The organism is Novosphingobium sp. SG751A (genome assembly GCF_013149295.1).
Taxonomy (GTDB): Bacteria; Pseudomonadota; Alphaproteobacteria; order Sphingomonadales; family Sphingomonadaceae; genus Novosphingobium.
The window spans coordinates 331,171-385,942 of the sequence record NZ_JABGCB010000001.1 but is presented as its reverse complement, the minus strand read 5'-3'; the positions used below and the strand labels follow the sequence as shown (position 1 = coordinate 385,942).

Sequence of the window (54,772 nt, the reverse complement as noted above, 5' to 3'; positions counted from 1 at the left end):
TGTTCAGCCTGTTCGATACTGTGGGTTCGATATTGCGCAATATATTTGCGCTCAGCTTTGCCGCCATCTGGGGCATCTCTTCGATGATGTTCGATCTTAAACAGATCGCCGATATGGCCTGGGCCTCGACCGGCGGGATGCTGCTGGTGCTGGGACTGGTGGGGGTCGGTCTGTTTGTCGGCTTTGTCGCGCTGGTCCTGCACCTGCGCGAATCCGGGCGCAGACGCAAAGCAGCGTCGCAGGACGGGCGCGACGAAAGTGATGATTGGGACCCCGATCAGATCATCGCCTGCCATTTGGCCCGCCGATCCAGCCTGAGGGCGCAGCCGATTCTGGTGCCTCAGACGGTGCGGCGCTCGCTTCCGACACGCCGCTTTGGCCGCAAGGTCCGTTGATTTAGCGGGTCAGGCTGCGAGTGATGTGTTCAAAAACGGCGGCATGCAGCGGGGCGGCAAAGGCGCAGCCAATCGCGCCATCCTTTTGCCATACAATCCGGGCGGAAAGCATTTGCAGGCCCGGAATGCGAATGCGCAGAGGCTGGCTGGGGTCCGCTTCGCCAAAACGGTTGATGCGAAAGCCGCCGGGCGAGAGTTCATCCAGCGTGACGCGGCGCCATTCAGCCATGCCTTGTCGCACTTCGCAAACGGCGGACAAATCGACACGCTGATTATCTCCCCGGCCGCCTTGACCGCCGGAACCTGATTTACCAAAACACTGATAACTTTTCATATTCACGAAAATCGACCTCCACGGAGGCCTAGATACTAGGCTTAAAAAGTTAACAGGGCGGAAAGTTTTTGCCTTCCCGTCGCGCCATTGCCTCGGTTCCGGCGCCAAAACAGGCCGCGCCGGTTAAGCAGGTAGAAACCAAAGAACCAGCGGCGCAAGGGCAAGGTTCAAAAGCCCCGTCAGCACCATCGCCATGCCCGCCACGGCCCCCACGCGGGGGTGGAGCGACTGCACCTGTGCAGTGCCGATGGCATGGGCGGCTACACCGACCATGGCCCCCTGCGCGGTTCGCCCCGAGGGTAGGCCGCGCATCACCGCGACTTCGCCCAGCAGGGCACCAAGAATGCCGGTGGCGATCACGAAAACGGCGGTGATATCGGGCATGCCGCCGATTTCGGCCGAAATCGCCATGGCAAAAGGCGTGCTGACCGAGCGCGGCAGCAGTGAGAGGCGCAAAGGTCCGTCAATGCCCAGCGCGCTCGCCAGCGCCCAGCCCGAGAGGAAAGAGGTGGCGCTGCCCGCGATCATCCCGGCCAGCAGCGGACGCCAATAGCGGCGGATCATCGCGCGCTGGTCATAGATCGGCACGGCAAAGGCGGTGACCGCCGGGCCCAGCATCCACAGCAGCCATCCCGCCCCGGCGCGATAGGCCGCATAGGGCACATGAAACACCAGCAAAATCAGCGCGATCCCCAGCGGCGCCGTGATCAGCGGCATCAGCCACCAGCGCGGCCAGCGCCGATGAGCCGCGCGCGTGACGCCAAAACTGGCCAGCGTGAGGGCGGACCATAGGGCGGTTGCGGCCCCGTCAATCATTGGTAGGGTCAATCATCGGCGCCCGCCACCATTTGCACCACCGCGCCAGTTACCGCCATCACCAGCACAGTGCCGATTGCCACCACGAGCAACAGGCGGACCCCCAAGAGGCCCGCAAATTCACGATGTTCGATCAGAACCGGCACGGCAGGCACGAAAAACAGCAGCATCCGACCCAGCAAACCATGTGCCCCATCGCGCAATTGCGCCGGTTTGATCCAGCGCCGATGCAGCGCGATCAGGATCAGCGCCAGACTGATCACACTGGCGGGCAGAGGGGCATGGGTCAGGCGGGCAATGATTTCGCCTATGCCATAAAAGGCCATGATAATGGCTGTTTGCCAGAGAATCTTCATACCAGCTCTGCAATCAGTCCGCCGCCCGGCGGCGAGGAAAGCCTGAGGCGCAGCCCATAGGCTTCGGCAATGTCGCGCGCGATGGCAAGGCCAAGGCCGCTGCCGGGCATATCGGCGTCGAACCGGCTGCCTATCTCGCAGGCGCGGGCGATCTGCTCCTCGCTCATGCCGGGCCCGTCATCCTCCACGCGGATACGCGGCCCCTCGGCAATGGTCAGCACCACGCTGCGGCGCGCCCATTTCCCGGCATTGTCCAGCAGGTTGGAGACCAGTTCGGACAGGTCCACCGGGTCGATGGCCATGCGCACCGGGATGGGGGCCGAGAGTTCAAAGGCGCAATCGGGATGCAATTTGCGCATGGCAGAAAGGATGGGCAAAACGGCCTCGGGCAAATGGCTGACCCGCAGCGAAGCGCGTGCGCCCGCCGCCGAACGGGTGCGCGCCAGGCGAAAGTCGATCTGCTGCACCATCACATGTGCCTGATCGAGCAGAGCGCGCGCTGCCCTTGCGCTTTCGGGCTGTCGGGCCAGCCTTTCGGCCTCGTCGGTGATGACCGCCAGCGGTGTGCGCAGCCCATGGGCAAGATTGCCCGCCTCGACCCGCGCACGTTCGATCACCGCCTCATTGCCTGCGATATAGGCGTTCAAATCCTCGACCAAAGGCGCGATTTCCGATGGATAGGCGCCTTCGAGCCGGGCGCTGGTGCCCTCGCGCAATTGGCCGATGGCCGTGGCCAGACGGTTGAGCGGGCGAAGGCCAAACAGCACCACCGCATAGCCGGTAATGAGCAGCGCCGTCGCCAGCGCCGTCAGCCACAGCGTCAATTCACGTGTGAAACTGGCGATGGTCTGATCCAGATAGCGTTTATCAACCGCGATCACATAATGGACCACCCGGCCATCGGGAGTGAACCCGGTAAAGCCATAGGCGATGGTCTTGCCGGTCGGGCCATTGTCGATTGAATGGAAGATCTCGGGCGAATGGGCGATGTCCTCGTCAATCTCGCCGCGTACCATCGAGGCCGAATGGATACGGTCGCCCCGATGCACCGACACCTGCCAGTAATAGCCCGACATCGGTTCGAGATAGCGCGGATCGGACAGCGGGCGCGAGAGCGAAAGATGGCTGTCCTTTGAAATATTCACCAATCCGGCCAGTTCGCGCACATGGCCATAGAGTTCGTCGTGATATTGTGCCTCGATATGGCGGGTGAACACGCGCGTGGCCGAATACCAGATGCCGCCGATGCCCAGCGCCACCCATAACAGGATCGCCAGCAAAAACCGCAGCCGCAGGCTGTGCGCGGCAAATCGGGCGGGGGTCAGCACGCGCTTCATGCCTCAAACCTGTAGCCAAGGCCGCGCAGGGTCTTGATCCGTCCCGCGCCCACCTTGCGCCGCAAACGGCTGACCAGCACCTCGATGGCGTTCAGGTCGCGCTGGGCGTCAAGGTCATAGAGATGCTCGAGAATATCGCCTTGGGACAAGACCTGACCGGGGCGGCGGACAAAGAGTTGTAACAGGCGAAACTCCTGTTTGGACAGCGACAGCGCCGCCCCGTCCACCTCGGCATTGCGCCCCACCGGATCGAGACGCACCCCGCCCGCCTCGATCCATTGCGCGCGCCGGCCGCTGTGGCGGCGCAGCAGCGCGTGAAGCCGCGCCAGCAATTCCTCGAAACGAACCGGTTTCACCACGAAATCATCGGCCCCCGCGTTCAATCCCTCCACCTTGTCCTGCCAGCTTCCCCGCGCCGTCAGGATCAGCACCGGGCAATCGACCCGCCGCGCCCGCCAATAGCGCAGCAGATCCAGCCCGTTGCCATCGGGCAATCCAAGGTCGAGGATGATCGCGGCGATCTTGTCCAGATCGGGCCAGCCTTCGCCATCGGCCTGCGATCCGGCGATATCCACGGCAAACCCGGCATCGCGCAGGCGATTGCTCAGGCGGCTTGCCAATTCGCCGTCATCCTCGATCAACAACAGCCGCAAGCCTTGAGTCCCTGTTTCCCTGTCGGTCATGACTATTGGACCTGCCATACGAAACTGACAAGTTCCTGTCAGCTTTGTGCGCCATGGCGGCGGCCATGATGCGCAAAAACTCCCTGCTGGCCGCCGGTGCCGCACTCGCCCTGCTTTCCGCCTGTTCGCGTAGCCCCCAGGAGGCCGCGCCTGAAGCGCCCAGTCCCCAGGGTGATCTGGTGGCGCTCAGCGAAGCGCAGGTCAAGGAACTGGGCATTACGGTCGAGCCTGCACAGGGCGATGCGCCGATCCCGCTGGCCAGCGTTCCGGCCACCGTATCGCTGCCGCCCGAGGCGCGCGTGGCGGTAACGTCTCCCTTTGGCGGCACGGCGGTCAAGGTGCTGGTGATACCGGGGCAGGAGGTAGCGCGCGGCGCGGTGCTGGGCGTGGTCAAGGCCGCCGAATCGGTGCAGTTCAGCGGGGCGATGGCGCGTTCGCAGGCCGAATTGCCCGTGGCGCAGGCCAATGCCGCCCGCCTCAGCCAATTGGCGAAGGAAGGCGTGATCGCCCCCTCGCGCGCCGAGGAAGCGGTGGCCAATCTGCGCGCGGTGCAGGCGACTTTGGCGGAAAACCGCCGCCTGCTGGCGCTGGGCGGCGCGTCGCGCGATGGCACGGTGACATTGCGTTCGCCCATCGCGGGCCGCGTGGCCAGCGTCAGCGTGGAAACCGGCGGCGCGGTCAGCACCGATGGCGCGCCCTTTGTGGTGGAGAATATTGCTGCACTTCGCCTCGATCTGCAATTGCCCGAAAGGCTGGCGGGCAAATTGCACCCAGGCATGCCCGTGGCGGTTGAACAGGACGGGCGGCGCGCGGTGGGCAAATTGCTCTCGGTGGGCACCTCGCTCGATCCGATGACGCGGTCGCTGGTGGCGCGGGCCAGTGTGGCGGGCGATGCGGGCCTGATCCCCGGCAAGGGCGTGACGGCGGTCATCGAGGCCGCAGGCGAAACGGCCAAGGGCGTCAGCGTGGCGCGCACGGCGGTGGCCAATGTCGACGGGCATGATGTGGTCTTTGTCCGCGACGGCAAGAATTTCCGCCGTCAGGTGGTCAAGGTCGCGGGCGAGAGCGGCGGGCGCATGGTGATTGGGTCGGGGCTGGACGCCCATGCGCAGGTGGTCACCAAGGGCGTGGCCGAACTCAAAGCCATTTTCGCAGGGGCCTGATCCGATGCTGCGCAAACTGGTCGAACGGGCGCTGAGCGCGCGGATAGCGGTGCTGGCGATCGCGCTGGCGCTGGCGGGATGGGGCGTATGGTCCTTTCTCAATCTGCCGATTGACGCCTTTCCCGATATTTCCTCAACTCAGGTCAAGGTGATCCTGAAGGCCCCCGGCATGACGCCCGAAGAGGTGGAAAGCCGCGTGGTGGCCCCCATCGAAATGGAAATGCTGGGCATCCCGCATCAGACCGTGCTGCGCTCTGTGGCCAAATATGCGATTGCCGACGTTACCATCAATTTTGATGATAGCACCGATATTTACTGGGCGCGCAATCAGGTCAACGAGCGGCTGACGGGGGTGATGGGCAATCTGCCCGCCACGGTCAGCGGCGGTCTGGCGCCGATTGCCACGCCTTTGACCGACATGTTCATGTTTACCATCGAAGGTCCGCAGGATCTGGCGGAAAAGCGCCGGGTGCTGGACTGGGTGATCCGGCCTGCGCTGCGCACGGTGCCGGGGGTGGCCGATGTGAACGCGCTGGGCGGTCTGGCCGAAAGCTATGAGGTGGTGCCCGACAATCAGGCGCTGGCAGCCGCGGGGCTGACGGTGACCGACCTGTCCGAGGCGATCAACACCTCGAACCGCAATGATGGCGCGGGGCGTCTGGTCGCGGGCGAGGAGGCCTTGATCGTGCGCTCCTCAGGCGCGATCCGCAATGTGGCGGACCTGTCGGCGGTGGTGGTCAAATCCTCGACCGGCCGCGTGGTGCGCGTGGGCGATGTGGCGCGGGTGCGGATCGGGGCGTTGACGCGATACGGCGCGGTCAGCCAGGGCGCGCGCGGCGAGGCAGTCGAAGGCATTGTCATCGGCCTGCGCGGCGTGGATGCGGCCAAGATCGTCGATGGCGTGAAGGCGCGGATCGAGGAGCTGAAGCCCAGCCTGCCCAAGGGTATGAAGATCGCGACCTTCTATGACCGCTCCGATCTGATCGAACGCGCGGTGGGCACGGTGGAAGAGGCGCTGATCGAGGCGACGTTGCTGGTGGTCGTGCTGCTGCTGCTCTTCCTTGGCGACGTGCGCGCCTCGGTGATCGTGGCGCTGGCGCTGCCCATGGCGGTGCTGCTGACCTTTATCGCCATGCGCGCGGTGGGGCTGACGGCCAATCTGATGAGCCTTGGCGGGCTGGCCATTGCGGTGGGCATGCTGGTCGATGGCGCGGTCGTGGTGGTTGAAAATGTGGTCGAGCGGATGAATGATCCGCGCCATGCCGGGGCCGGGCGGCTGCACAATGTGTTCGTCGCTGCCGCCGAAGTCGCCACGCCTGTCGCCAGCGGCCTTGCCATTATCGCGCTGGTGTTCCTGCCGCTGCTGACGCTTGAGGGGCTGGAGGGCAAGCTGTTTGCCCCGGTCGCGCTGACCATCGTGCTGGCGCTGCTATCAGCGCTGGTGCTGGCGCTGACTTTGGTGCCGGTGCTGTCCTTTTTCGGGTTGAAACAGGGTGATGCCCATCACGAACCATGGCTGATGCGGCATTTGTCGCCGCGTTATGGGCGGTTGCTCGACTGGGCCTTTGCGCATCGGTTGCCGGTGTTCATTACGGCGGGCCTGTCGCTGGTGCTGGCGGTGGTGGCCTATCAGATGACGGGCAAGACTTTCCTGCCGACGATGGATGAAGGCTCGGCCATTGTTCAGCTCACCAAGCTGCCCTCGATTTCTCTGCCGCATAGTATGGAAATCGACCATGCCGCGCAAAAGGCGATCATGTCCAAGGTGCCCGAGGTGACCAATGTCATATCGCGCACGGGCTCGGACGAATTGGGCCTCGACCCGATGGGGTTGAACGAGACGGACAGTTTCATCATCCTGAAACCCCGCAGCGAATGGCGCGTGGGCGACAAGGAATGGCTGGTCAATGAAATCCGCAAGGCGGTGGCCAATCTGCCCGGCGTCCAGACCAGTTTTACCCAGCCGATCGAGATGCGCATTTCCGAAATGCTGACCGGCGCGCGCGGCGATCTGGCGATCAAGATCTTTGGCCCCGACAGCGCCGAACTGGGCCGCCTTGCGGGCGAGGTCCAGCGCCGCCTGCGCGCTATTCCCGGTACCAGCGAGGCGTTGACCGTGGCCAATGACAAGGTGGACTATCTGCAGATCGACATCGACCGCACGGCGGCGGGCCGCGTGGGCATGCCCATCGACACGCTTCAGGATGCGATGCGTTCCGAACTGGAAGGCGTGCGTTCGGGCGTGGTGGCCGAAGGGCTGCGCCGCGTGCCGATCCTGATCCGGGGCGAGGGCGAGGCCGCCAATCCGGCCAGTTTCGCCGACCGCCTCTATCGCAGCCCCACCGGCCAACTGGTGCGTGCCAGCGATGTGGCCAAGGTTGAACGCACCGAAGGCCCGGTCAAGGTCGAGCATGAAAACGGCTCGCGCTTTGCCATGGTGCAGGCCTTTGTCGGCGGGCGCGATCTGGTGGGCTATGTGCAGCAGGCCAAGGCGGACATCGGCGCCAATGTGAAATTGCCGCAGGGCTATCGCATTGTCTGGGGCGGCCAGTTTGAGAACCAGCAGCGCGCCTCGGCTCGTCTGATGGTGGTGTTGCCGATTGCGCTGCTGATGATCTTTGTCGTGCTTTACGCCACGCTGTCCTCGGTGCGGGCCTCGCTGCTCATTCTGGTCAATATTCCCTTTGCGCTGGTGGGGGGTATGGTCTCGCTCGCCGTCTCGGGCGAGTATCTTTCGGTGCCCGCATCGGTCGGTTTTATCGCGCTGCTGGGCATTGCCGTGCTCAACGGCTTGGTCATGGTCAGCTATTTCCGGCAATTGCGCGATGGCGGCATGGATCTGGCGCAGGCAGTGCGGGTGGGGGCGCGGCGACGTCTGCGGCCCGTGATGATGACGGCCACGATTGCCGCCTTTGGCCTTGTGCCTTTGCTGTTCGCAACCGGGCCGGGCTCGGAAATTCAAAAGCCGCTGGCCATCGTGGTGATCGGCGGGCTGATTACCTCCACTCTGCTCACGCTGGTGCTCTTGCCGATCCTGTATGAACGGTTTGGCGAAACCCGCGCGGAGAAAGCCGATGCGTAAGTTTCTCTCCCTCGCCCTTTGCCTTGCTCCCTTGCCGGTGATGGCCGCCGCGCCTGAACCGGGCCTGCCCGATCCGGCCGCCGTGGCGCAGGCGCTGGCCAGCCACCCCGGCGTCGAGGCCGCCAACGCCCGCACCCGCGCCGCCGAGGCCGAAGTGCGCGTGCTGGAGCGCGGGCCTTACGATTACAATCTGCAAACTTCATACAATAGGCGGTCCATTGTTCAGGAAAGCGTCTATGACGAATTCGAGGCGCAACTGACCAAAGGCGTGCGTTGGCCGGGCAAGGTGCGGCTGGACCGCGAGATCGGCCAATATGGGCTGACCGCGCAGAAGAACCGCGCCGAGGACACCCGCCATCAGACCGCGCTGATGCTGGCCGATTACTGGTGGGCATGGCTTTCGGCCGCCAGCGAGGCCGAGGTGGATCGCCAGAGCGTGGCCAATTACCAGACCTTGCTCTCCGCAGTGAAGCGGCGGGTGGAGCTGCGCGATGCCTCGGTGCTGGAGGCCGATCAGACGGTGGCGGCGCTGGAGGCGGCGCGATTGGCCGCCGAAAGGTCGAGCGGGCGCGAAAAGGTCGCGCGCAGCCGGCTGCAGGCGCAGTTTCCCGCCATGACTCTGCCCGATCATGCCGAGGCAATTCCCGTTCCGCATGAGCCCGAGGGAGGGCTGACGCATCTGCGCGATCTGGTATTTGCGCGTAGCCACGAGATCGCCGCCGCCGAGGCCACCGCCCATATGGCCGATGCCAGCGCCGAGCGCGCCCGCGCCGACCGGATCGCCGATCCGCAGGTGGGCGTGCGCGTCTTTTCCGACAAGGGCGGCATCGAACGGGGCGCGGGGCTGATCTTCATCATGCCCTTTGGCAATGGGCGACGCAGCGCTCTGGCCGATCAGGCCGGAGCCAATGCCGCCGCCGCCGGGGCCGATTTGCAGGTCGTGCGCCGGACTTTGCAAGAAACGGCCGATTCCGATCTGGCCGGCGCGCAGGCTGCATTGCATGCATGGGAACGCGCCGATGCCAGTCGGCGCGCTCAGGAGGCCGCGCTGGTCAAGGTGCGGCGCGGGTTTCAGGCGGGCGCGCTCGACCTGTCCGAACTGTTGCTGGCCGAGCGTCAGACGCAGGATGCCGCGCGCGCTGAGAGCATCGCGCGCGGCGACGCCCATGCCGCCATCACGCGCCTGCGGATCGACAGTCATCACCTGTGGATTGGGGATGATGAGGACTGAGTGATCTGTTAGGCGCGCGGGCATGGCAAAGAAGAAGCGATATCTGACCGCGACCATGCCGGATGGCTATGTCAAGCGGATCGGCCCGACCAGCGACCGCTTTACCCATTACTGGCGCATCGTGGCCGAATTGGCCAACGGCAAGACCGAGGTGTTCTGGGGGCATACGCGCTCGCTGGGCGATGCCACGCGGCTGAAGGCGGCAGCGGGCGATGGCGCGCGGATGCGGGGCTGGAAAAGCTATGTGTTCGAAATCGTCGAGGTGGTTGAGGAACCGGTGGGCGATTAGGTGGGCGAGATTAAAGCGCGCGCCGCAGACAACTGGGGGTAGCAGCGAAGCGATGCTTGCAGCGCCGCCTTCCTGCGCCTAGAGACAGCGCCATGCCCGGAGAAATTCTTGATAACCAGGGGCGTGGCACTGCCGGATGGCACTGGCCCGCCGTACACCCCGAAGCGCGCAAATTCGCTGCGGTTTCCGCCCTTGCCTGCCTGATGGCGGCGCTGATGGGGTGGAGCCTGCTGGCTTGGCCGCTTGGTATTCTAACCTATGGGATTTGCGCGTTTTTCCGCGATCCCCTGCGCGTGACGCCGCGCGGCGACCGCTATGTTGTGGCACCCGCCGATGGCCTCATCACGCTGATCCAGAAGGTGGCTCCGCCGCGCGAACTGGTGATGGAAGACGGCACCGGCACGCCCGGTCTGCCCGATGCGCTGGTCACGCGCGTGTCGATTTTCATGAGCGTGTTCGACGTTCACATCAACCGCGCGCCCATCAACGGCACCGTTTCGCGCGTCATCTATATCCCGGGCAAGTTCCTCAACGCCGACCTCGACAAGGCCAGTGAAGAGAACGAACGTCAGCATATCCTGATCGACCGTGGCAATGGCGCGATGATCGGCTTTACCCAGATTGCGGGCCTTGTCGCGCGCCGCATCGTGCCTTTCGTCAAACCCGGCGACATCATCGGCGCCGGTCAGCGCGTAGGCCTGATTCGTTTCGGCAGCCGCGTCGACGTCTATCTGCCCGAAGGCACTGAGCCCAAGGTTCTGTTGGGCCAGCGCACGGTGGCGGGGGAAACTGTTCTGGCCGAAATCGGCGACGTTGGCCTGATTGAGGGCGTGAGCCAGTGAGCGATGGGCCAGTAGGCGATGAAACGCGCCGGCAAAAGCGGATGCCCGGCGGGCTGACGCTGAGGGCTCTGGCGCCCAATGCGATTACGTCGGCGGCGCTGTGCTGCGGGTTGACCGGCATCCGCTTTGCCATTGAGGGCGAGTGGGAAAAGTCCGTGATGGCTGTGATTCTGGCCGGGGTGCTCGATGGCATCGATGGTCGTATTGCCCGCCTGCTCAAGGCTCAGTCGCGTTTTGGCGCCGAACTCGACAGTCTGGCCGATGCCATTTCCTTTGGCGTGGCGCCCGCGCTGATCGTGTTCCTGTGGTCGCTCAAGGATGTGCCGCGTCTTGGCTGGTTTGCGGCACTTGCTTTCGCGATCTGCATGGCTTTGCGTCTTGCTCGCTTCAACGCCCGTATCGACATGCCTGATGAGCCGCGCAAGCAGGCCGGTTTCCTGACTGGTGTTCCCGCGCCGGTGGGGGCAGGGCTGGCGTTTCTGCCTATCTATTTGTGGATTGCCAGCGGAGGCGATGCTTCGGGCGATCCGATTTTTCGCGATCCACGCATCGTCGGCGTCTGGCTTGCCTTCAACGCTTTCCTGCTGATCTCTGCCATTCCCACGCTCAGCTGGAAATCCTTGCGCCCGCGCCGTTCGGTTCGTCTGGAACTGATCGCGCTTTTCGGCATCGTTTTTGCCGCCTTGCTCAGCGAACCCTGGTTTACGCTGGTGGGAATTTGCGTGGCCTATCTGATCCTGATCCCGATTGGGCTGGTGATGTATGCGCGGGTCAGGCGGCCGCGTGGCGCAAGGTTGAGCGAAACGCGCGGCGAGACTGGGGAATAATCGCCGTGGCAGCGGGGCGTTCGCTCCGCGTTGAGGGCGCCGGGGTGGGGGCGGCGAGCCGCTCCCAATCGGCGGGGCTGGCTTCTCGCAGGGTGGCATGCAGCACGTTGCCCGCTTCGAGCCGCTTTACCTCTGCGCTGAGCTGACGCCATGCGGGCATAAAGGTCCGCGCGCTCTGGATCAGCGAAGCGATAACGAGGGCGGCTATCAGGCCGGTCATACCATTGATCGCAAGAGTCAGCATCGCGGTATAGTCCTTTGTCCATCGGGCGGGGGCGTCGATTGCGGCGACGACCGGCCTTGCGTACAACATGTGGATAACCAGTAAGAGTTTGAACGGTTCCTATATGGATGTTCCCTAGTTCCGTTCTGTTGGCAATTTGTTCCACACCTGTTCCGTCCGGTCAAGCGCTTTTTGCGATGAACCGAGGATTCCTTGCAAACATTGCGCTCAGCCTCGTCCAAAATGGCGCTGGATTATTTCTCAAACTGAGTCTAAGGGCGCGGCACCCGAACCGCACAGGGATTCGCAGTCACGCGGGTCTCACAAGGCTCGGGCCAACCCACATGGGATGCATCTTCACCGGTGCCGCAGCGGGAATTCGGGCCTTCATGGCCTTGGCCGCACGGTTCCAGCGTCTCAGAGGAACAACCGGAAGGACTTATTTATGGCGGCTCCCGTCGTTACGATTCAGCAGCTTATCGAAGCCGGTGCCCACTTCGGCCACCAGACGCACCGTTGGAACCCGCGCATGAAGCCCTATATCTTCGGCGCGCGCAACGGCATCCACATCCTTGACCTGTCGCAGACCGTGCCGCTCTTCAGCCGCGCTCTGGAGTTTATCTCGGCGACCGTTCAGGCCGGTGGCAAGGTTCTGTTCGTCGGCACCAAGCGTCAGGCCCAGGAACCCATCGCTGAAGCCGCTCGCGCTGCCGGTCAGCACTTCGTCAACCATCGCTGGCTGGGCGGCATGCTCACCAACTGGAAGACGATCTCGCAGTCGATCAAGCGCCTCAAGACGCTGGAAGAACGTCTGGCCAGCGCCACCTCGGGCCTGACCAAGAAGGAAATCCTTCAGCTGACCCGCGAGCGCGACAAGCTCGAACTGTCGCTGGGCGGCATCCGCGACATGGGCGGCATCCCCGACGTGATGTTCGTGATCGACGCCAACAAGGAAGAACTGGCGATCAAGGAAGCCAACGTGCTGGGTATCCCGGTCGTTGCGATCCTCGACTCGAACGTTTCGCCCGAAGGCATCGCTTTCCCGATCCCCGCCAACGATGACGCCTCGCGCGCCATCCGCCTGTACTGCGACGCTGTTGCCGCTGCTGCCACCAAGGGCAACCGCGCGGCTGTGGTCGCTTCGGGCGCGGACATCGGCGCTATGGCCGAGCCGGTTGCCGAAGAAGTGATCGAAGGCTGATAAGCCTTTGGACTGGCGCCTGAAACGGGCGCCGTCACAAAACTGGAACGCGCCGGGTCCATGTGGCCCGGCGCAACTGTATAAAACTCTTGTCTAAGGACTATCGGACATGGCCTTTACTGCCGCCGACGTGAAGAACCTGCGCGAACGCACTGGCGCTGGCATGATGGATTGCCAGAAGGCGCTCAAGGAAGCCAATGGCGACATGGAAGCTGCCGTTGACGCCCTGCGCGCCAAGGGTCTGGCTGCTGCCGCCAAGAAGTCGAGCCGCACCGCCGCTGAAGGTCTGGTGGGTCTGGCGATTGCCGGCACCAAGGGCATCGCGGTCGAAGTGAACTCGGAAACCGACTTCGTCGCCAAGAACGACCAGTTCCAGGATTTCGTGCGCAAGACCACCGAAGTCGCTCTGAACGGCGATGTCGTCGAAGTCGAAGCGCTCAAGGCTGCTGCCTATCCTGACGGCGGCACGGTTGGCGAAAAGCTGACGAGCAACGTGGCCACCATTGGCGAAAACCAGCAGATCCGCCGCATCAAGGCCGTTTCGGTCTCGGAAGGCGTGGTCGTGGCCTACATGCACAATGCCGCCGCCCCCAACCTGGGCAAGATCGGCGTGCTGGTCGCTCTGGAAGGCAATGCTCCGGCTGACGTTCTGGAGCCGCTGGGCAAGCAGATCGGCATGCACATTGCCGCCGCTTTCCCGCTGGCCCTGTCGGCTGATGACCTTGACTCGGCTCTGATCGAGCGCGAGCGCAAGATCGCTGCTGAAAAGGCTGCTGAATCGGGCAAGCCCGAAGCCGTTCAGGCCAAGATGATCGACGGCGCCGTGGCCAAGTATGCCAAGGAAAATGCTCTTCTGTCGCAGCTCTTCGTGATGGACGGCAAGACCCCGGTTTCGGACGTCGTTGCCGCCGCGGCCAAGGAAGCCGGTGCCACGATCAAGCTGGTGGACTATGTCCGCTTCCAGCTTGGCGAAGGCATCGAAAAGGAAGAAACCGACTTCGCCGCCGAAGTGGCTGCTGCCGCCGGCCTGAAGTAAGTTTCTTTCCAGCAATGGAAAACAAGGGGCTCGCCGGAAACGGCGGGCCTTTTTGTTTGGTGCTCCGGCGCGTTTTCTCTATCCCTGTGTGCATTAGTTTTTGCGCACCCTTGGCACGGGCAACGCCACGGTATAAGGGCGCTTGCGAAGCATAAGGATAGATCGAAACCATGGCTCAGCCCCAATATAAGCGCGTTTTGCTGAAACTTTCGGGCGAAGTGTTGATGGGAAGCCAGCCTTTCGGCATCGATCCCGAATTCGTCGCCGAAATGGCCGCCGAGGTGAAGGCTGCCAAGGAAAGCGGTCTGGAAATCTGTCTGGTGATCGGCGGGGGCAATATCTTCCGCGGCATGGCGGGTGCCGCCAAGGGCATGGACCGCGCGCAGGCTGATTATATGGGCATGCTGGCCACGGTGATGAACGCGCTGGCGATGCAGAATGCCCTGGAGCAACTGGGCGTTCCCACCCGTGTGCAGAGCGCGATCGAAATGGACAAGGTGTGCGAGCCGGTCATCCGCCGCCGCGCCGAGCGCCATCTTGAAAAGGGCCGTGTGGTGATCTTTGCTGCCGGGGTTGGCGCGCCTTATTTCACCACGGATTCGGGCGCGGCCTTGCGTGCGGCCGAAATGCGTTGCGATGCGCTGCTCAAGGGCACCAGTGTAGATGGCGTGTACAATGCCGATCCCAAGCATGATCCTGCGGCAAAGCGTTATGACACCATCGACTATGACACTGTTCTGGCCGACAACCTCAAGGTAATGGATGCCAGCGCGGTGGCGCTGTGCCGTGACAACAAGATTCCGATCGTCGTCTTTTCCATCCGCGAGCGTGGCAATCTGGCCCGCGTGCTGGTGGGGCAAGGCGTCCAGACGATTGTGCAGTAATTCAGGAGATTACCAATGGCTGCTCCCAAATATGACAAGGCTGATCTTGAGCGCCGGATGAAGGGCGCGGTGGAATCGTTGAAGGGCGATCTGTCGGGCCTGCGCACGGGCCGCGCCAATACCGCGCTGCTCGATCCGATCACGGTCGAAATCTATGGCAGCCACATGCCGCTCAACGCCTGCGCCACGGTGGCCGCGCCCGAATCGCGCATGTTGACCGTGACCGTGTGGGACCGTTCGAGTGTGACGCCGGTGGAAAAGGCGATCCGTTCGGCGGGTCTGGGCCTGAACCCGATCACCGACGGCAATACGATCCGTCTGCCGATCCCCGATCTGACCGAGGAACGCCGCAAGGAACTGGCCAAGTTGGCCAGCAAATATGCCGAAGGCGCGCGCATCGCGATCCGCAATGTCCGCCGCGACGGCATGGAAGCGCTCAAGGCTGACGAGAACAAGAAGCTGATCTCGGAAGACGAGCGCAAGCGCTTTGAAACCGAAGTGCAGAAGCTGACCGACGAGGCGATCAAGGGCGCCGATGAAGCCGCTGCGGCCAAGGAAAAGGAAATCCTGGGCAAGTGACCGCTGCGGTACTTCCTGCTTCTGGCGGACCCGAACACGGTGTCCGCCACGTGGCCATCATCATGGATGGGAATGGCCGCTGGGCCAAGAAGCGCCATTTGCCTCGCGTGCTGGGGCATCAACGCGGGGTCGAGGCGGTGCGCCGCCTGATCCGCGGGGTGCGCGGCATGGGGCTGGAGGCGGTCACGCTTTATGCGTTTTCGTCGGAAAACTGGCGCCGCCCGGAACAGGAAGTGTCGGACCTGATGGGGCTGCTCAAGCGCTTTATCATCAGCGATATCGACGAGATTGCTGCCAACGGCGTTCGTTTGAAAATTATTGGTGATTACAAGGCTTTGTCAGCAGACATTGTCGATCTGCTTGAAGGTGCGATGGCGCGCACTGCGGGCAATTGCGAGCTGACACTGGCCATTGCGCTCAATTACGGCAGCCAGCAGGAGATCGCCCGCGCGGCCGCTGCGGCGGCGATCAAGGGGGAAATCACGGCGGAGGCCATCGAGGCCGAACTCGACACGGCCTGCCTGCCGCCGCTCGATCTGGTGGTGCGCACCAGCGGCGAGGTGCGCCTGTCGAACTTCCTGCTGTGGCAGGCCGCCTATGCCGAAATGTGGTTCACCGATGTGCTGTGGCCCGATTTCACGCCCGACCATCTGGCCCACGCGCTTGGCGCCTTTGGTCAGCGGGAGCGTCGCTTTGGCGGCCGCTGAAGGCGAGGGGGCTGCGGCTCCCAAGAAAAACTCTGATCTTAAGGCGCGCACGCTTTCGGCCATCGTGATGGTGGCGGTCGCGGGCGGAGCGCTCTGGCTGGGCGGGATTGCATGGACGGTCTTCGTGCTGCTGGTCGCTACGGGCGTCTTGTGGGAGTGGAGCAAGCTCTCGCGCGCTATTGCGGCAAGCCATTGGGCGCGGCTCATCTGGCTGGCGGCGGGCGTGGCCTATGTCGGGCTGGCGGGCGAGATGCTGATCGTGCTGCGGGCCGAGGATACCGTGTCGGTGCTGATGCCGGTGCTGGCGGTGATCGCGACCGATATTGGCGCCTATTTTGCCGGGCGCACCTTTGGCGGGCCAAAGATCGCGCCGAAAATCAGCCCCAGCAAGACGTGGAGCGGGCTTGCAGGCGGGGCCATTGGCGCTGGTCTGGCGCTGGCCGGGCTTCAGGCCTATGCGCATTGGCGCGCCGTCAGCGCGATGGCGGCGCTGCATATTCCGGTTGCCGCTGCGCCTTTCGCCATTAACTGGCTGGAGGTTGCGGTGAGCGGCCTGCTGGTCGCCATCATCGCCCAAACCGGCGACTTTTTCGAAAGCTGGATGAAGCGCCGCGCGGGGGTCAAGGACTCCGGCCATCTCATTCCGGGCCATGGCGGGCTGTTCGACAGGGTTGACGGTTTGCTCGCGGTGCTGTTCGTTGCCGGGATGCTCGGCGCAATAGGAAGATTCTAAGTGCGATCCATTTCCGTGCGATCAATATCCGTTTTGGGCGCCACCGGTTCGATCGGCGCCTCCACGCTGGATCTGATCCGGCGCAATCGCGAGGAGTGGCGCGTTGTCGCGTTGACGGCCAATGGCAATGCGCAGGCGCTGGCGGCGCTGGCGCGGGAGTTCGAGGCCGAGGTGGCGGTTTGTGCCGATCATGCCGCGCTGCCCGCGCTGAGCGAGGCTTTGGCCGGGACCGGTATTGAGGCTATGGCGGGGGCGGGTGCTCTGGTCGACGCCGCGCGGCGTCCGGCTGATATTGTGATGGCCTCGATTGTCGGTTGCGCCGGATTGGCCCCCACGATGGCCGCGATTGAGCAGGGCCGCACCGTGGCGCTGGCCAATAAGGAAGCGCTGGTTTCGGCGGGCGAGTTGATGATCGCGGCGGTGGCCAAGCATGGCACTACGCTGCTGCCGGTTGATTCCGAGCATAATGCGATCTTTCAATGCCTGTCGGGCAACAAGACCCGCCACGTCCGCTGGATCACGCTGACGGCCAGCGGCGGCCCGTTCCGCGACTGGAGCCTTGAGCAATTGCAGAGCGCCACCCCGGCCCAGGCGATCAAGCATCCCAACTGGAGCATGGGCGCCAAGATCAGCGTCGATTCGGCCAGCATGATGAACAAGGGGCTGGAGTTCATCGAGGCCTATCACCTGTTCCCGGTGGGGCTGGATCGGTTGCGCATCATCGTCCATCCCCAATCGATCATCCATTCGATGGTGGAATATCACGACGGTTCAACGCTGGCGCAATTGGGGCCGTCCGACATGCGCGTGCCGATTGCCTCGTGCCTGGCATGGCCGGAGCGGATGGAGACGCCGCTGTCGAGCCAGCTCGATCTGGCCGCGATTGGCGAATTGACCTTCCGCGCGCCCGATGAAAAGCGTTTTCCCGCAACAAGGCTGGCGCGGCAGGCGGCCCATGCCGGAGGCGGCATTCCGGCGGTGCTGAACGCGGCCAATGAAGTGGCGGTCGATGCTTTCCTCAACGGCCGGATCGGCTTTACCCGCATTCCCGCGATGGTCGAGGATGTGCTGAGCGCCTATGCGCCGCCGCCTCCGGCTGCTATTGAAGAGGTGCATGAGGTGGATGCGCAGGCCCGCCGCCGCGCCGCCGCCTTGCTGGAGATGGCCTGAACCATGGCGCAGCCGACGATTTTGATGACGATCCTTGCCTTTGCCCTGCTGCTGGGGCCGCTGGTGCTGGTGCATGAGCTGGGCCACTATCTGGTTGGCCGCTGGTGCGGGGTGAGGGTGGTGGCCTTTTCCATTGGTTTTGGCCGGGAAATCGCGGGCTGGACGGATCGACAAGGCACGCGCTGGCGGCTCTCGATGCTGCCTTTGGGCGGCTATGTTCAGTTCGCAGGCGACATGAACCCTGCCTCGGCGGGGGTGGACAAGATCCCGCTCGACATCAAGGAACGCGAGGGCTGGTTCCATTTCAAACCCCTGTGGCAGCGCTTCCTGATCGTGCTGGCGGGCCCGGCGACCAATCTGATCGTGGCGGTGTTGATTTTTGCCGCTTTCAATATGGCCTATGGGCGCCTGACCGTGCCCGCCGTGGTGGGGCGCTTTGGCGAAAATTCCGCCGCGCAGGCTGCTGGTGTGCAGTTGGGCGACCGGATCGTGGCCATCGACGGTAAGGCGATTTCCGGGTTTGAGCAGATCCCCGATGCGGTGAAACCTTTTCCGGGCGAAACCGTGCAATTGCAGATCGAGCGTTCGGGCCATCGCCTGACGATCCCGGTCACGCTGGCCTCCGAAATGATGAAAGACGGGTTGGGCAACAGCGCGCGGATCGGGCGTCTTGGCGTCGGGCGGCCGCTGGGCGATACAGAGGTGATCCATATCCGGATGGGTGTGGTCGATTCCTTTGTGACGGCGGGCGATCAGTCGCTCCATCTGATGGGCCTGATTGCCACGGGTTTGAAGCAGATCGTGACAGGCCAGCGCAGCGTGCGCGAGATGAGCGGCCCGATCAAAATGGCGCAATATTCGGGCCAGACCCTGCAAATGGGCTGGTTGCCGTTTGTGTCCTTTGCTGCTTTCATTTCAATTAATTTGGCATTCATCAATCTGCTGCCAATCCCGGCGCTGGATGGTGGACATCTGGCATTTTATCTGGCCGAGGCGGTGCGGCGCAAACCTTTGGATGCGAAGAGCCAGGAATGGGCGTTTCGCACCGGGATTGCCTTCGTGCTGGCGTTGATGGTGTTCGTCACGATCAACGATCTGGTGCCGGCGGATTTGTTCGGCCTTTAACGGGGCGGTTTTGACCGGCCCGCTTTTGGCCGGACGGCGCAAGATGCCTTGAAAGCTGGGCCCGCATCGGGCAGAGGGCGCATGACGCGCAAAAGGGATGCTGTTTCGGCCGGTTCGTCCGGTCCATGAAACGGGCAAACACGGGGACCGTGCAGCTGGCCGCCGGATGGTGGCCGATTGTCGGGGGCGCATTAACCGGTCGGGTGACCGACGGTTGCTAATGGATGGGAAGTACCGTGTCGAAGATGGATCGGAATATGGCTTTCGGGCAGGCAAATACGGATAAGATGACTCGCCTGGGCCAGATCGGCATGGCCTTGCTGGGCACGACGATCTTGGCGGGCGCGCCCCAGATGGCAAGCGCGGCCGAGCGTCCGGCGCAAAAGTCCGCCGCTGCGGCCACTGCTGCTGCTCCGGCGGCCAAGCCTGCTGCCACTCCTGCGGCAACCCCCGCGATTGCCGCCCAGCCGGTGGCGACGGTTGCGGCCGAGCCGATCCTGTCGCTTACGGTTGAGGGCGCGCAGCGTCTCGAACCCGATACGGTCCTGTCCTATATCCAGATGCGCGCGGGCCAGCCCTATAGCGAGGCCGCCGCCGACCAGGCGCTCAAGGATCTGTACGCCACCGAATTGTTCGCCGACGTTTCGGTGCGCAACGATGCCGGGCGCGTGGTGATTACGGTTAAGGAAAACCCGGTCATCAACCGCATCGTGCTTGAGGGCAACAAGCACCTCAAGGAAGACAAGATCAATCCGGAAATCAAGCTGGCCCCGCGCCAGATCTTTACCCGGTCCAAGGTTCGCGCGGACGTGTCGCGCATTATCGAGCTTTACAAGCGTCAGGGCCGCTTCGCCGCGACGGTGGAGCCCAAGATGGTGCGGCTGGACCAGAACCGCGTCGATATCGTCTTTGAAATCAACGAAGGCCCCAAGTCGAAGGTTCGCCAGATCAACGTGATCGGCAATGACCATTTCAGCATCAAGGAAATTGAAGCTGCGATGATCACCAAGACCGCACGGCCTTTGCATATCTTCCGCTCGAACACCTCCTATGACCCGGACAAGCTGGCCTATGACCAGCAGAAACTGCGCCAGTTCTATCTGACGCAGGGCTATGCCGATTTCCGCGTGGTCTCGGCCGTGGCCGAACTGACGCCCAACAAGCGCGACTTCATCATCACCTATGTGGTGGAAGAAGGGCAGCGCTATAAGTTTGGCGATGTGAAGGTCGAAAGCCAGCTTCGCGACTTTGACGGTGCGCAGTTGGCCAAGCAATTGCCGATGAAGAAGGGCCAGTGGTACAACGCCAAGCTGGTCGAAGACACGATCGACAAGATGAACGAGACGGTCGGCGTGTTCGGCTATGCCTTTGCCGACGCGCGCCCCGATTATCAGCGCGACGCCAAGAATCTGGAAATGGGCGTTACCTTCAACCTTCAGGAAGCGCCGCGCGTTTATGTCGAGCGGATCGACGTGAACGGCAACACGCTGACGCAGGACAAGGTGGTGCGCCGCGAATTCCGTCTGGCCGAGGGCGATGCGTTCAACTCGGTGCAGGTGAAGCGTTCGACCAACCGTATCAAGAGCCTTGGCTATTTCCAGGAAAAGTTCGAGGTCAAGCAGGTCAACGGATCGGCGCGCGACCGCATCATTCTGGAAGCCAACGTCGAAGAAAAGCCGACCGGCGAATTGCAGCTCTCGGCCGGTTACTCCAGCCTTGAAAGCTTCATTTTCCAGGCATCGATCCGCCAGAACAACTTCCGCGGGCGCGGTCAGACGATCGGCCTGTCGGGCTCGGTCTCGCGCTATTCCAAGAGCCTCGTGCTGTCCTTTACCGAACCCTATCTGATGGACAAGAATGTCTCGATGGGTGTCGATATCTACCGCCGCGACTATAATAACTACAATTATTACAGCAGCAACACCTCGACCACCTACAGCAACTCGACCATCGGTTTTCAGGCTCGCCTTGGTTTCCCGGTGACCGAATATATGTCGCTGGTTGGTCGTTACACGTTGAACTATGACAATGTGTCGCTGTCCAAGTCGCAGTTTTACACGGTGAATTCTTCCGGCGTTAATGCTTGTAACCCGCTGCTCGCGGGCCGCTATCTTTGCGATGCGGAAGGCAAGCGCCTTTCCTCGATTGTCGGCGCTTCGCTGATCTATGACAATCTGGACAATCGCGTGCGCCCGACGCGCGGCCGTTCGGGCTCGCTGGGCGTGGATTTCGCCGGGCTTGGCGGTGATGTGCGCTATGCGCGCCTGCGCGCCAATGCCTCGCAATTCTATCCGCTGGGCAAGGGCTTCATCTTCTCGATGAAGGGCGAAGCGGGCGCGATCAAGGCGCTCAGCAGCCGTAATGTGGCCGGGGTGGATGACGTCTATCTGACCGACCGCTTCTATCTTGGCGAACCGCAGATGCGCGGCTTCGACATTCGCGGCATCGGTCCGCGCGTGGTGCGCAAGCCTTATACGACCGACAGCACCGGGGCCTATGTCCTGACCACGGACAAGAATTCCTGGACTCAGGACGCGGTCGGCGGCAAGTATTACTATCTGTTCCACGCCGAGGTCGAAATTCCGCTGGGTTCGGGCGCCAAGGAAATGGGCATCCGTCCCTCGATCTTCCTTGATGCGGGCGCGGTTTGGGGCATCACCAAGCCCACGCTTCAGGATTCGACGGCGATCTGCGGCTATGTGGGCTGCTCGATCTTTGTGCCGACCCGCGATACCACCGGTAATGCGCTGTATTATCAGACCAACACCGATGGCAGCGTGGTCACCACGACCAACAAGACCAACACCGCGACGGGCGCCGCCAACACCGCAATTGGCAGCAATATCAGTCCGTTCAAGGAATTCTATTACGGCGACAGCCCGCGTCCGCGTATCGCGATCGGCGTTGGCTTTAACTGGAATTCGCCCTTCGGCCCGTTCCGCATCGACATTGCCAAGTCGCTGCTGCACGAAGAGGGCGACGACACCAAGACCTTCCAATTCAACGTGGGAACGCAGTTCTGATGAAAACTTTTGCCAAGATTATCGCTCTGGCCGCGCTGGCTGGTATTTCGCAGGCTGCCATGGCTGCTCCGGCTGCCAAGCCCGCTGCGGCGGCTGCTCCGGCAGCGTCGGCAAGCGCCGGCGTCAACGGCGTGGCTGTGGCCAACCTCGACGCTGTCGTCGCCAATTCGCTGGCCTTCAAGAAGGCGCAGGCTGATCGCGAAGTGACCTACAAGGCGCAGCTTGACGCCGCCAAGTCGAAGGAAGCCGCACTCAACGCCCAGATCAAGCCGATCGTGGACAAGTTCCAGAAGGATCGCGCGGCGCCCGGCGCTAATGTGAACGCTCTTGCTGCCGCTGCTCAGCAGCAGGTTCAGCAGATTCAGGAGCAGGGCAAGGCCGAGATCGAAAAGATTGTCGAACCGGTTCGCCTGTCGGACGCCTATGTGCTTGAGCAGATCATGGAAAAGCGTGCCGCTGCCGTGCAGAGCGCGATGAGCAAGGCCGGCGTTACGCTGCTGCTCAACCCCGAAGCGATTCTGGCCGCGACCAACGCTTACAACCTCAACCAGCAGATCCTGACCGAGCTGAACACCTCGCTGCCGTCGGTTCAGATCGTGCCGCCCGCTGGCTGGCAGCCGCGCGAAGCTCGCGAAGCCGCCGCTCAGCAGCAGCAGGCTCCGGCCAACGAGAGCCGCTAAGGAAAGAGTGAGGGGGATAGGATGAGCGACGATACTGCCGCAGCCGCGGCGCCGCTGACATATGACATTCGCAAGGTTCTGGCGGCGCTGCCTCATCGTTACCCCTTGCTTCTGGTGGATCGGGTTGCCGCGCTGAACATTGGCGAGGACATCCACGCGGTGAAGGCCGTCTCGTTCAACGAGGCGTTCTTTCAGGGCCATTTCCCCGGCCGCCCGATCATGCCCGGCGTGCTTCAGATCGAGGCGCTGGCGCAGGCGGCGGCCATTCTGGCCATCGAGACTCTGGAACTGGCCGGCAGCAACAAGCTGGTCTATTTCATGAGCATCGAGGACGCCAAGTTCCGTGCTCCTGTCGAGCCGGGCGTACTGCTCGATCTCAAGGTGGGCTTTATCCAGAAGCGCGCGCGCGTGTGCAAATTCTGGGGCAAGGCGGAAATTGACGGCAAGGTGACCTGCGAGGTTAACTTTACCGCGATGATCGCCGATCCGCCCAAGGATTGATTCAACTGGACAAGCAAGCGGCGCGCGTCTATGCGCGCCGCTTCTCATTCAGGCCGGTCGGAACCGGCCGTTTTTGCGAAAGTGAATGCCATGGCCAAGGCTAACATCCATCCCGACTACCACTTCATCAACGTGCAGATGACCGACGGTACCGTTTTCCAGACCCGTTCGACCTACGGCAAGGAAGGCGACACGCTGGCTCTGGACATCGACCCGACCTCGCACCCGGCATGGACCGGCGGTAACGCCCGTCTGCTGGATCAGGGCGGCCGCGTGGCGCAGTTCAACAAGCGCTTTGGCGGGCTTTCGCTTACCAAGAAGTAAGCGTTTTACGGGGCGCGGCGGGCCTGCACCGGCCTGTCGCGCGCCTGCTCTGTCATATGGCATGAGCGAAAATGGCGGGTGTGGGAAAAATTTTTCACGAAAAGTGAAAATAACTCTTTCCATCTCCGCCAAGCTGGTGCAAAGGGCCGCTCCCGGCAGGGACGGCGCGGTTGAAAAACCCCGCAAAAATAGAGTGGCGATTATAGCTCAGTTGGTTAGAGCGCCGGTTTGTGGTACCGGAGGTCGAGGGTTCGAACCCCTTTAATCGCCCCATTTTTCTAAAGCAGCAGCGGCCTCAACGGGCCGCTTTTTTATTGCCCTTTCTGCTTTTTATCGGCCTTCCTATACGCGTAAAAACCATGGTGCTGGTCCCATGGCCCCCTTGCCGCGCGCGATGCGGCCTGCCAAAGCAATGGCGCGCGCCGAAAGGGTCGGCGCTTTTGCGGTTATTGATCGGTCATGCACGGTTTTGCCAATCCCGCCCGTTTCCTGCGTATTGCCCGCTGGGCCACGCCGCTCTGTCTGTTGCTGGGGCTGGCGCTGGCCACATGGGCGCTGGTGTGGGGCGTGTTCTTTGCCCCCGCCGATACGCTTCAGGGCGATACGGTGCGAATCGTTTACCTGCATGTGCCCACCGCCTGGCTGGGCATGGGCGGGTGGAGCGCGATAGCGATCGCCAGCTTTACAGAAATCGTCTGGCGCCACCCGCTGGCCGGGATTGCGGCGCGGGCCGTGGCGCTGCCGGGCGCGGTGTTTACCGCGCTGTGTCTGATCACAGGCTCGATCTGGGGACGTCCGGCTTGGGGCACATGGTGGGTGTGGGATGGGCGGCTGACCTCGATGCTGGTGCTGCTGTTCCTCTATTTCGGCTATATGGCGCTCGACGCCGCCGCGCGAGGCAGCCAGCAGGCGGGGCAGGGGCAGAGCCGCATCACCGCCATTTTCGGCCTTGTGGGGGCCGTTAACATCCCGGTGATCCATTATTCGGTCACCTGGTGGAACAGCCTGCACCAGCCGCCCAGCATCACCATGGGCAAATCAGCCATGGCGGCCGATTTCCTCGTGCCGTTGCTGATCGCCACGGTCGGTTTCTCGCTGATCTTTGGCGGGATCGTGATGGCGCGGATGCGCACCATTCTGGCCGATGAACAGGCTGAGGCGCGGCTTCGTCGTAAAGCGATGCGGGCGCAGGCTCCGGGCGCCGGGGAGGCTTGGTAATGACCGAGACATTTGACCAATGGCAATTCGTGATCGCCGCCTATGCATTAGGGGGCGCGACAACATTGGGTCTTGCGGCCTATAGCTGGCTGGCGATGCGCCGGGCCGAGGCGCGCCGCGATAAAGTTCGAGAGGGTTAAATGGCGGTTCGGGCCAAACATCAACGTCTGGTTTTGCTGGGCATCGCGCTGGTCGCGCTGATCGGGGCGGGTTTGCTGGCAACGTGGGCGCTGCGCAGCCAGGCCAGCTATTTCTATGTGCCCGCCGATATGGCCGCCAATCCGCCGGAATCGGATCGCGCCGTGCGCCTTGGCGGCATGGTCGAACGCGGCAGCATGAAGAATGCGGCCGATGGCGTGACCGTCAACTTCATCGTTTCGGATGGCAAGGCGCGCATTCCGGTGCGCTTCGCCGGCATCCGCCCCGCGCTGTTCGTCGAGGGCAGCGGCGTTGTGGCCGAGGGCAAGCTGGGCCGCGACGGGACTTTCGTGGCCGACAATCTGCTGGCCAAGCACGATGAGAAGTACGTGCCGCGCGAGATGAAAGATATGCAGCAGGCTCGCAAGGCCATCGAAAACACCAAATGAGGATTTCCCCCCGTGCTTCCTGAAATCGGTTTGGGCCTGTTGTGGCTGGCGGCGGCACTGGCCGGTCTGCAATTGCTGGCGGGCGGATTGTCGCTGAGCGCCAATGGCGGCGGCATGGCGGGCATCGTGCGCCCGGTGGCGATCGTGCAGGGTGTTTTGGCCGCGGCGGCGATGGGCATCCTGATCTGGCTGTTCGTGCAGACCGATCTGTCGGTCAAGCTGGTGGCGGAAAACAGCCATTCGGCAAAACCGCTGATGTACAAGATCGCGGGCACTTGGGGCAATCACGAGGGCTCGATGCTGCTCTGGGTGACGGTGATGGGGCTGGGCGGGGCGTTTGTCGCCGCCGTTGAGCGCCGGTTGCCCGAACCCACGATGATGGCGACGCTGGCGGGGCAGGCTTTTGTCAGCCTTGGCTTCTATGCCTTCCTGCTGTTCGCCTCCAATCCCTTTGCGCGGCTCTATCCGGTGCCGGAGGATGGCAATGGGCTTAACCCGCTGCTGCAAGACCCCGGCCTCGCGTTCCATCCGCCCACGCTTTATCTGGGCTATGTCGGGCTTTCGATCGCCTTCTCCTTTGCCATCGGCGCGTTGATCACGCGGCAGGTCGGGCCCGATTTCGCCCGCGCGATGCGGCCCTGGGTGCTGGGCGCGTGGATCTTTCTGACCGTGGGTATCACGGCGGGCAGCTATTGGGCCTATTACGTGCTGGGCTGGGGCGGCTGGTGGTTCTGGGACCCGGTTGAGAACGCCTCGCTGATGCCTTGGCTGGCGGCGACGGCTCTGCTGCATAGTTGCAGTGTTCTGGCCGCGCGCAATGCGTTGCGGGCGTGGACGGTGATGCTGGGCGTGGTGGCCTTCTCCATGTCGATGGTGGGTACCTTCCTTGTGCGTTCGGGCATTCTGACCTCGGTTCATGCCTTTGCGGTCGATCCGCGCCGGGGCGGGTTCATTCTGGCCTTGCTGGCGATCTATATCGGCGGGGCCTTGTTGCTCTTCGCCCTGCGCGCCGCTACCGTGACCGAGGGCGAACGCTTTGCCATCACTAGCCGCGAGGGCGCGCTGGTGTTCAACAATGTCATGCTTTCCTCGATTCTTGGCATCACGCTGATCGGCACGCTCTATCCGCTGTTTACCGAGGCGATGGGGACCAAGGTTTCGGTCGGCCCGCCCTATTTCACGCCGGTTTCGGCGATGTTTGCGGTGCCGATGTTTGTCGTGCTGCTGTTCGGGCCGATGCTGCGCTGGCGACGGGACAAGTTTTCGCGCGTTTCGGGCGTGCTGGCGCTGCCGCTGGTGGTGGCCCTGATCGCGGGGGGTTGGGCCTTTGCGGTGGGCGTGCGCCATGTGTTGCCGCTGCTGGGGCTGGCGCTGGGGCCTGCGCTGGTGGTGGCCAGTGTGCTGCCGCTGCGTGGCCGTTCGGTGCTGCGTGCGCCCCTCAGCCTGTGGGGCATGGTGATTGCCCATGCCGGGATCGGCGTGGCGCTGTTCGGCATGGCGTCCGACAGTGCGTTTACGGTTGAAAAGCTGGTCGCCGCCAAGGTGGGCGAGGTCCAGCAGGTCGGCCCGTGGAGCATTAAGCTGGCCGAGGTGGCCCCGATTGCCGGGCAGAACTGGACCGCGATGGAAGGCGTACTGAAGGCGCGCTATGACGGCGGGGCCGAGGTCACCTTGCGCCCGCAATCGCGCACTTTCTGGGCCCCGCTCCAGACCAATGCGGTTTCGGCGCTGAAAGGTCGCTGGAATGGTCAGCTTTATACGGTGCTGGGAGATGAGACGGTGTCGGACAAGGGCGAGAGCCGTTGGCAATTGCGCCTCTGGTGGAAGCCCTATGTGCCGCTGATCTGGATCGGGGGCCTGTTGGTGGCGCTGGGTGGTGGTCTGGCTTTGCTCAGCCGCGTGGCGCAGGATTTGAAGCGCCGTCTGGCGCGGGCCAAGGGCGGTCATCGGCGCGATGAAGTGGCGGCTTTGGCCAAGGGAGATGCGGCATGAGCAAGGACAATCCCGCCAAGGCCCCGCGCTGGGCGCTGTGGCTGCCTTTGGCGCTGTTTGCCGGTTTTGTGGTGCTGGTGGTGGTCGGGCTGGTCAAGCCCAAGAACACCGATATTGCCAGCCAGATGGTGGGTAAGCCTTTGCCCGCCTTTACCCTGCGCGCGGCGGCCGATGAGCGGCCTGGTCTGGCCACGGGTGATTTTCAGACCGGCAAGCCGCAATTGCTGAATATCTTTGCCAGCTGGTGCATTCCCTGTCGCGCTGAGGCGCCGGTGCTGGATGAATTGCGCCGTCAGGGCGTGACGATCAACGCCATCGCCATCCGCGATCATAAGGCCGATCTGGCGGCATTTTTGGGCCAGTACGGCAATCCCTATGCGCGGATCGGCGCGGATGACGTCTCGGCGGTGCAATTGGCGATCGGTTCGAGCGGCGTGCCCGAAACCTTCGTCATCGATGGCAAGGGCGTGATCCGTTACCAGCATATCGGCGACATTCGGCCTGAGCAGATCCCTGACATCCTGCGCCTGTTGAAGGAGGCGCAGTGATGATTCGCACGCTTTTTGCCGCTTTGGTGTTGATGTTGGCAGGGCCTGTCTGGGCCGATGATTCGATGCCGCCTGCGCCTTGGGCCTATCGTCAGTTGCCCGACCCCGCGCAGGAGGCCAAGGCCAAGGCGCTGATGGAAACGCTGCGCTGTCTGGTCTGTCAGAGCCAGTCGATTGCCGATTCTGACGCCTCGATTGCGGGCGACATGCGCTCGCAGGTGCGCGAGCGCATCGCCGCGGGCGAGGACCCGGAGGCGATCCGCGCCTGGCTGATCCAACGTTATGGCGATTATGTCAGCTATGAGCCGCGCGTCAGCGCCGCGACATGGCCGCTGTTTGCCGCGCCTCTGCTGCTGCTGGCGCTGGCGGCGTTTTTGCTGCGCAAAAGGTTTACCAGCGGAACGGAGACTGAGGCATGACCTGGGTGGTTTTGATCGCGCTGGTGGTGCTGGTGCTGGCGGTTTTGCTGTGGCTGATGCGGCGGCGGCGTGAGGGCTGGGAGGCGGTGGCCGCAGCGCTGATGGTCGGTCTTGCCGGCTATGCGTTGCAAGGCCAGCCCGCGATGCCCTCGGCCATGAAGGCGCCGAGCAATCCGGCGGCGGGCAATGGCAAGGCTTTGGTCGAGGAGCGGCAGAAGCTGTCGGGGCAGGACCCGACCAAGAATCGCTGGATCGTACCGGGCGATGCGCTGGCGATGCATGGCCAATATGCCGAGGCGGCTACGGTTTTGCGCGGGGCGGTCGAGGCCGATCCCAAGAATGGCGATGCGTGGCTGGCGATTGCCAATGCGCTGGTCAGCCATGCCGAGGGCAATATTTCGCCCGCCGCGCTCTATGCCTTCCGTCAGGCGCAGAATGCCGATCCCAAGGCGCCGGGGCCGTCCTTCTTTCTTGGACTGGCGATGGCGCGGGCGGGGCGTTTTGACGAAACGCGCAGCCTCTGGGCCGATCTGGTGGCCAAGGCGCCCGCCGATGCACCGTGGCGCGATGATATTGCCATGCGTTTGAAGCGCTTGGACGAATTGATGGCGATGCTGCGCCAGCGCGCGCAGGCTGAGGCCGCCGCCCCGCAAGGCGCGCCGATGGCGCCCCCCATGGCCGCCCCAATGGCAGCGCCGCAATAAGCGGTTGGGCAGCGCGGCGGGATGCAAACGGCTGTTGCCGGGGCATTGCCGCGCTGCTAATCGCCGGGCCTTGCCGCTTTTCGCGGCGACTCAGGGGCATAGGCATGATGCAGCCAGTGGCGCAGCCGGGCGAGACCGATAAGGTCGAACACTCTACCACCCATCACGGATCACATGGCGGCCTGCCCAAGCTGGCGCTGGGGGCGATGGGCGTGGTGTTTGGCGACATCGGCACCAGCCCGCTTTACGCGATGCGCGACACTTTTGCCGGGCATCACCGCCTGCCGCTCGACCAATTGCATGTTTACGGCATCATCAGCCTGATGTTCTGGTCGATGATGGTGATTGTGACGTTGAAATATGTCTCAATTATCATGCGCGCGGATAACCGAGGCGAGGGCGGGTCGCTGGCCCTGCTGGCTTTGGTCAATCAGCATATTTCGGGCAAGCGCTGGTCGGCGGGTATCGTGCTGCTGGGCGTGTTTGCCACTTCGCTGTTCTATGGCGATTCGATGATTACGCCCGCCGTGTCGGTGATGGGTGCGATTGAGGGGCTGGCCGTTTACGAACCGGGGATGCATGGCGCGGTCGTGCCGATGGTGGTGGTGATCCTGATCGGCCTGTTTCTGATCCAGAGCCGCGGCACGGCCAAGGTTGCGGCCTTTTTTGGCCCGGTCATGCTGGTCTATTTCGCGGTGATCGCGGTCTTGGGCGTGATGAGCATTCTGGAGCATCCCGGCGTGATCGCCGCGCTTTCGCCCCATTTTGCCGCCGCCATGTTTGTGGCCGATCCGATGCGCGGATTTCTGGCGATGGGTTCGGCGGTGCTGGCCGTGACGGGCGCCGAGGCGCTTTATGCCGATATGGGCCACTTTGGGCGTCCGCCGATTCGCCTGTCGTGGCTGGCCATCGTGCTGCCTTCGCTGGTGCTCAATTATCTGGGGCAGGCATCGCTGCTGGTGCGTGTGGGCGCGCCCGCTCTGGCCAGCCCGTTCTATTTCCTCGCGCCCGAATGGTTTCAGTGGCCCTTGCTGGGTCTGGCCAGTCTGGCCGCGATCATTGCGTCGCAGGCGGTCATCACCGGCGCTTTTTCGGTGACGCAGCAGGCGATCCAGCTGGGCTTTATCCCGCGCATGTCGATCAAATACACCAGCGTGAACGCCGGGCAGATCTATATTCCGGTCATCAACTGGGCGCTGATGATCGCGGTGATCCTGCTGGTGTTTGTGTTCAAGGAAAGCTCGAACCTGACGGCGGCCTATGGCATCGCGGTGACGGGCGCGATGATGATCGACAATTTCCTGCTGGCGGTGATGCTGTTTGTGGTGTGGAAATGGGCCAAGTGGCTGGCGATCCCCTTGCTGGTGGTCTTTACGCTGCTCGATTTCGGTTATCTCTCGGCCAATCTGACGAAGATCCCCGATGGCGGCTGGGTGCCGCTGGTGATGGGCCTGGCGATTTTCACCCTGCTCACCACATGGTCCAAGGGGCGCGCGCTGATGCGGGCCAGTATGGCCGAGGGCACGATCCCGTTTGAGGTCTTCGCCAAGAGCGCCCATTCCAGCGCGCAGCGCGTGGCGGGCACGGCGATCTTCATGTCATCGACGCGGGGCGGGGTGCCTTCGGCGCTGCTGCATAATATCAAGCATAACAAGGTGCTGCATGAACGCGTGGTGGTGCTGACCATCGCCATTCAGGACGTGCCGGTGCTGGAGGACGGCGAGCGGATCGAACTTAAAAACTTCGGTCAGGGCTTCTACAAGATGGCGATCAAGTTCGGCTTTCTTGAGGATACCGATGTGCCCGCCGCGCTCAAGGGTGTGACGCTGGACGGCGTGCCGATCGACATGATGAAGACCAGCTTCTTCCTCTCGCGCCAGACTTTGATCGCCTCGTCCAAGCCGGGCATGGCGATCTGGCGCGAAAAGCTGTTTGCATGGATGATGCGCAATGCGGCATCCGCGATGGAATTCTTCCGCCTGCCCGTCAACCGCGTGGTCGAACTGGGCAGCCAGGTCGAGATCTAAATAGAGGGGCGGGAAGGGTAAAACTTTCCCGCCCTACAGATTTTTTCGCTCTGCACGGTGGTCGATCCGCGCTTTGATACCCATATGACGCCACAACCCCGGGGCCGGGGATTCGCGATAACACAGGAGAAAGTCATGGCCTTCACTCTTCCCGAACTGCCCTATGCCAAGGACGCCTTTGGCACGGTCCTCTCGGCCGAAACCTTTGATTATCACCATGGCAAGCATCACAATGCCTATGTCACGCAGGCCAACGACCAGATCAAGGGCACCGATCTGGAAGGCAAGAGCCTGCTCGAAGTGATCGCGGCCGCCAAGGCTGCGGGCAACAAGAAGCTGTTCAACGCTTCGGCCCAGATCTGGAACCACACGTTCTATTGGCTGGGCCTGTCGCCGGAAAAGACCGCTCCTTCGGCCGAACTGCTGGCCAAGATCGACGCCGATCTGGGCGGCCTCGACGCGTTTAAGGCCGCGATCAAGGCTGAAAGCGCTGGCCATTTCGCCAGCGGCTGGGGCTGGCTGGTGTTGGAAGACGGCAAGCTCAAGGTGACGAGCTATCACGACGCCGACACCCCCGTCGCCTATGAAGGCGTGAAGCCGCTCTTCACGCTCGACGTTTGGGAACACGCCTATTACGTCGATTATCGTAACCTGCGCCCCAGCTACCTCGACGCGCTGCTCGACCATGTGAACTGGGCGTTTGTCGAAGCCAACCTCGATGGCGAAGGCGCCGCCCGCGCGGATCAGCAGGGTTGATCTATTCGCTTCGCGATTGATTTTTGCAGGGGGACTTGTCCCCCTGCACCCCCATTATGGGGTTTGGGATGGTCCTGAGGCTTTGCGCTTTGGGGCTATTTTTATGAAAAAGTCTGCGGCGCCGATTGAGTGCGCCGCAGGCTTTTATTTTTCAACGCCGCGTCCGACATGCAAGGTCGAACAGACATTAACGGGAGCGCGATGGACCAGTCCCTCGCATTCAATCTTCCTTGGAATCCTCCTCCGCCCCTAACCCATGCTTCAACAGCATCGGCATCTGGGCAAAGGTGAACAGGAAGGACAGCGGCATAAACAGCCAGATCTTCATCGCCAACCAAGTGTCGAAATTGTGATTCGCCTGATTGTAGAAGTGGCGCAGCACCTCATTCAGCACCGCGAGGAACAGGAAGAACCAGCCCCAGTTGCGCGACAGCTTCATCCATCCTTCGTCGGACAGGCCTGCAAAGGCGTCCTCCAGCAGAATTTTGAGCAGTGCATGCCCGCGCATCAACCCGATCAGCAGAGCCAGCCCGCTGGCGACATAGATCGCGGTAGGCTTGATCTGCACCCAAGTGGCGTCATGCAGCAGCACCGTGAGGCCGCCAAAGAACACGACCAGGCCTGAGGAGAGCCACAGCATCGGCCCGATCCGCCCCAGCCTCCATTTCGAAACGACCAGCGCCACCAGCGTTGCGACGATAAACACCACCGTGCTTTTGGTGATGGCCACCACATCACCGATCCCCGCTTCGCCGCCCGCCGGGCGTGATGCGCGATAGGCGAGGAAAAAGGCCAGCATCGGCCCATAATCGATGACGATATTGAGCCAGCCCGACTTCTTCTTCGTCGCGCTCATGCCGCAACCCCGGCGATCACGCGGGCCACAAGGTCCGGGTCAAACGGGCGCAGGTCGTCGATGGTTTCGCCCACGCCAATGGCATGGATCGGCAGGCCATATTGCTCGGCCGCCGCCACCAGCACGCCGCCGCGCGCGGTGCCGTCCAGCTTGGTCATCACCAAGCCGGTCACCCCGGCCACCTCGCGGAACACCTCGATCTGGGCCAAAGCGTTCTGGCCGTTGGTGGCGTCCAGCACCAGCACGACATCATGCGGCGCTGCCGGGTTCAAACGGCCCAGAACGCGGCGGATCTTGGCCAGCTCATCCATCAATTCGCGCTTGTTCTGCAAGCGCCCGGCGGTGTCCACGATCAGCGCGTCAGTGCCCTTGTCGGTCGCGGCTTTCACCGCGTCGAACACCACGCTGGCCGGATCGCCGCCCTCGGGACCTTTGATGATCGGCACGCCCAAGCGATCCGCCCAGACGCCCAACTGCCCGATGGCCGCTGCGCGGAAGGTGTCGCCTGCGGCCAGCATCACCGCATAATCCTGTTCCTGAAACAGATGGGCCAGCTTGGCGATGGTCGTGGTCTTGCCGCTGCCGTTGACGCCGATGACCAACACGACATGCGGGCGCGGAAAGGCGGTGACGTCCAGCGGCTTGGCCACCGGGCGCAGGATCGCGGCGATTTCCTCGGCCACGGCGGCGCGGATGGCGGTTTCATCGACGCCATTGTCAAACCGCGTGGCGGCCAGACGCTCGCGAATGCGGGCCGCCGCGCGCGGGCCAAGGTCGGACAGGATCAGCGCGTCTTCAAGGTCATCCAACTGATCCTCGGTCAGGCGCGCGGCCCCGCCCAGCAGACCGGCGATATTGCCCGTCAGCCGGTCGCTCGTTTTGGCAAAACCGCCCAACAGGCGCTCGGACCAACTATCGGCACTCATGCCAGCATTCCTTCGATCAAACATGTGGGTGTGATGGTGATGACGGCCCCGCGCTGCGCACCGGCAGGCGCGCGAATGGAGGCGAAATTTTCCGCATGGCCCGTCCCGTCGCGTTCGACCAGAATCGTCTGGGGCCGCCCGATCAGGCTTTCCTGCCATGCATGACGCTGGGCCGCGACCGCTTCGCGCAGGGCGGCGGCGCGGGAGAGCACGACCTCGCGGGCCACCTGCGGCATACGCGCGGCGGGCGTGCCGGGGCGTGGGGAATAGGGGAAGATATGGCCATGGACGATGGCCAGTTCGGCAATGATCGACAGGTTGGCCTGATGGGCGGCCTCATCCTCGGTCGGGAAACCGGCGATGATGTCGGCGCCGATCGCCATATCCGGGCGCAAGGCCTTCAACCGCGCCACCAGATCCAGCGCATCGGCCCGGCTGTGGCGGCGTTTCATGCGCTTCAGGATCAGATCGTCGCCATGTTGCAGCGAAAGATGCAGATGGGGCATCAGCCGCGCTTCCCCGGCCAGCAGGTCGAACAATTCAGGATCGATCTCCACCCCATCGACCGATGACAGACGCAGGCGCGCCAGTTCGGGCACTTCGCGCAGGATCTCGGCCACCAGGGCCCCCAGACGCAGCCCGAAATCCTGACCCCAGGAGGTGAGGTCCACCCCCGTCAGCACCACTTCGCCCACGCCGCCCGCGACATGTTCGCGCACTTCGGCCACGACATCGGCCGGCAGGCGCGAGCGTGACGGCCCGCGCCCCTGCGGTATGATGCAGAAGGTACAGGCATGATCGCAGCCATTCTGTACCGCGACAAAGGCCCGCGTATGGCCCACCGAGCGCGCCGCCACCGGGGCCAGATCGGGCACATTCCACGCCCGCGCATCCAGCTTTGCCGCATTGGCGATCAAGCCGTCCACCTCAGGCATGGCGGCAATTGCCTCACGCTCGATCTCGGCGGCGCAGCCCGTCACCATCAGGCGCGCATCGGGGCTGTTGCGGCGCGCGCGGCGGATGGCTTGCCGCGTCTGGCGCAGCGCCTCGGCCGTCACGGCGCAGGAATTGATGACCACCAGATCGGTTTCACCCGCCAGCATCGCCTGCATCCGCTCGCTTTCGGCCAGATTCATCCGGCAGCCCAGAGAGACGACCTCAACGCTCATGCGAGATAGTCAGAAAGCTCGAAGCTGCCGCGAAAGGCCTCGGTGGCCGGGCCGGTCATGATGATCCGGTTATCCGCGCCCCATTCGATCACCAGCGTGCCGCCCGGCAGCGTGACCTCGACGCGGCGGTCCACAAGGCCCCGACGCATGGCGCTCACCGCCGTGGCGCAGGCCCCGGTGCCGCAGGCAAGGGTAATGCCCGAGCCGCGCTCCCACACGCGCAGGCGGATGGCGCTGCGCGAGACAATCGTGGCGACATTGACGTTGATGCGCTCAGGGAAGAGCGGGTCATGCTCGATGATCGGGCCAATGCGGGCCAGATCGACGGCGTCGGTGTCGGGGGTGAAAAAGATCACATGCGGATTGCCGACGTTGACCGCCGTGGGGTCCTGCAAATCTTCCCAGCCGACAGGCATGGTCAGCGTATCCATGGCAAAGCCCAAGGGAATCGCATCCCAGTCAAAGCGCGGTACGCCCATATCGACACTGATCCCGGCATCGCTCGGCTCGGTGGTCAGGATGCCGCCCTGCGTTTCGATCCGGGCGGGGCGGCCATGCAGCAGGCCGACCGCGCGACTGGCATTGCCGCAGGCGCCGCTTTCGCTGCCGTCCGCATTGAAAAACCGCATCCGGAAATCGGCCACATCCGACCCGTCCAGCACAACCAGTTGGTCACAGCCGATGCCGGTGTGGCGGTTGGCCAGCGCGGCGGCCAGCGAGGTGGTGATTTCGGGCAAGGCTTCGCCGCGCCCATCAAGGACGACGAAGTCATTGCCCAGCCCGTGCATCTTGACAAAACCTATGCGCATGGGCCGCGCTCTATGCCTGTTGGCGCCTCAGGTCCACCCTTTTAGGCGGTGCGGAGCCACTCTTGCGGCACAGTTGATGGCTGGGTCGATGGTGCGGGCTCGGCCTGACGGCTGCTGGCCAGCGAAACGTCATGGGCGTGGGGCGCCAGCAGCGCGCGTTCGGCCAGAAATTCGCGGGTGGCCTGTGCGTCTTGAGGTTTGCCGTAGAGATAGCCCTGGCCTTTGAAGCTGCCCAAAGACTGCAGGCTTTCGAGCAATTCGGTCGATTCGACCCCCTCGGCCGTAATCGGCAGGCCCAGACCCTTGCCCAGCAGCGCGATGGTTTCCACGATGGTGCGGCTGTCGGAATCCTCCTGCATGGCCAGCACAAAACTGCGGTCGATCTTGATGCGATCAAAAGGCAGCTTGCGTAGTTGGGCAAAGGAGGAATAGCCGGTGCCGAAATCATCGAGGCTGATCGTGATGCCCTGATTGCGCAGCGAGGTGACGAGCGCCTGAACCACAGCGATATTCTGGTGCAGGCTGGTTTCGGTGATTTCCACCTCCAGCCGCTGGGGCGGGAATTGCGCCTCGACCAGCAGCTTGAGCAGCTTTTGCGCAAACCACGGGTCGCGCAATTGCAGCGGCGAGATATTGACCGAGAGCGTGAGGCGCGGGTGCCATTCGCGCGCATCGCGCAGGGCCTGACGGATCAGCGATTCGGACATTTCGGCGATCACGCCGATTTCCTCGGCAATCGGGATGAACACATCCGGCCCGATCAGGCCAAAGGTGGGCGAATGCCAGCGCGCCAGCATTTCAAAGCCCAGCACTTCGCCTGTGGCCAGATCGACCTGTTGTTCATAATAAGGCACGAATTCGCCTGCCGGGATCGCCTCGCGGATCGCCAGTTCCAGTTCGCAGCGATAGCGCAATTCGGTTTCCAGCGATTCCTCGAACCACAGCGGGGCAGGGCGCGCCTGCTTCTTGGCATGAAACAGCGCAACCTCGGCCAGATGCAGCAGGCCATTGGCGTCGATAGGCGCATTGCCCAGCCGGTTCTGGCGATCGCCGCTGGCCAGCCCCACGCTGGCGCTCAGCCGGTGGTTTTCCAGCTTGCGGTCCATCGTGGCCAGCATGGCGTCGGCAATATGATCAACGCGTTCGGGATGGCCCGGCGTAAAGGGAATGACACAGGCGAATTCATCGCCGCCTAGCCGAGCCAGCAGAGCCTCGGGAGGCAAGAGCGCCTCGATCCGCTGTGCCGTGTCGGTCAACAGGAGATCGCCGCCGGCAGTGCCGATCTTGTCATTGATGACCTTGAAGTCATTGATGTCGAGCATCACCAGCGCCGCCGTTTCGCCGCGTTCGCGCAGCGTCGCCAGCAACTGATTGGCGCGCGGGGCAAAGGAATGGCGGTTAAGGCAGCCGGTCAGCGGATCGGTCTGCTCCATCTGGCGGGCCAGATCTTCGGCCTGACGGCGCGCGACCACTTCGCCATGCAGATCCTGATACCGGCGCCAGCCAAAGATGACGAGCGCGATGTTAAGCAAAAGCGCATTGGTCAGCAGTTGATCCGGGCCAAGCCCGATGCCGCTGGCCCGCGCCCAAACCTGCGAGAGCGCCTTCCCGCCGATGGCGGCGACCATGCAGGTTGCCGTGACCGCAATGGCCAGCGCGAGCATATCATTGCGCGCGGACCGGGAGGGCCGAGCGTCTGGCTGTGAATTGGCCCGCTGGATCTTGGCAATGACGGACATGGAGATGGCTTGCCCCTGAAGCGCGAATTTGGATGAAATCTAGGATCAGGTTGTAAAATTTGCGTTAATAATTGTCGCGGCGGCGGGGTTGGGCGGGGCGGACCGCGCAGAGGGCGAATATATCGCGCGCAAAGAAAAAGGCGACCCGAAGGTCGCCTTATCCTGTATCTCTCTTGAAAAAGAGAAAATGGTCGGGGAAAGAGGATTCGAACCTCCGGCCCCTGCCTCCCGAAGACAGTGCTCTACCAGGCTGAGCTATTCCCCGACCGGAGCGGCTCTCTAAGAGCGCCGCTGGGCAGGAGGGCGCCTATATAGGGGGGTATTCGGGTTGGCAAGCGGCAAGTGGCAAGTTTTTTCAAAAACCGATGCATTTTTTCGAAAAACCGCAGAAATCCCGGCTTTTCAAAGTTTTCCACAGGGCTGATTTACGCCGCCAGCCCCAAACGGCCCCCGGAATGGCCCCCCTGACCCTCGCCGCTGAACCGCCCCACGGCGTTGATGAGCACGTTGGTTTCGCCCGAAAGCGCCTGCAGCGCGGCGTTGCTTTCCTCGACCATGGCGGCGTTTTGCTGGGTTGATTGGTCAAGGATGCGGAAGGTGTCGCCCACTTGCGAAAGGTCTTCGGCATTGCTGTGGGCTGCGTCGGCAATCGCGCCCACGGCCTGCGCAATCTGGCCGATCTGGCCGATGATGCCTTGCAACGCCTCGCCGGTCTGGAGCACCTGCGCCACGCCTTCGGAAACCTGATGGGTGGATGTGTCGATCAACTGCTTGATGCCATTGGCCGCGTCCGCGCTGCGCTGGGCCAGCGCGCGCACTTCATTGGCGACAACGGCAAAGCCCTTGCCCGCATCCCCGGCGCGCGCGGCCTCGACCCCCGCGTTCAGCGCCAGCAGGTTGGTCTGGAACGCAATGCCGTCGATCAGGGTGATGATCTGGCGGATCTCCTGCGCGGATTTCTCGACCAGTTCCATCGTCGCCATCGCGCGGCTGACGACATGCTGGCCATCATTGGCGCTTTGCTGAGCCTGATCCAGTGCGGCATTGACCGAGGCGGCGCTCTGGGCGGTATCGCGTGCGGCCTCGACAAGCCGGTGCATGGTGGAGCCGGCCTGTTCGACGCGGGCGGCCTGTTGCTCGGTGCGCAGGGCCAGATCGTTGCTGGCGGTGCGGATTTCGGCTGACCCGGCCTGAATGACGCTGGAAGCGCGCGAAACCTGGCTGACCAGTGCGGCCAGATCGCCCACCGAACGGTTGAAGTCCTCGCGCAGTTCCTCGAACTGGGCCGGAAAGCGGCGGTTGAGCCGGTGGGCCAGATTGCCGCGCGCCAGCGCCTGCATCGCGGCACCGATTTCCTCGACGACTTCGCGCCGCTCGGCCTCGACGCTTTCACGCTCGCGCTCTGCGGCAAGGGTGATGCGCTCCTTTTCCTCTTGCGCGACCTCCTGCTGGATCATCACCTGCGACAATTTCTGCACAAGCGCGATGAGCACCCCGGTTTCCACCAGCAGGATCACCGCATGCAGAACCACGCGAAAGAAATCACCCGTGGCGCCAAACACCAGCGAAGGCGCAATATAGCTGAGCAGCAGGTGATGAAGCGCCGTGACCACGGTTGCCGCAATGACAGGGCGCCAGTCGACCAGAACGGGCAGCATCGCGATCAGCGCAAAGAAGGTCATGTGCAGATCGACCTGCCATGTAGCGCCGTTCCATTGATAGAGCAGCACCGCGCTGAACAGCGGCAGGGTGGCGCCCATGGCGATGCGCGCCACCGCGTCATCCTTGCCAGACATCAACAGCAAGGTCGGCACCGCCACCAGCCCCAGCGCCAGCAAGACCGGGGTAAAGCCCGAACCGGCGATCATGCTGCCCATCAGCACCAGAATGGTGATCAGCCAGCATACGCCCACAAGGGCTTTCATCCCCAGATGACGCAGATTGATAATTTCATGCATGACTTATCCTTGGCGATTGGCAGATGGAAAGTTTGAAGGAGACCGGCAAAGCGAAGAGGGGACGGCGAAAACCAGCGCCCCCGCACCCAGCGCGGAGAAAGGCGTATACTGCTGGCGGCCCCCGATCAGGATCAGGCTTCCCCTCGCAATTCCGCGGCCCGTCAGGGGCAGGCCCTGCTCTCTGGCCCAAAGGGCCGCCCCGGCGCTGTGCCCGGGCAAAGGCAGCACCAGCACCGCCATCCCGGCCCGCGGCCAAAGCGCGATCAGCGGCACCAGCACCAGCACCAAGGCCAGTTGAGCGACGGCCAATTGCCGATAGGGAAGGATAACGGATCTCAACACAGGCAACCCATGGGAATGAGGGATATTTGCTCGTTTTACCGAGTAGACTTTGGCATTTCGCGCGGAGGTATTACGCAAACATCCATAGATGGCGTGGGGCGATTGCCGGTGGCTTTCGGCGCGGGGCGGCGTTAGATGAGGGTGATGCAGACCGACAGCTCTCACTCTCGCCGCCATTGGGAATGGCAATATCTCGATCTGATGCGCCAGATCTGGGAAACGGGCGATGAGAGGCGCGATCGTACGGGTGTGGGCACGCGATCGCTGTTCGGGGCGACGATTCGCTGTGACCTGTCCGATGGGCGTATGCCGCTGGTCACCACCAAGCGGGTGTTCTGGAAAACGGCGACGCGCGAATTTTTGTGGTTCCTGACCGGTGATACCAATATCCGTGCGCTCTGTACGCAGGGGGTGGAGATCTGGACCGACTGGCCGCTGGCGCATTATCGGCGCGAGACGGGGGATCACATCAGCCGTGAGGATTTTTCCGCGCGTATCGTGGCCGATGTGGAATTTGCGGCGCGCTGGGGCGATCTTGGCCCGGTCTATGGCAAGCAATGGGTGAACTGGCCGACCTATGAGCCGGCCGGTTTTGATGAAAAGGGTGATGGGCTTTACCGGCTGGGGCAGGGGATCAATCAGGTGGCTGATCTGGTCCATGCGCTGAAAACCAATCCGGGCAGCCGCCGCCATATCGTCGAAGGCTGGAATGTGGCCGAAGTGGACGCGATGGCGCTGCCGCCCTGCCACAAGACCTATCAGTTCCACGTGGCCGACGGGCGCCTGTCGGGCATCCTGTATCAGCGCAGCGCGGATCTGGCGCTGGGCGTGCCGTTCAACCTGTGGGGCGCGGCGCTGTTTGTGCGGTTGCTGGCGGCGCAGACCGGGCTGGAGCCGGGCGAGCTGGTGTGGATGGGGGGCGATGTGCATCTCTATCTCAACCATGGCGATCTGGTCGAGGAACAGTTGAAGCGCGTGCCCTCGAGCGAGCCGAAGCTGGCGATGACGCGCCAACCGGACAGCATCTTTGATTATGCCATCGAGGATTTCTCGGTGCTGGATTATGCGCCCCAGGGGAAGTTGGGAGCGCCAGTGGCTGTGTAAAAGGGAGAGCAAATGGATCAGAGAATCGATGCCTATATCGCGGCCGCGCCCGATTTCGCGCGGCCGATCCTGACCCATTTGCGCCGCGCGGTGCATGAGGCCGTCCCGGGGCTGGGCGAGACGATCAAATGGTCGATGCCCCATTTCACGCTCAATGGTAAGAATCTGGCCGGGATGGCGGCGTTCAAGGCGCATTGCGCCTTTGTGATCCATGGCGCGGGGCGTCAGGGGGCCGAGGAGGGCCGCCGTGATGATGGGCTGGGCGCCTATGGCAAGATCGCCAGTATGGACGATTTGCCCGATGCCGATACGTTTCGGATGCGATTGGTGGAGGCCGCGCAGGGCCTGTCGGGGGCGAAGAAGGCGCCCCGCGCGCCCAAGGCGCCTAAGCCGGAGATTGCCGTTCCTGATGATCTGACGGCGGCTCTGGCGGAGAATGCTGCGGCCGGCGCAGTGTTTGCCGCTTTCGCGCCATCGCATCGGCGCGATTATCTGGAATGGATTGTCGAGGCCAAAGCGCCCGCCACCCGCGCCCGCCGTATCACTCAGGCGGTGGAATGGATGGCGGAAGGGAAAAGACGCAACTGGAAATACGAAAAGTGCTGATTTTTCGGCATTAGTCTGTGGATAAATCGCATTGTCATGCGCCGGAAACAGATTCGTGGCAGAGATTACGGGACGTTCACCGCGCGAAAACCCTGAAAAACCGGGGCTTGGGCAAAAGCATGTTCAAGCCTGTTGACAGGTCGCCCCTCCCAACGTAGAGGCCGCGTCACCCAAGGGGCGCTGCCCCGAAGGAAACATCGAAGTGAGCGGGTGTAGCTCAGTTGGTTAGAGTGCCGGCCTGTCACGCCGGAGGTCGCGGGTTCGAGCCCCGTCACTCGCGCCACTTCATGGTTCCTTGCGAGGCCCAAGCATATTGCGCGGGTGTAGCTCAGTTGGTTAGAGTGCCGGCCTGTCACGCCGGAGGTCGCGGGTTCGAGCCCCGTCACTCGCGCCACCTTGGGTCCATTCTTGGAATGGTATCAAAAAGGCCCGGTCCTACGCGGATCGGGCCTTTTTGCGTTTGGGCTTTAAAAAAAGCGCCGGGACTTAACCCCAGCGCCCCGTTTCCATCCAGATCAGGAATCGCCGCAAGGGCAGCAGCCACACCACGCCCAGCACAACATAGACCGGCATTTGACCCAGCGCAGGCCACGGTGCGATCCATGGCGCGATATAGCGCGCCACCAGCGCCGCATAGACTGCCAGAGCGGCCAGCAGCAGCAGAAGGCCTGCCGGAATGCGCCACGTAGGTTCCTTGCGCATTAAATATCTCCGTAAAGGCGTGTGGGGGTGATCACCGCGCGTAGGGGCATATCATGGGGCTCTGCGGGCAGGCTGTCCACCTTCTGACAGTCCCATGCCAGCCCCAGCGCCATGACGCCCGGATTCGCGCCCAACCAGCGGTCGTAATGCCCGCCGCCTTGCCCCAGTCGCAGGCCCTCGGCGGTAAAGCCGACCAGAGGCACAAAGGCGACATCGGGAAACAGTTCTTCGGCATCGGCAGAGGGTTGCAGCGCGCCATAGGGGCCTGTTTCCAGCCCTTCGTCGCCGAACGGATCGTTCCATGCGCGAAACTGCATCGGCGCGCCTACGGCGGCAAACCACGGCAGGGCGATTCGCCGGCCGTTTTCGGCAAACCACTTGGCGTAGGAGCGGGTCGGCGCCTCGCCCGAAATGGCGTGATAGAGCCCCACCACCGAGCCTTCGCCCGCCACCTTCGCCACCGTGCCGGGCGGCCGCAGGAACAATAGGGCGGACATGGAGCCGGGCAGGGCGTTCACATGCTCGCGACGCAGGCGGCGCAAACGGGCGCGCAGGGATTTTTTGTCGGTCAAGGCAGCCTCTCAAACGGCGTCAGCCCTCTCCCCCTGCCATGCTACCCTGCGGGTTATCATCTGGGTGGCAGGGCAGGGGGAGAGGGCTGACGCCGCAAGCGTTGGCCGGAGGGCCAGCGCGCAACAAATACAGGGTGACGGGACCACCATGGGCCGTTGCCGGGAAATCCTCTGACGCCTCGACGTCAGGTGGGGACCATGTGCCAGAGGCCAGAGCCAGTGGCAGGGACAGCCCCCTAGGATTGCTTATAGCCTCAGGGATTTTCATGCGGCTCGCACCGGGCAGTACCCGTCAATCACCTATGTAGGCGCGATGGAGCGATTTCTCAAGGGCTAGTAGGGGTGTATTAGAAAAGCCCTTCGACCGATGCGGCCAGTTGTTCGAGCTTGGCCGCCACGGCGTCCAGCCTTTGGGCCAGCGCAGGATCGGCAGGCGGCGTATCGGGGGCGCCCTGATCGGCCTGCTGGCGCAATTCCTGCACCTCGTCGGCCAGAAGCAGCGCGGCAAAGAGCATCGAGCGCACCTCGCTCTGATTCGTGGTGCCGGGCAGGGCGTCCATCTTCTCCTCGATGATGCGGCCCAGCAGGCGCACATGGTCTTCCTCGCCCGGCGAGCAGGCAACCGCATAATCGCGCCCGCCGATCATCAGGTCGACCCGGCTCATGATTTTTGCACCCGTGCGATCAGTCCATCGAGGGTGGAGAGCGCATCGCCCACCTTTTCGCGCAGGATTTCGTGGCGCACTTCAAGCTGGGCGGTCTGACCGGCGGCCTCAAGGCGCGCTTCCCTTGCGCGCTGAGCAGCATGGGTGATCCGGTCCAGCGCGGCCTCGATCCGGTCAAGGGCGCTGTTCATCGGGGCGGGTTCGGGTTCGCTGCTGGCCATCACCGGCAAAGGCCTAGCGTAATAATTTTGCCCTTGCAAAGGTCGCTGCGGCCCAAATGACAACGGTTGCGGCGATTTCCATGCCATTTTGGCCCCGCGCAGAGGTTGACGCAGCGCCCCCCGGTCCGCAATGGAGGCGGCGCGAATCGCACGCCTGTGTGTCTGTGCATACCTATTCGGAGCTTTCGAAAGCATCATGAGCATTACCGCCCCCCGCCTGCAAAACATGGCCAACGCCATCCGTGTGCTCTCGATGGATGCGGTTCAGGCCGCAAATTCAGGCCACCCCGGCATGCCGATGGGCATGGCCGATGTTGCCACGGTGCTGTTTTCGAAGTTCCTGAAGTTCGATCCGGCCCAGCCGCGCTGGCCCGACCGCGACCGGTTTATCCTGTCGGCGGGCCATGGTTCGATGCTGATCTACAGCCTGCTGCACCTGACCGGCTATGAACAGCCCACGATCGAGGACATCAAGAATTTCCGTCAACTGCACTCGGTTTGCGCCGGTCACCCGGAAAACTTTGAGCTGCCGGGCGTGGAATGCACCACTGGTCCCTTGGGTCAGGGTCTGGCCATGTCGGTGGGCTTTGCCATTGCCGAGCGTCATCTGAATGCGCAGTTCGGCGACGATCTGGTTGATCACAAGACCTTTGTGATCGCGGGCGACGGCTGTATCATGGAGGGCATCAACCACGAGGCCATCGGCCTTGCCGGTCACCTGAAGCTGGGCCGTCTGGTCGTGCTGTGGGATGACAATCGCATCACCATCGACGGCGACACCGATCTGTCGACCAGCGAAGACGTGGCCGCGCGCTATACGGCGACCGGCTGGCATGTGGTGTCGTGCGATGGCCATGATTTCGCCGATATCGAACGCGCGATTGCCGAAGCGATGGCCGATCCGCGCCCCTCGCTCGTCGCCTGCCGCACGATCATTGGTAAGGGCGCCCCGAACAAGCAGGGCGGCCATTCGGTGCACGGCTCGCCGCTGGGCGCGGCCGAAGTGGAAGCTGCGCGCGGCGAACTGGGCTGGACGCTGCCCGCGTTCGAACTGCCCGCCGATGTGCTGGGCGACTGGCGCAATGTCGGCGCGCTGGGCAAGACGGCGGCGGTTGACTGGGCCGCGCGCGTGGCGGCCAGCGACAAGGGCGGCGAACTGCTGCGCCGGATGAACGGCGAACTGCCCGATCAGACCGAGGTGCAGGCCACATTTGACTCATGGCTCGAAGGCAGCACCAAGGTCGCCACCCGCAAGGCCAGCGAAATGGCGCTGGAAGTGCTGACCGCCCATGTGCCCGAAATGGTGGGCGGCTCGGCCGACCTTACCGGCTCGAACCTGACCGTGACGAAATCGACCAAGCCCTTCGGTCCGCAGGACTATTCGGGCCGTTATGTCTATTACGGCATCCGCGAATTCGGCATGGCTGCGGCCATGAACGGCATGGCGCTGCATGGCGGGATCATCCCCTATGGCGGCACTTTCCTCGTGTTTTCGGATTATTGCCGCAATGCCATTCGTATGTCGGCTTTGCAGCGGGCCAAGGTGGTCTATGTGCTGACGCACGATTCGATTGGCCTTGGCGAGGACGGTCCGACCCATCAGCCGATCGAACATGTGATGTCGATGCGCATGATCCCGAATCTGGAAGTGTTCCGCCCCGCCGACGTGATTGAAACCGCCGAGGCATGGCAATTGGCGATCGCCAATGAAGGCCGCCCCAGCGTGCTGGCTCTGACCCGTCAGAACCTGCCGCAATATCGCCATTCGGGTCCGAACCTGACGGCGAAGGGCGCCTATCGTCTTGAAGCCGCCGGTGCGGCGCGCAAGGTGGTGATCGTGGCGACCGGTTCGGAAGTTGAGATTGCCATGGCGACCCGCGCCGCGCTTGAAGCGCAGGGTGTGGGCGCCGATGTGGTCTCGATGCCTTCGATGAGCCGTTTCCTTGAACAGGATGCGGCTTACAAGGCCGATGTTCTGCCTGCTGATGTGCTGCGCGTCAGCATCGAGGCAGGTACGACCTTTGGCTGGGAACGTATTACGGGCCTTGACGGTCTGCGCTTTGGTATCGACACCTTCGGCGCATCGGCTCCGGCCCCGGCTCTTTATGACTATTTCGGTCTTACGGCTGAAAAGATTGCGCCGCAAATTCTTGCGGTACTCCAGAACTAACGAGGAGGATATTCATGGCTGTGAAGGTTGCCATCAACGGTTTCGGTCGCATTGGGCGCAATGTGGCCCGCGCCATTCTGGAGCGCCCCGATTGCGGGCTCGAACTGGTTTCGATCAACGATCTGGCCGATGCCAAGGCCAATGCCCGCCTCTTCAAGCATGACAGCGTGCATGGCACTTTCTCGGGCACCGTCGAAGTGGACGGCAACGACCTGATCCTGAACGGCAAGCGCGTTCAGGTGACCGCCGAGAAGGACCCGGCCAACCTGCCGCATGCCGCCAATGGCATCGACATTGCGCTGGAATGCACCGGCTTCTTCGTTGACCGCGATTCGGCCGGCAAGCACCTGACGGCAGGCGCCAAGCGCGTGCTGATCTCGGCGCCCGCCAAGAAGGTGGACAAGACCGTCGTGTTCGGCGTGAACCACGAAACGCTGACGGCCGACGATCTGATCGTCTCGAACGCTTCGTGCACCACCAACTGCCTTGCGCCCTTCGCCAAGGTTCTGCATGAATCGATCGGCATCGAGCGTGGCCTGATGACCACGATCCACTCGTACACCAACGATCAGAAGATCCTGGACCAGATCCACAAGGATCCGCGCCGCGCCCGCGCTGCGGCTCTCAACATGATCCCGACCTCGACCGGCGCTGCTGTGGCCGTGGGCGAAGTGCTGCCCGAATTGAAGGGCAAGCTGGACGGTTCGTCGATCCGCGTGCCGACCCCGAACGTTTCGGTCGTCGACCTGACGTTCCAGCCCAAGCGCGACACGACCATCGAGGAAGTGAACGCTCTGCTCAAGGCTGCTGCCGAAGGTCCGCTCAAGGGCGTGCTGGGCTATACCGAAGAGCCGCTGGTTTCGATCGACTTCAACCACGATCCGCATTCCTCGACCATCGACGCGCTGGAAACGGCTGTCATCGACGGCAAGCTGGTGCGCGTGCTGAGCTGGTACGACAATGAGTGGGGCTTCTCGAACCGCATGCTGGACACGGCAGGCGCGATGGCCAAGTTCCTCTGATGGAACACAGGGGCGGGAAGGGAAACCTTTCCGCCCTTTGTTTCTGGGGTTCTGCAAATTAGGGGTTAGTGATGGCTTTTCGTAAGCTCGACGATCTGGGCGATGTGACCGGCAAGGTCGCGCTGGTGCGCGTCGATTTCAATCTGCCGATGAAGGATGGCGCGGTCACGGAAGATACGCGCGTGCGCGCCGTGGCGCCGACCATTCTGGAGCTGGCCGACAAGGGTGCCAAGGTGCTGCTGCTGGCGCATTTCGGTCGTCCCAAGGGCAATCGCGTGGCGGATCAGTCGTTGTCGCTGGTCGTGGGCGCGGTGGAAAAGGTGCTGGGCCGCGAAGTGATGTTCGTGCCGGAAATTGCGGGCGATGTGGTCAAGCAGGCCGCCGGCATCCTGCGCGCGGGCGACATTGCTTTGCTGGAAAACACCCGTTTCTGGCCCGGCGAGGAAAAGAACGACCCCGAGCTGGTGAAAGCCATTGCCGAGGTTGGCGATTTCTACGTCAATGACGCTTTTTCCGCCGCGCACCGCGCCCATGCCAGCACCGAAGGTCTGGCCCATGTGCTGCCCGCTTATGCCGGTCGTTCGATGCAGGCCGAGCTTGAGGCGCTGGAAAATGCGCTGGGTAAGCCGGTGCGTCCGGTCGCCGCCGTTGTCGGCGGGGCCAAGGTGTCGAGCAAGCTGGATGTGTTGAAGCATCTGGTGACCAAGGTCGATCATCTGATCATCGGCGGCGGCATGGCCAACACGTTCCTGGCCGCGCGCGGCGTGGATGTGGGCAAGAGCCTGTGCGAGCATGATCTGGCCGGCACCGCCGAAGAGATCATGGAAGCGGCCGATGCTGCCGGTTGCACCGTGCATCTGCCCTATGAAGTGGTGGTGTCGAAGGAATTTGCCGCCAATCCGCCGTCTTTGCGCACCTGCAACGTGCATGAGGTGGCTGCCGACGAGATGATCCTCGACGTTGGCCCCAGCGCGGTCGAAGCGCTGGCCGATGCGCTGAAAACCTGCAAGACGCTGGTGTGGAACGGGCCGATGGGCGCGTTTGAAACCGTGCCTTTCGACGCGGCGACCGTGGCTCTGGCCCAAATCGCGGCGGCGCTGACCAAGGAAGGTTCGCTGGTTTCCGTGGCGGGCGGAGGCGACACCGTTGCTGCGCTGCATCATGCCGGGGTGGCGGGAGACTTCTCCTATATCTCGACCGCAGGCGGCGCTTTCCTTGAATGGATGGAAGGCCGCGAACTGCCGGGCGTCAAGGCGCTCGAAATCTAAATAATTCCGCCCGCTCGGTTGCAGTGCAGCAGTTGCATTGCAAAACCGGGCGGGCTATTTCAGACTGGCCGCGCATACCTATGCAATCTTTTGCGCATAGGTATGAACAACAGGCCTTAACCAACAGGGAAACACGCATGACCACGAAGGTTGTCCAGAAGATCCTCAGCAATTACGAATCCGACAATCCCGGCGTTAAGGCCAATCTCTATCGCATGCTCAATCAGGGCAAGCTGGGCGGCACCGGCAAGATGATCATTCTGCCGGTCGATCAGGGCTTTGAACATGGCCCCGCGCGCAGCTTCTCGGTCAACCCCGACGCCTATGACCCGCATTACCACTATCAGCTCGCCATCGACGCTGGCCTGTCGGCCTATGCCGCGCCGCTGGGCATGCTGGAGGCGGGCGCCGACAAGTTTGCAGGCCAGATCCCGACCATCCTCAAAGTCAACAGCTCGAACAGCTGGGGCACGGCGGCCAATCAGGCGCTGACGGGCGGCGTTGATGATGCGCTGCGTCTGGGCTGCTCGGCCATCGGTTTTACGATCTATCCCGGCTCGGACGATGTGTTCGAGATGATCGAAGAGATCAAGGAACTGCGCAACGAAGCGGCCAGCGTTGGCCTTGCCACGGTGATCTGGTCCTATCCGCGCGGCGGCAAGCTGCCCAAGAGCGGCGAACTGGCCTTGGACGTGGGCGCCTATGCTGCGCATATCGCGGCGCTGATCGGCGCGCATATCATCAAGGTGAAGCTGCCCAGCAACCACATCGAACAGGCCGAAGCCAAGCCCTGCTATGAGGGCGCCGACTGGTCGGCACAGTCCGATCGCGTCAAGCATGTGGTCCAGTCGTGCTTCAACGGCCGCCGCATCGTGATCTTCTCGGGCGGGGCCACCAAGGGCGCCGATGCGGTCTATCAGGACGCGCGCGACATTCGCGATGGCGGCGGCAATGGCTCGATCATCGGCCGCAACACGTTCCAGCGCCCGCGCGACGAAGCGCTGGCCATGTTGGGCAAGCTGATCAACATCTACAAGGGCAAGGAATAATCCTTAAGCCCCTTGGGTGGCGCAAAAGACGCGGGGGCCGACACTGGCCTCCGCGTTTTTTATGCGGTATGGGCGCGGGCATGACTGAAGAAGCACCGACTTTCGAACACACCCGCGCGCCCACGCAGCTTTACCTGATCTCGCCCGCCGATGTGGGCGGCGATTTTCCCGAAAGGCTGGCGCGCGCGCTCGATGCGGGCCTGAAGGGGCGTCATCGGATCGCCGCTTTCCAGTTCCGCGTAAAGGGGCTGGATGATCACGCTGCCGCACGTCTGGCAGCACCGCTGCAGGCGATTTGCGCCGAGCGCGAGATTGCCTTCATTGTCAACGATTCGCTCACGCTGGCCAAGCGCCTGAACGCCGATGGCGTCCATCTGGGGCAGGACGATCTGGAGCGCGAAGGCGGCGTGAAAGTGGCGCGGCAGGAATTGGGGCAGGACGCGCAGATCGGCGTGACCTGCCACAACAGCCGCCATCTGGCGCTGGAGGCCGGCGAGGCGGGGGCCGATTATGTGGCCTTTGGCGCCTATTATCCCACCGCCACCAAAGAGGTCGAACATTACGCCGAGCCGGATCTGCTGACCTGGTGGCAAGGCCTGTTTGAAATTCCCTGCGTGGCGATTGGCGGGATCACGGCGGAAAACGCGGCGCCTCTGGTGCGTGCGGGGGCCGATTTCCTCGCCGTCTCGGGCGCGGTGTGGAACGGCGACGAGGTTGCGAATGTCAAAGCCTTGATGGATGCTATCTTGGCCGCGCAATAAAGTTGTTGAAGAGCATGTCGGCTGCCCCTTTCCCAAGGGGCGCCGGCGTGTCAGAACATGGACATGACCCAAGCAAATCCTGACGGCGCCCCCATTTCCGAAACCGCCCCGCGCGAACTGACCCTGCGTGGCATCGTATTGGGCGCTTTGCTCACCATCGTGTTCACGGCGGCCAATGTCTATCTGGGGCTGAAGATCGGCCTGACCTTTGCCACATCGATCCCGGCGGCGGTGATCTCGATGGCGGTGCTGCGCCATTTCTCGGGCGCGACCATTCAGGAAAACAACATCGTCCAAACCATCGCCAGCGCGGCGGGGACGTTGAGCGCGATCATCTTCGTGCTGCCGGGCCTGATTATGATCGGCTGGTGGGTGGATTTCCCTTACTGGCAATCGGTGGCGGTGATCGGCGTGGGCGGCATTCTGGGGGTGATGTATTCCGTGCCCCTGCGCCGCGCGCTGGTCACGGGCAGCGATCTGCCCTATCCCGAAGGGGTGGCGGCGGCCGAGGTGCTCAAGGTCGGCGCGGGCGTGGGCGGCGAGGAGGAGAACCGCAAGGGGCTGGCCGCCATCGTGCTGGGTTCGGGCGTGTCGGTGGGCTACACTTTGCTGGCCAAGATGGGCGTGGTGGCCGAGGAGGCCTCGCGCGTGTTCCGTTTTGGCGCAGGCGCTTCGGGCGTTTCCACCAGTTTCAGCCTTGCTCTCATCGGTGTCGGCCATCTGGTCGGGTTGACGGTGGGCATTGCGATGCTGATTGGGATGCTGATCAGCTGGGTCGTGCTGGTGCCGCATTATACCGCAGGCGCGGTTCCGGCGGCGCATGAAATGGCCGGTTTCGTTTCGGGCGTGTTCAAGAGCAAGGTGCGCTTCATCGGCGCGGGCACCATTGGCGTGGCGGCGGTCTGGACGCTGCTGCGCGTAATCGGGCCGATTGTGAAGGGGATTACGGGCGCTCTGGCGGCGCAGCGCGCGCGCAAGGCGGGCGGCGGTGCGGCGCTGGCGCTGTCCGAACAGGATCTGCCGATTGGCCTTGTGGGCGCGGTGATTGCCGCTTCGATGGTGCCGATTGGTTTGCTCTTGGCAGGGTTCGCCGCCGGAGGGCCGATTGAGGCGCATTTCGTGCCGGTGCTGGTGCTCACGGTGCTGTATGTGCTGCTGATCGGCATCGTGATCGCTTCGGTCTGCGGCTATATGGCGGGGCTGATCGGCGCCTCGAACAGCCCGATTTCGGGCACCGGCATCATTTCCGCGCTGGGCATTGCGCTGCTCTTGGCGGCGATCTTTGGCCGGGGCATTGCGCCTGAGGCGACCCGCGCGCTGGTGGCCTTTGCGCTGTTTGTCACGGCCATCGTCTTTGGCGTGGCGACGATTTCGAACGACAACCTTCAGGATCTGAAAACGGGCGAACTGATCGGCGCGACGCCCTGGCGGCAGCAGATCGCGCTGGTGCTGGGCGTGGTGTTTGGCGCGCTGGTGATCCCGCCGGTGCTCAGCCTGCTCAACACCACCTTCGGCTTTCAGGGCGCAGCCAATGCCGGACCGGAAGCCTTGGCCGCCCCGCAGGCCGCGCTGATTTCCGCCATCGCGCAGGGCGTTTTGGGCGGCAGTCTCGATTGGGGCCTGATCGGCATCGGTGCGGGGATCGGTGTGGTGGCCGTCATCATCGACGAAGTCTTGCGCGCGATGAAGAAGGGCGCGCTGCCCCCGCTCGCGCTGGGCATGGGCATTTATCTGCCGATGGGCCTGACGCTGCTGATCCCGGTGGGGGCGATCATCGGGCGGATCTATGACAATTGGGCCAAGAAGAGCCGCGACCCCGAACTGGCCGAGCGGCTGGGTGTTTTGGCGGCCACGGGCCTGATTGCGGGCGAGAGCCTGTTTGGCGTGGTCTTTGCTGGGATAGCGGCGGCGCGCAACAGCCCGACCCCGCTGGAAATCATCGAGCCAGGCGATGTTGCCCTGCCGCTGGGCATGGTGATCTTTGCCGCCGCGCTGGTCTGGCTTTACACCAGCACCAAGCGGGCGGCGGCCCAGCGGACCACATGGCCGCTGGAGGATTAATAGTCCGGATTAATAGCGATTATTGGCTACGCGGCGGATACAGCGAAGGTCGGTCTCCTTGCCTTCGCTGGTCAGCTTGCGCAGAAAATTCTCGCTGACCCGGCGAAACCGGTCGCCGCGCTTGGGGCCGGTGGTCATGTGGATCTCATCGCCCGTGGCAAGATACGATCCGCGTCCCTCGCTCGTGCTGTACATCGAACCCTGGCGGATGGTGAAATCCTCCTCCGGGCGGCGTAATCCGGCAGAGGTCAGCGCAGTTCCCGGCATTTCGCAGGCATATTCTCCGCGCCGCACGGTAAAGGCAGGCCCTTCCGGCCCCGCCAGAGCGGGCGCAGAAAAGACTGCAATTCCGGCTAATCCCACTGCACAGCACGATTGCCAGATGGCCCGAGGTCCGCTAAGGGCGCCCGACTGCGCTTTTGCGCCAAACTTATTCCTGCTCTTTTCCATCGAAGGTCAAACCCCATGAAGATCAGCGGCGTCGAAATCCGCCCCGGCAACATTATCGAGTATGAAAAGGGCATCTGGAAGGTCGCCAAGACCCAGCATACCCAGCCCGGCAAGGGCGGCGCTTTCATGCAGGTCGAGATGAAGAACCTGATCGACGGGCGCAAGACCAATGTTCGTTTTCGCAGCCAGGATACGGTGGAGAAAGTGCGCCTCGACACCAAGGATTTCCAGTTCCTCTATGCCGAGGGCGAGGATCTGGTGTTCATGGACGTGGAAACCTACGATCAGATCAACCTTTCCAAGGACATCATCGGCGATGCCGCGGCCTTCCTTCAGGATGGCATGACCGCCGTGCTGGAAATGTATGACGAACGCCCGATCAGCGTTCAGTTGCCCGAACAGGTCGAAGCCACCATCGTTGAAGCCGATGCCGTGGTGAAGGGCCAGACCGCCTCGTCGAGCTATAAGCCCGCCGTGCTGGACAATGGCGTGCGTATTCTCGTGCCGCCCCATATCGCTTCGGGCACCCGCATTGTGGTGAACGTTTACGAACGCACCTATGTCGGTAAGGCTGACTGAGTATGGCAATTTCCGGCCTGATCCGCGTGATGGAACGCGCCGCCCGCAAGGCCGGTCAGCGTTTGCGTCGCGACTTTGGCGAAGTGGAGCACCTGCAGGTGAGCCGCAAGGGCACGGCGGATTTCGTCAGCCGCGCCGACCAGCAGAGCGAACGCACGATCTATGACGAATTGCGCGCCGCGCGCCCCGACTGGGGCTTTGTGATGGAAGAGGGCGGGGTGATCGAAGGCGATCCCACCCGCCCGCGCTGGATCATCGACCCGCTCGATGGCACCAGCAACTTTCTGCACGGCATCCCGCATTTCGCCATTTCCATCGCCGCACAAGAGCCAGCCTATGATGGCAAGGGCCCGGCGGGCGACGGCTGGGGCGATGTTATCGCCGGGATCATCTATCAGCCGATCACGGATGAAAGCTTCTGGGCGGAAAAGTCGCGCGGGGCGTGGTTGCACGATCGCCGTCTGCGCGTGTCGGGCCGCCGTCATCTGGACGAGAGCCTGATCGCCACCGGCATCCCCTTTGCCGGCCATGGCGATCCGCTGGAATGGGCCAAGATCTATGCGGCCATTGCGCCGCAGGTGGCGGGCATTCGTCGCTTTGGCGCGGCCTCGCTCGATCTGGCTTGGGTCGCTGCCGGCCGTTACGAAGGTTTCTGGGAATCGAACCTGAAGCCTTGGGATTCGGCTGCTGGCTGTCTGCTGGTGCGTGAAGCCGGCGGCTTTGTCTCGAACTATCGCGGCCAATCGCTGCCGGTTTGCGACAAGGAAGTGCTGGCTGGCAATGATGCTCTCCACTCGCGTCTCCACAAGTTGCTGGTGGGCGCGTTGAAGGAAGGCTGATAAAAGCCATTGATCTGATGCGAAAGGATCGCTAGGCGGGGCGAACAGAGCCGCTGCGGCAATCCTTTCGCGGATGGTTTTGGGAATAGCGCCCCTGTGGTGGAATGGTAGACGCGACCGACTCAAAATCGGTTATCGAGAGATGTGCCCGTTCGAGTCGGGCCAGGGGCACCATTCCCTGATGAAAAAAGGGCCGGTTGATCGCCGGCCCTTTTTCTTTGCTTACAAGCTCTTGCCCATGCGCAGCAGAGGCACTTGAACCCCGTCGATGGGGGCGGAAAGCACTTCCTCGATCGGGCTATAGCCGCAGGAGCGATAGAGCGGGACGCCCGCCATGGTCGCCATCATCTCGGTGCGGGCGAAACCGGCGGCGCGGGCGGCATCTTCGCACACCTGCATCACGCGGCGGCCGATGCCGCGGCGGGCGAAATCGGGGTTGGTATACATGGCGCGGATGCGGGCGGCGTCCTTGGCCGGGTCCAGCACCTCGGGTTCACGCGCGACCACGCTGGCGTCGCCGCCATAGAGCGTGGCGCGATAGGACCAGCCGCCGCAGCCGGCCAGCACCCCATCCGATTCGACGAGGAAATAGGTGCCATCCTTGATGAGCTGGGTGTCCAGCCCCATCACGTGGCGACTGGCGGTGATCTGCTCCGGGGTCAGAAATCCGGTTTGCAGATGATCGATGGCCCGGGCCATCAGCGCGCGCAGATTGTCCAGATCGTCCATAACGGCGATGCGATGGGTCAGCATAATCAATGGGTTTCCGTATAAAGAGCGCCGCGCGCCGCAAATTCCCCGGCAATATTCGAAGCGCCCGCCGCGATCAGGGTGGAAAGCAGGATGCGCGCCTGAGTCGCGCCCAATCCGCCCGCAAAGATCGCGCCCGCTTCGGCAAGCCGCTGGCCGCTGGCATAATCGGCGGCGGTCGAGCCTGTGGGGCATCGCGAGGCGACCACCATCGGCACGCCCGCATGCGCAATCGCCTGGGCTGCGCCCACCGAACCATTGCCGCGACCCAGCGCCATCAGGACGATGCCCCGTGCCCCAGAGGCTACCGCTGCGCGGATCATCGCGCCATCATCTCCGCCTGACAGCGCGATGATCGGGCA

Annotated in this window: 58 protein-coding genes and 5 tRNA genes (2 of these 63 running past the window's edge); 42 read left to right on the top strand and 21 right to left on the bottom strand. The window is 63.1% G+C overall.

Features of this window, described 5'->3' with window-relative positions:
* Positions 1 to 395, top strand: partial view of a hypothetical protein gene (locus FHW96_RS02095; RefSeq protein ID WP_172338881.1) — the 3' portion only. 1 nt of this gene lie to the left of the window's left edge; only the last 395 of its 396 coding nucleotides appear in the window; its start codon straddles the left edge of the window (only 2 of its three bases are visible, at positions 1 to 2); its stop codon occupies positions 393 to 395.
* 1 nt (position 396) lies between these two features.
* On the opposite strand, the gene FHW96_RS02090 is transcribed toward FHW96_RS02095, so the two are convergent.
* The 5 genes from FHW96_RS02090 to FHW96_RS02070 form a co-directional block, all read right to left on the bottom strand.
* Positions 397 to 729, bottom strand: coding sequence for a PilZ domain-containing protein (locus tag FHW96_RS02090; protein ID WP_371815611.1), 333 nt, complete (start codon positions 727 to 729; stop codon positions 397 to 399).
* A 123-nt stretch (positions 730 to 852) separates the two neighbouring features.
* The gene (locus FHW96_RS02085; protein ID WP_172338879.1) at positions 853 to 1,545 is read right to left on the bottom strand and encodes an LrgB family protein; all 693 of its coding nucleotides are present in this window, start codon (positions 1,543 to 1,545) and stop codon (positions 853 to 855) included.
* Between the two features lie 8 nt (positions 1,546 to 1,553).
* Entirely contained in the window at positions 1,554 to 1,871 is a 318-nt protein-coding gene (locus FHW96_RS02080) for a CidA/LrgA family protein (RefSeq protein WP_216650733.1), read from the bottom strand.
* Between the two features lie 26 nt (positions 1,872 to 1,897).
* Positions 1,898 to 3,238 (bottom strand): ATP-binding protein, encoded by a 1,341-nt coding sequence (locus FHW96_RS02075; RefSeq protein WP_172338877.1) that lies wholly within the window; start codon positions 3,236 to 3,238, stop codon positions 1,898 to 1,900.
* A complete protein-coding gene (locus FHW96_RS02070) occupies positions 3,235 to 3,921 on the bottom strand; it encodes a response regulator transcription factor (protein WP_253950681.1) in 687 nt (228 codons plus the stop codon). The genes FHW96_RS02075 and FHW96_RS02070 overlap by 4 nt, the downstream gene beginning before the upstream one ends.
* Positions 3,922 to 3,986: 65 nt before the next feature.
* Between FHW96_RS02070 and FHW96_RS02065 the strand changes: the two genes are divergently transcribed.
* From FHW96_RS02065 to FHW96_RS02040, 6 genes are all read left to right on the top strand, one after another.
* Complete coding sequence (locus FHW96_RS02065) at positions 3,987 to 5,084, top strand: efflux RND transporter periplasmic adaptor subunit (RefSeq protein ID WP_253950680.1); 1,098 nt, start codon at positions 3,987 to 3,989, stop codon at positions 5,082 to 5,084.
* 4 nt (positions 5,085 to 5,088) lie between these two features.
* On the top strand, positions 5,089 to 8,166 hold the full coding sequence (locus FHW96_RS02060; RefSeq protein ID WP_172338876.1) for an efflux RND transporter permease subunit: 3,078 nt from the start codon (positions 5,089 to 5,091) through the stop codon (positions 8,164 to 8,166).
* A complete protein-coding gene (locus tag FHW96_RS02055) occupies positions 8,159 to 9,397 on the top strand; it encodes a TolC family protein (protein WP_172338875.1) in 1,239 nt (412 codons plus the stop codon). The genes FHW96_RS02060 and FHW96_RS02055 overlap by 8 nt, the downstream gene beginning before the upstream one ends.
* 22 nt (positions 9,398 to 9,419) lie before the next feature.
* Positions 9,420 to 9,686: a hypothetical protein gene (locus FHW96_RS02050; protein ID WP_172338874.1), complete on the top strand. Its 267-nt coding sequence runs from the start codon at positions 9,420 to 9,422 to the stop codon at positions 9,684 to 9,686.
* A gap of 92 nt (positions 9,687 to 9,778) precedes the next feature.
* A complete protein-coding gene (locus FHW96_RS02045; RefSeq protein ID WP_172338873.1) occupies positions 9,779 to 10,528 on the top strand; it encodes a phosphatidylserine decarboxylase in 750 nt (249 codons plus the stop codon).
* Positions 10,529 to 10,569: 41 nt separating this feature from the next.
* Positions 10,570 to 11,355 (top strand): phosphatidylcholine/phosphatidylserine synthase, encoded by a 786-nt coding sequence (locus tag FHW96_RS02040; protein WP_172338985.1) that lies wholly within the window; start codon positions 10,570 to 10,572, stop codon positions 11,353 to 11,355.
* Here the strand turns inward: FHW96_RS02040 and FHW96_RS02035 are convergent.
* Positions 11,300 to 11,599: a hypothetical protein gene (locus tag FHW96_RS02035; protein ID WP_172338872.1), complete on the bottom strand. Its 300-nt coding sequence runs from the start codon at positions 11,597 to 11,599 to the stop codon at positions 11,300 to 11,302. The two genes, FHW96_RS02040 and FHW96_RS02035, sit on opposite strands and share 56 nt — an antisense overlap.
* Positions 11,600 to 12,023: 424 nt before the next feature.
* On the opposite strand from FHW96_RS02035, the gene rpsB reads away from it, so the two are divergent.
* The 22 genes from rpsB (at position 12,024) to FHW96_RS01925 (ending at position 31,792) form a co-directional block, all read left to right on the top strand.
* Complete coding sequence (gene rpsB / locus FHW96_RS02030; RefSeq protein WP_172338871.1) at positions 12,024 to 12,779, top strand: 30S ribosomal protein S2; 756 nt, start codon at positions 12,024 to 12,026, stop codon at positions 12,777 to 12,779.
* Between the two features lie 109 nt (positions 12,780 to 12,888).
* The gene (gene tsf / locus FHW96_RS02025; protein ID WP_172338870.1) at positions 12,889 to 13,815 is read left to right on the top strand and encodes a translation elongation factor Ts; all 927 of its coding nucleotides are present in this window, start codon (positions 12,889 to 12,891) and stop codon (positions 13,813 to 13,815) included.
* A 170-nt stretch (positions 13,816 to 13,985) separates the two neighbouring features.
* Positions 13,986 to 14,699 (top strand): UMP kinase, encoded by a 714-nt coding sequence (gene pyrH / locus FHW96_RS02020; protein ID WP_172338869.1) that lies wholly within the window; start codon positions 13,986 to 13,988, stop codon positions 14,697 to 14,699.
* Positions 14,700 to 14,714: 15 nt separating this feature from the next.
* Positions 14,715 to 15,278, top strand: a complete 564-nt coding sequence (gene frr / locus FHW96_RS02015) for a ribosome recycling factor (protein ID WP_168602628.1) — start codon at positions 14,715 to 14,717, stop codon at positions 15,276 to 15,278.
* A 62-nt stretch (positions 15,279 to 15,340) separates the two neighbouring features.
* Positions 15,341 to 15,985 (top strand): polyprenyl diphosphate synthase, encoded by a 645-nt coding sequence (gene uppS / locus FHW96_RS02010; RefSeq protein ID WP_172338984.1) that lies wholly within the window; start codon positions 15,341 to 15,343, stop codon positions 15,983 to 15,985.
* Positions 15,972 to 16,718, top strand: a complete 747-nt coding sequence (locus FHW96_RS02005; RefSeq protein WP_253950679.1) for a phosphatidate cytidylyltransferase — start codon at positions 15,972 to 15,974, stop codon at positions 16,716 to 16,718. The genes uppS and FHW96_RS02005 overlap by 14 nt, the downstream gene beginning before the upstream one ends.
* A 15-nt stretch (positions 16,719 to 16,733) precedes the next feature.
* Positions 16,734 to 17,888: a 1-deoxy-D-xylulose-5-phosphate reductoisomerase gene (locus tag FHW96_RS02000; protein ID WP_172338983.1), complete on the top strand. Its 1,155-nt coding sequence runs from the start codon at positions 16,734 to 16,736 to the stop codon at positions 17,886 to 17,888.
* A gap of 3 nt (positions 17,889 to 17,891) precedes the next feature.
* Positions 17,892 to 19,013, top strand: coding sequence for an RIP metalloprotease RseP (gene rseP, locus FHW96_RS01995; protein ID WP_246404333.1), 1,122 nt, complete (start codon positions 17,892 to 17,894; stop codon positions 19,011 to 19,013).
* Positions 19,014 to 19,300: 287 nt separating this feature from the next.
* A complete protein-coding gene (bamA, locus tag FHW96_RS01990) occupies positions 19,301 to 22,036 on the top strand; it encodes an outer membrane protein assembly factor BamA (protein ID WP_172338867.1) in 2,736 nt (911 codons plus the stop codon).
* Complete coding sequence (locus tag FHW96_RS01985; protein WP_172338866.1) at positions 22,036 to 22,716, top strand: OmpH family outer membrane protein; 681 nt, start codon at positions 22,036 to 22,038, stop codon at positions 22,714 to 22,716. The genes bamA and FHW96_RS01985 overlap by 1 nt, the downstream gene beginning before the upstream one ends.
* 21 nt (positions 22,717 to 22,737) lie before the next feature.
* On the top strand, positions 22,738 to 23,217 hold the full coding sequence (gene fabZ / locus FHW96_RS01980; RefSeq protein WP_172338865.1) for a 3-hydroxyacyl-ACP dehydratase FabZ: 480 nt from the start codon (positions 22,738 to 22,740) through the stop codon (positions 23,215 to 23,217).
* Between the two features lie 90 nt (positions 23,218 to 23,307).
* Complete coding sequence (gene rpmE, locus FHW96_RS01975) at positions 23,308 to 23,541, top strand: 50S ribosomal protein L31 (RefSeq protein WP_172338864.1); 234 nt, start codon at positions 23,308 to 23,310, stop codon at positions 23,539 to 23,541.
* Between the two features lie 196 nt (positions 23,542 to 23,737).
* Positions 23,738 to 23,814 (top strand) — tRNA-His (locus FHW96_RS01970).
* 186 nt (positions 23,815 to 24,000) lie between these two features.
* Entirely contained in the window at positions 24,001 to 24,759 is a 759-nt protein-coding gene (gene ccmC / locus FHW96_RS01965) for a heme ABC transporter permease CcmC (RefSeq protein ID WP_172338863.1), read from the top strand.
* Positions 24,759 to 24,899 (top strand): hypothetical protein, encoded by a 141-nt coding sequence (locus FHW96_RS01960; protein WP_172338862.1) that lies wholly within the window; start codon positions 24,759 to 24,761, stop codon positions 24,897 to 24,899. The genes ccmC and FHW96_RS01960 overlap by 1 nt, the downstream gene beginning before the upstream one ends.
* On the top strand, positions 24,900 to 25,346 hold the full coding sequence (gene ccmE / locus FHW96_RS01955) for a cytochrome c maturation protein CcmE (RefSeq protein ID WP_172338861.1): 447 nt from the start codon (positions 24,900 to 24,902) through the stop codon (positions 25,344 to 25,346). It begins immediately after the preceding gene.
* Between the two features lie 12 nt (positions 25,347 to 25,358).
* Positions 25,359 to 27,338 carry a cytochrome c-type biogenesis CcmF C-terminal domain-containing protein gene (locus tag FHW96_RS01950; RefSeq protein WP_172338860.1) on the top strand — a complete coding sequence of 660 codons (1,980 nt, stop codon included), beginning with the start codon at positions 25,359 to 25,361 and terminating at the stop codon, positions 27,336 to 27,338.
* Positions 27,335 to 27,886, top strand: a complete 552-nt coding sequence (locus FHW96_RS01945; RefSeq protein WP_172338859.1) for a DsbE family thiol:disulfide interchange protein — start codon at positions 27,335 to 27,337, stop codon at positions 27,884 to 27,886. Before FHW96_RS01950 ends, FHW96_RS01945 begins: the two co-directional genes overlap by 4 nt.
* Positions 27,886 to 28,305, top strand: coding sequence for a cytochrome c-type biogenesis protein (locus FHW96_RS01940; RefSeq protein ID WP_172338858.1), 420 nt, complete (start codon positions 27,886 to 27,888; stop codon positions 28,303 to 28,305). The genes FHW96_RS01945 and FHW96_RS01940 overlap by 1 nt, the downstream gene beginning before the upstream one ends.
* Positions 28,302 to 29,009, top strand: coding sequence for a tetratricopeptide repeat protein (locus FHW96_RS01935; RefSeq protein ID WP_216650732.1), 708 nt, complete (start codon positions 28,302 to 28,304; stop codon positions 29,007 to 29,009). Before FHW96_RS01940 ends, FHW96_RS01935 begins: the two co-directional genes overlap by 4 nt.
* 104 nt (positions 29,010 to 29,113) lie before the next feature.
* Positions 29,114 to 31,036 (top strand): potassium transporter Kup, encoded by a 1,923-nt coding sequence (locus tag FHW96_RS01930; RefSeq protein ID WP_371815607.1) that lies wholly within the window; start codon positions 29,114 to 29,116, stop codon positions 31,034 to 31,036.
* Positions 31,037 to 31,171: 135 nt separating this feature from the next.
* The gene (locus FHW96_RS01925; RefSeq protein WP_172338857.1) at positions 31,172 to 31,792 is read left to right on the top strand and encodes a superoxide dismutase; all 621 of its coding nucleotides are present in this window, start codon (positions 31,172 to 31,174) and stop codon (positions 31,790 to 31,792) included.
* A gap of 220 nt (positions 31,793 to 32,012) precedes the next feature.
* On the opposite strand, the gene FHW96_RS01920 is transcribed toward FHW96_RS01925, so the two are convergent.
* From FHW96_RS01920 to FHW96_RS01885, 8 genes are all read right to left on the bottom strand, one after another.
* Entirely contained in the window at positions 32,013 to 32,648 is a 636-nt protein-coding gene (locus FHW96_RS01920) for an inner membrane-spanning protein YciB (RefSeq protein ID WP_172338856.1), read from the bottom strand.
* Positions 32,645 to 33,574 carry a signal recognition particle-docking protein FtsY gene (ftsY, locus tag FHW96_RS01915; RefSeq protein WP_172338855.1) on the bottom strand — a complete coding sequence of 310 codons (930 nt, stop codon included), beginning with the start codon at positions 33,572 to 33,574 and terminating at the stop codon, positions 32,645 to 32,647. Before ftsY ends, FHW96_RS01920 begins: the two co-directional genes overlap by 4 nt.
* On the bottom strand, positions 33,571 to 34,743 hold the full coding sequence (gene mtaB, locus FHW96_RS01910; protein WP_172338854.1) for a tRNA (N(6)-L-threonylcarbamoyladenosine(37)-C(2))-methylthiotransferase MtaB: 1,173 nt from the start codon (positions 34,741 to 34,743) through the stop codon (positions 33,571 to 33,573). Before mtaB ends, ftsY begins: the two co-directional genes overlap by 4 nt.
* On the bottom strand, positions 34,740 to 35,552 hold the full coding sequence (dapF, locus tag FHW96_RS01905) for a diaminopimelate epimerase (protein WP_172338853.1): 813 nt from the start codon (positions 35,550 to 35,552) through the stop codon (positions 34,740 to 34,742). The genes mtaB and dapF overlap by 4 nt, the downstream gene beginning before the upstream one ends.
* A 41-nt stretch (positions 35,553 to 35,593) precedes the next feature.
* Positions 35,594 to 37,291: a bifunctional diguanylate cyclase/phosphodiesterase gene (locus FHW96_RS01900; RefSeq protein WP_172338852.1), complete on the bottom strand. Its 1,698-nt coding sequence runs from the start codon at positions 37,289 to 37,291 to the stop codon at positions 35,594 to 35,596.
* Positions 37,292 to 37,479: 188 nt separating this feature from the next.
* Positions 37,480 to 37,556, bottom strand: a tRNA-Pro gene (locus FHW96_RS01895).
* A 160-nt stretch (positions 37,557 to 37,716) separates the two neighbouring features.
* Positions 37,717 to 39,249: a methyl-accepting chemotaxis protein gene (locus FHW96_RS01890; protein ID WP_172338851.1), complete on the bottom strand. Its 1,533-nt coding sequence runs from the start codon at positions 39,247 to 39,249 to the stop codon at positions 37,717 to 37,719.
* Positions 39,250 to 39,252: 3 nt separating this feature from the next.
* Positions 39,253 to 39,588, bottom strand: a complete 336-nt coding sequence (locus FHW96_RS01885; RefSeq protein WP_172338850.1) for a hypothetical protein — start codon at positions 39,586 to 39,588, stop codon at positions 39,253 to 39,255.
* A 138-nt stretch (positions 39,589 to 39,726) separates the two neighbouring features.
* On the opposite strand from FHW96_RS01885, the gene thyA reads away from it, so the two are divergent.
* From thyA to FHW96_RS01865, 4 genes are all read left to right on the top strand, one after another.
* Positions 39,727 to 40,695, top strand: a complete 969-nt coding sequence (gene thyA, locus FHW96_RS01880; protein WP_172338849.1) for a thymidylate synthase — start codon at positions 39,727 to 39,729, stop codon at positions 40,693 to 40,695.
* Between the two features lie 12 nt (positions 40,696 to 40,707).
* Complete coding sequence (locus tag FHW96_RS01875; protein ID WP_172338848.1) at positions 40,708 to 41,301, top strand: YdeI/OmpD-associated family protein; 594 nt, start codon at positions 40,708 to 40,710, stop codon at positions 41,299 to 41,301.
* A gap of 206 nt (positions 41,302 to 41,507) precedes the next feature.
* A tRNA-Asp gene (locus FHW96_RS01870) sits at positions 41,508 to 41,584 on the top strand.
* A 34-nt stretch (positions 41,585 to 41,618) separates the two neighbouring features.
* Positions 41,619 to 41,695: transfer RNA gene (locus tag FHW96_RS01865), tRNA-Asp, on the top strand.
* Positions 41,696 to 41,787: 92 nt separating this feature from the next.
* On the opposite strand, the gene FHW96_RS01860 is transcribed toward FHW96_RS01865, so the two are convergent.
* From FHW96_RS01860 to FHW96_RS01845, 4 genes are all read right to left on the bottom strand, one after another.
* Positions 41,788 to 42,003 (bottom strand): DUF2842 domain-containing protein, encoded by a 216-nt coding sequence (locus FHW96_RS01860; protein ID WP_172338847.1) that lies wholly within the window; start codon positions 42,001 to 42,003, stop codon positions 41,788 to 41,790.
* Positions 42,003 to 42,575 carry a 5-formyltetrahydrofolate cyclo-ligase gene (locus FHW96_RS01855; protein ID WP_253950678.1) on the bottom strand — a complete coding sequence of 191 codons (573 nt, stop codon included), beginning with the start codon at positions 42,573 to 42,575 and terminating at the stop codon, positions 42,003 to 42,005. The genes FHW96_RS01860 and FHW96_RS01855 overlap by 1 nt, the downstream gene beginning before the upstream one ends.
* 347 nt (positions 42,576 to 42,922) lie before the next feature.
* On the bottom strand, positions 42,923 to 43,240 hold the full coding sequence (locus tag FHW96_RS01850; RefSeq protein WP_172338846.1) for a cell division protein ZapA: 318 nt from the start codon (positions 43,238 to 43,240) through the stop codon (positions 42,923 to 42,925).
* A complete protein-coding gene (locus FHW96_RS01845) occupies positions 43,237 to 43,464 on the bottom strand; it encodes a hypothetical protein (protein ID WP_172338845.1) in 228 nt (75 codons plus the stop codon). Before FHW96_RS01845 ends, FHW96_RS01850 begins: the two co-directional genes overlap by 4 nt.
* Before the next feature lie 193 nt (positions 43,465 to 43,657).
* Between FHW96_RS01845 and tkt the strand changes: the two genes are divergently transcribed.
* The 6 genes from tkt to FHW96_RS01815 all read left to right on the top strand — a co-directional run bounded on the left by tkt (position 43,658) and on the right by FHW96_RS01815 (position 51,792).
* The gene (gene tkt, locus FHW96_RS01840) at positions 43,658 to 45,631 is read left to right on the top strand and encodes a transketolase (RefSeq protein WP_172338844.1); all 1,974 of its coding nucleotides are present in this window, start codon (positions 43,658 to 43,660) and stop codon (positions 45,629 to 45,631) included.
* Between the two features lie 14 nt (positions 45,632 to 45,645).
* A complete protein-coding gene (gene gap / locus FHW96_RS01835; protein ID WP_168602655.1) occupies positions 45,646 to 46,653 on the top strand; it encodes a type I glyceraldehyde-3-phosphate dehydrogenase in 1,008 nt (335 codons plus the stop codon).
* Between the two features lie 71 nt (positions 46,654 to 46,724).
* Positions 46,725 to 47,921 (top strand): phosphoglycerate kinase, encoded by a 1,197-nt coding sequence (pgk, locus tag FHW96_RS01830; protein WP_216650731.1) that lies wholly within the window; start codon positions 46,725 to 46,727, stop codon positions 47,919 to 47,921.
* A 137-nt stretch (positions 47,922 to 48,058) separates the two neighbouring features.
* On the top strand, positions 48,059 to 48,970 hold the full coding sequence (locus FHW96_RS01825; protein WP_172338842.1) for a class I fructose-bisphosphate aldolase: 912 nt from the start codon (positions 48,059 to 48,061) through the stop codon (positions 48,968 to 48,970).
* Between the two features lie 80 nt (positions 48,971 to 49,050).
* Positions 49,051 to 49,731 carry a thiamine phosphate synthase gene (thiE, locus tag FHW96_RS01820; protein ID WP_172338841.1) on the top strand — a complete coding sequence of 227 codons (681 nt, stop codon included), beginning with the start codon at positions 49,051 to 49,053 and terminating at the stop codon, positions 49,729 to 49,731.
* A 63-nt stretch (positions 49,732 to 49,794) separates the two neighbouring features.
* Positions 49,795 to 51,792: an OPT family oligopeptide transporter gene (locus FHW96_RS01815; protein ID WP_172338840.1), complete on the top strand. Its 1,998-nt coding sequence runs from the start codon at positions 49,795 to 49,797 to the stop codon at positions 51,790 to 51,792.
* Between the two features lie 9 nt (positions 51,793 to 51,801).
* On the opposite strand, the gene FHW96_RS01810 is transcribed toward FHW96_RS01815, so the two are convergent.
* Complete coding sequence (locus tag FHW96_RS01810; RefSeq protein ID WP_172338839.1) at positions 51,802 to 52,155, bottom strand: hypothetical protein; 354 nt, start codon at positions 52,153 to 52,155, stop codon at positions 51,802 to 51,804.
* 102 nt (positions 52,156 to 52,257) lie between these two features.
* Between FHW96_RS01810 and efp the strand changes: the two genes are divergently transcribed.
* From efp to FHW96_RS01795, 3 genes are all read left to right on the top strand, one after another.
* Positions 52,258 to 52,821, top strand: coding sequence for an elongation factor P (gene efp / locus FHW96_RS01805; protein ID WP_172338838.1), 564 nt, complete (start codon positions 52,258 to 52,260; stop codon positions 52,819 to 52,821).
* Between the two features lie 2 nt (positions 52,822 to 52,823).
* Positions 52,824 to 53,660, top strand: coding sequence for an inositol monophosphatase family protein (locus tag FHW96_RS01800; RefSeq protein WP_172338837.1), 837 nt, complete (start codon positions 52,824 to 52,826; stop codon positions 53,658 to 53,660).
* Between the two features lie 90 nt (positions 53,661 to 53,750).
* Positions 53,751 to 53,834: transfer RNA gene (locus FHW96_RS01795), tRNA-Leu, on the top strand.
* Between the two features lie 48 nt (positions 53,835 to 53,882).
* On the opposite strand, the gene FHW96_RS01790 is transcribed toward FHW96_RS01795, so the two are convergent.
* Together FHW96_RS01790 and FHW96_RS01785 are read right to left on the bottom strand one after the other, a co-directional pair.
* A complete protein-coding gene (locus FHW96_RS01790; protein WP_172338836.1) occupies positions 53,883 to 54,413 on the bottom strand; it encodes a GNAT family N-acetyltransferase in 531 nt (176 codons plus the stop codon).
* 2 nt (positions 54,414 to 54,415) lie between these two features.
* Positions 54,416 to 54,772, bottom strand: the end of a protein-coding gene (locus FHW96_RS01785) for an asparaginase (RefSeq protein WP_172338835.1). It continues 588 nt past the right edge of the window; only the last 357 of its 945 coding nucleotides appear in the window; its start codon lies beyond the right edge, outside the window — the gene reads right to left on this strand; it ends in the stop codon at positions 54,416 to 54,418.

Excerpts from the sequence above, each read along its gene's own strand:
- FHW96_RS02090 (WP_371815611.1), bottom strand. The coding sequence starts at position 729 with ATGAAAAGTTATCAGTGTTTTGGTAAATCAGGTTCCGGCGGTCAAGGC.
- FHW96_RS02085 (WP_172338879.1), bottom strand. The coding sequence starts at position 1,545 with ATGATTGACGGGGCCGCAACCGCCCTATGGTCCGCCCTCACGCTGGCC.
- FHW96_RS02080 (WP_216650733.1), bottom strand. The coding sequence starts at position 1,871 with ATGGCCTTTTATGGCATAGGCGAAATCATTGCCCGCCTGACCCATGCC.
- FHW96_RS02075 (WP_172338877.1), bottom strand. The coding sequence starts at position 3,238 with ATGAAGCGCGTGCTGACCCCCGCCCGATTTGCCGCGCACAGCCTGCGG.
- FHW96_RS02070 (WP_253950681.1), bottom strand. The coding sequence starts at position 3,921 with ATGACCGACAGGGAAACAGGGACTCAAGGCTTGCGGCTGTTGTTGATC.
- FHW96_RS02065 (WP_253950680.1), top strand. The coding sequence starts at position 3,987 with ATGATGCGCAAAAACTCCCTGCTGGCCGCCGGTGCCGCACTCGCCCTG.
- FHW96_RS02060 (WP_172338876.1), top strand. The coding sequence starts at position 5,089 with ATGCTGCGCAAACTGGTCGAACGGGCGCTGAGCGCGCGGATAGCGGTG.
- FHW96_RS02055 (WP_172338875.1), top strand. The coding sequence starts at position 8,159 with ATGCGTAAGTTTCTCTCCCTCGCCCTTTGCCTTGCTCCCTTGCCGGTG.
- FHW96_RS02050 (WP_172338874.1), top strand. The coding sequence starts at position 9,420 with ATGGCAAAGAAGAAGCGATATCTGACCGCGACCATGCCGGATGGCTAT.
- FHW96_RS02045 (WP_172338873.1), top strand. The coding sequence starts at position 9,779 with ATGCCCGGAGAAATTCTTGATAACCAGGGGCGTGGCACTGCCGGATGG.
- FHW96_RS02040 (WP_172338985.1), top strand. The coding sequence starts at position 10,570 with ATGCCCGGCGGGCTGACGCTGAGGGCTCTGGCGCCCAATGCGATTACG.
- FHW96_RS02035 (WP_172338872.1), bottom strand. The coding sequence starts at position 11,599 with ATGCTGACTCTTGCGATCAATGGTATGACCGGCCTGATAGCCGCCCTC.
- rpsB (WP_172338871.1), top strand. The coding sequence starts at position 12,024 with ATGGCGGCTCCCGTCGTTACGATTCAGCAGCTTATCGAAGCCGGTGCC.
- tsf (WP_172338870.1), top strand. The coding sequence starts at position 12,889 with ATGGCCTTTACTGCCGCCGACGTGAAGAACCTGCGCGAACGCACTGGC.
- pyrH (WP_172338869.1), top strand. The coding sequence starts at position 13,986 with ATGGCTCAGCCCCAATATAAGCGCGTTTTGCTGAAACTTTCGGGCGAA.
- frr (WP_168602628.1), top strand. The coding sequence starts at position 14,715 with ATGGCTGCTCCCAAATATGACAAGGCTGATCTTGAGCGCCGGATGAAG.
- uppS (WP_172338984.1), top strand. The coding sequence starts at position 15,341 with ATGGATGGGAATGGCCGCTGGGCCAAGAAGCGCCATTTGCCTCGCGTG.
- rseP (WP_246404333.1), top strand. The coding sequence starts at position 17,892 with ATGGCGCAGCCGACGATTTTGATGACGATCCTTGCCTTTGCCCTGCTG.
- bamA (WP_172338867.1), top strand. The coding sequence starts at position 19,301 with ATGACTCGCCTGGGCCAGATCGGCATGGCCTTGCTGGGCACGACGATC.
- FHW96_RS01985 (WP_172338866.1), top strand. The coding sequence starts at position 22,036 with ATGAAAACTTTTGCCAAGATTATCGCTCTGGCCGCGCTGGCTGGTATT.
- fabZ (WP_172338865.1), top strand. The coding sequence starts at position 22,738 with ATGAGCGACGATACTGCCGCAGCCGCGGCGCCGCTGACATATGACATT.
- rpmE (WP_172338864.1), top strand. The coding sequence starts at position 23,308 with ATGGCCAAGGCTAACATCCATCCCGACTACCACTTCATCAACGTGCAG.
- ccmC (WP_172338863.1), top strand. The coding sequence starts at position 24,001 with ATGCACGGTTTTGCCAATCCCGCCCGTTTCCTGCGTATTGCCCGCTGG.
- FHW96_RS01960 (WP_172338862.1), top strand. The coding sequence starts at position 24,759 with ATGACCGAGACATTTGACCAATGGCAATTCGTGATCGCCGCCTATGCA.
- ccmE (WP_172338861.1), top strand. The coding sequence starts at position 24,900 with ATGGCGGTTCGGGCCAAACATCAACGTCTGGTTTTGCTGGGCATCGCG.
- FHW96_RS01945 (WP_172338859.1), top strand. The coding sequence starts at position 27,335 with ATGAGCAAGGACAATCCCGCCAAGGCCCCGCGCTGGGCGCTGTGGCTG.
- FHW96_RS01940 (WP_172338858.1), top strand. The coding sequence starts at position 27,886 with ATGATTCGCACGCTTTTTGCCGCTTTGGTGTTGATGTTGGCAGGGCCT.
- FHW96_RS01935 (WP_216650732.1), top strand. The coding sequence starts at position 28,302 with ATGACCTGGGTGGTTTTGATCGCGCTGGTGGTGCTGGTGCTGGCGGTT.
- FHW96_RS01930 (WP_371815607.1), top strand. The coding sequence starts at position 29,114 with ATGATGCAGCCAGTGGCGCAGCCGGGCGAGACCGATAAGGTCGAACAC.
- FHW96_RS01925 (WP_172338857.1), top strand. The coding sequence starts at position 31,172 with ATGGCCTTCACTCTTCCCGAACTGCCCTATGCCAAGGACGCCTTTGGC.
- FHW96_RS01920 (WP_172338856.1), bottom strand. The coding sequence starts at position 32,648 with ATGAGCGCGACGAAGAAGAAGTCGGGCTGGCTCAATATCGTCATCGAT.
- ftsY (WP_172338855.1), bottom strand. The coding sequence starts at position 33,574 with ATGAGTGCCGATAGTTGGTCCGAGCGCCTGTTGGGCGGTTTTGCCAAA.
- mtaB (WP_172338854.1), bottom strand. The coding sequence starts at position 34,743 with ATGAGCGTTGAGGTCGTCTCTCTGGGCTGCCGGATGAATCTGGCCGAA.
- dapF (WP_172338853.1), bottom strand. The coding sequence starts at position 35,552 with ATGCGCATAGGTTTTGTCAAGATGCACGGGCTGGGCAATGACTTCGTC.
- FHW96_RS01900 (WP_172338852.1), bottom strand. The coding sequence starts at position 37,291 with ATGTCCGTCATTGCCAAGATCCAGCGGGCCAATTCACAGCCAGACGCT.
- FHW96_RS01890 (WP_172338851.1), bottom strand. The coding sequence starts at position 39,249 with ATGCATGAAATTATCAATCTGCGTCATCTGGGGATGAAAGCCCTTGTG.
- thyA (WP_172338849.1), top strand. The coding sequence starts at position 39,727 with ATGAGGGTGATGCAGACCGACAGCTCTCACTCTCGCCGCCATTGGGAA.
- FHW96_RS01875 (WP_172338848.1), top strand. The coding sequence starts at position 40,708 with ATGGATCAGAGAATCGATGCCTATATCGCGGCCGCGCCCGATTTCGCG.
- FHW96_RS01860 (WP_172338847.1), bottom strand. The coding sequence starts at position 42,003 with ATGCGCAAGGAACCTACGTGGCGCATTCCGGCAGGCCTTCTGCTGCTG.
- FHW96_RS01850 (WP_172338846.1), bottom strand. The coding sequence starts at position 43,240 with ATGAGCCGGGTCGACCTGATGATCGGCGGGCGCGATTATGCGGTTGCC.
- tkt (WP_172338844.1), top strand. The coding sequence starts at position 43,658 with ATGAGCATTACCGCCCCCCGCCTGCAAAACATGGCCAACGCCATCCGT.
- gap (WP_168602655.1), top strand. The coding sequence starts at position 45,646 with ATGGCTGTGAAGGTTGCCATCAACGGTTTCGGTCGCATTGGGCGCAAT.
- pgk (WP_216650731.1), top strand. The coding sequence starts at position 46,725 with ATGGCTTTTCGTAAGCTCGACGATCTGGGCGATGTGACCGGCAAGGTC.
- FHW96_RS01825 (WP_172338842.1), top strand. The coding sequence starts at position 48,059 with ATGACCACGAAGGTTGTCCAGAAGATCCTCAGCAATTACGAATCCGAC.
- thiE (WP_172338841.1), top strand. The coding sequence starts at position 49,051 with ATGACTGAAGAAGCACCGACTTTCGAACACACCCGCGCGCCCACGCAG.
- FHW96_RS01815 (WP_172338840.1), top strand. The coding sequence starts at position 49,795 with ATGACCCAAGCAAATCCTGACGGCGCCCCCATTTCCGAAACCGCCCCG.
- efp (WP_172338838.1), top strand. The coding sequence starts at position 52,258 with ATGAAGATCAGCGGCGTCGAAATCCGCCCCGGCAACATTATCGAGTAT.
- FHW96_RS01800 (WP_172338837.1), top strand. The coding sequence starts at position 52,824 with ATGGCAATTTCCGGCCTGATCCGCGTGATGGAACGCGCCGCCCGCAAG.
- FHW96_RS01790 (WP_172338836.1), bottom strand. The coding sequence starts at position 54,413 with ATGCTGACCCATCGCATCGCCGTTATGGACGATCTGGACAATCTGCGC.